The sequence below is a fragment of the Bacillus sp. AFS012607 genome (assembly GCF_002558005.1).
In the GTDB taxonomy this organism is placed as follows: Bacteria; Bacillota; Bacilli; order Bacillales; family Bacillaceae_G; genus Bacillus_A; species Bacillus_A thuringiensis_S.
Genome location: NZ_NTVM01000006.1, coordinates 230,686 through 288,356 on the forward strand (window position 1 = coordinate 230,686; position 57,671 = coordinate 288,356).

Here is a 57,671-nt window from a genome sequence, read left to right on the forward strand (position 1 = left end):
ACGAACGTATCCAAGTCTAGCATTTGAAGCGCAGATGAAAACGGAAGTGCTATGCGGACGGAATACAGTTCAAATCCGTTCAGGAATAAAGAGAGATCTTAATTTAAACGAAATTCAAAAACGATTACAAAAAAGTGTACATGTCCAAAAAACGCCTTACTTACTATCATTTCTAATTGATGAATATCGTTTCGTTTTATTTACAGACGGTAGGGCATTTATTCATGGAACAAATGATGTGAAAATAGCAAAACGATTATACGCAAAATATATAGGATGAACAGAAAGAGCGTTGCCCCTTATTAAAACGAGGTGAAAAAGAATGTTAGAAAAACGTATACCAATTCCGGTGGCAGAAGCAGTGGCACGTGTAATGAAATACGCTCATCAAGGTGAAATAGAAAAGGTTTCTCTTATAGAAAGTTACGGAAGAATTCTTGGAGAAGATGTTATTGCAGATCATGATGTCCCTCACTTTGATCGCTCTCCATACGACGGGTTTGCGATTCGAGCAGAAGATACAAAAGAAGCGAGTAGTAGTAACCCCATTCAGTTTGAAGTGATTGGCGAAATTGGAGCAGGTTTTGTTTTTCCAGAAGAAGTGAAACCATTTCAAACTGTCCGTATTATGACAGGTGCCGCAATTCCAGCCGGATGTAATGCAGTTGTTATGTTAGAGCTAACTGAAGGATTTGAAGAAAGTGAAAAGACTTATATGAAATTGAAACGCTCCTTTATTGCTGGGGATAACATTTCTTTTAAAGGTGAAGATGTAAAACAAAATACCATCCTTGTGAAAAAAGGGACTGTTATTAACCCTGGAGTAGTGGCGCTTCTTTCTACGTTTGGTTATAGTACCGTTTACGTTGTAAAACAGCCGGTTATCGGAATTGTAACGACAGGAAGCGAACTGCTTGAAGTACATGAACAATTAAAGCCAGGGAAGATTCGAAATAGTAACTCCTATATGATAGCTGCTCAAGTTGAACGAGCGGGCGGAGTTGTACAGTATTATGGACAATTCGCTGACGATTTTGAGACGTGTTATAACACTGTGAAAAAAGCGATAAAAGAAGTCGATATTTTAATTACAACTGGTGGCGTTTCGGTAGGAGACTATGACTATTTACCTGCTATTTATGAGGAATTACGAGCTAATGTGCTTTTCAACAAAATAGCGATGCGACCAGGAAGTGTGACAACTGTAGCTGAGCTAGAAGGAAAACTATTATTTGGTCTATCTGGTAATCCTTCAGCTTGTTATGTCGGTTGTGAATTATATGTTCGGCCAGTCATTGGAACATATTTGCATAGAAAAGATTCGCACGTATATCGTACAGAGGCAATATTACAGAAAGACTTTCTGAAAGCAAACCCATTTACTCGTTTTGTACGAGGGAAAGTGGAAATTGTAGATGGAACATTGCAAGCTACGCCAGTTGGTTTAGACAAATCTAGTGCAATTTCTTCACTTGCAGGGGCGAATGCATGTATCGTCCTGCCGGGAGGAACGAGAGGATTTAAAGCAGGAATAACTGTCTCGGTACTGTTATTAGAATCAAGCGCCGGAAGTGAGTGGCCGTGGGAAGAACCACTTCGATCATACAAATAATAGAAAAATAGATTGCTAACTTATACAAAGATAAGAGGTGCAAGATGGCACATACGTATTATGAAGTAATTGATACACCTATTTCAATTGAAGAAGTTACAAACAAAGTAATTCGTCGTGAATGTGGCGCAGTTGCGACTTTCATTGGTACTGTTAGAGAATTTACGAAAGGCCGTCGTACGCTATATTTAGAGTATGTAGCATATAAGTCAATGGCGGAGAAACAGCTTAAGAGAATTGGCACCGAAGTAGGAGAGATGTGGCCTGGGACAAATGTCGCCATTACACATCGCATTGGTACATTACAAATTTCTGATCTTGCTGTTGTCGTCGCTGTTTCTACACCACACCGGAAAGCTGCCTATGAGGCGAACGAATATATTATGGAGCGTATAAAACAAATTGTTCCAATATGGAAGAAAGAGTTTTGGAAAGATGGTGAGTCATGGATAGGTGATCAGTTAGAGAAGGTAGCGTATGCAAATGGTGAGCCTGGAAAGGAGATGAGAATATGATTGAAGTACTATTATTTGCACATTTACAAGAAGAAGTAAGTAAGTCAGCATTACACATAGGTTGTGAAAATATTACGGTTGCTGAACTAAAGGAAGTCCTTATTACGAAATACAACGTAGCAATTTCAAGTGAGATAATGGTCGCTATAAATGAAGAGTATGCAAATGAGGATGATATCATTCAAACTGGCGATGTCATAGCAATGATTCCGCCAGTAAGTGGTGGTTGATTCTTTTCAGCCTAATCATGTTAGGACGTGATTAGGCTGGAGGGAATGAATATAACTATGCATACATAGGAGGGAACAGGATGAAAGGTCCTAATTTTCAATTAAGTTTACAAACTTCTAATCTAGTTATCGGTTTTATGGTATGGGTTATTTTATCATCATTAATGCCTTATATTAAAGCGGATATTCCATTAACTGCGGGACAAATTTCTATGGTAACAGCAGTACCGGTTATTTTAGGTTCTGTTCTTCGTATTCCAATTGGCTATTGGACAAATCGTTTCGGAGCAAGAAAATTATTCTTTATTAGTTTTATTCTATTATTATTTCCTGTCTTTTATATTAGTGTTGCCAATTCTATGATGGATTTAATTATTGGTGGATTATTTGTAGGAATTGGTGGAGCTGTATTCTCAGTAGGGGTAACTTCTTTACCAAAATACTTTCCGAAAGAGAGCCACGGTTTTGTAAATGGTATTTACGGTGTCGGTAACGCCGGAACAGCAATCACTTCGTTTTTAGCACCTGTTATCGCAACTTCAGTTGGTTGGAGAACGACAGTACAATGTTATTTAGTTTTACTTGCAGCATTTGCACTTATGAACTTTTTATTAGGTGATCGTAAGGAAAAAAAGGTGAATACACCATTAATGGAACAAATAAAAGGTGTATATAAAAATGAAAAACTTTGGTTTTTATGTATCTTTTACTTTTTAACATTCGGATCATTTGTCGCATTTACAGTATACTTACCAAACTTTTTAGTATCTCACTTCGGATTAGAAAAAGTAGATGCAGGTATGCGGACAGCCGGATTCATTGTACTCGCAACAATTATGCGCCCGATTGGTGGTTGGCTCGGTGATAAGTTTAATCCATTTAAAATATTAATCTTCGTATTTATCGGTTTAACACTTTCAGGTATTATTTTATCATTTATGCCTAGTATGAACGTGTATACATTTGGTTGCCTACTAGTCGCATTTTGTGCAGGGATTGGAAATGGTACAATCTTCAAACTCGTTCCAATGTACTTCTCAGAACAAGCCGGTATTGTAAATGGGCTCGTTTCAGCTTTAGGTGGACTAGGAGGATTCTTCCCGCCACTAATTTTAACATTACTATTCCAATTAACAGGTCATTATGCAATTGGATTTATGGCGTTATCAGAAGTCGCACTTGCTTGTTTAATCATTACAGTATGGATGTATAGCCAAGAGAAATTGTTAGTGATGTTAAAGAATCATTAATAAGGAAAAAGAACCATCCCAAAGTATTTTGGGATGGTTCTTTTAGTAATAGGCTTCAACATGTTTTTATTGCTATCTCAACAAACGCTTGTTTTCTATAAGAATGTGCTTTTAAAATGAAAAACAGAAGGTTGATGGAATTTTATTTTAAAATATAGATGTCAAAAGTTATTTAATTAAAGGGCAGATTAGTTAAGGAAATCTTAAATCTATTCTAAAGATCGAACTCATTTTTAGAATGCAAATATTTAATTGAATCGGGATGTTTAGATGAAAAAAATATAAGTCCACTCAAGATAAACAAGTATCAGGTGTGTTAGGTGACTCAAGCGACAAGTATGGAATTGATGTAAGTATTCTTTGCATAGTAACTGCAGTATCAGATTTTTTTAGGGCAAGATTTTTTGGTAAGGCTAACGGATATTGTGAAAAAAGTACACTTAAACTAAAGAATACAGTTTAGTTCAATAAGATAAAGTTATGAATTTGTATAAATAATCTATAATTTTCTTTATGAGTCATATTTGATATGTTAAAGAAAAGAGAGCGTTTAATCCAACTAAAATATATGTAGAATGAGGTTTTAAATGATTATTTTTATTATATTAGACGTAATATTACCAATATTAATATTGCTGCTAATTGGTGCAATTTTACAAAGGAAGTTCCAATTTAACTTAAAGCAGCTATCTACACTTATTACTTATTGCTTGATGCCAGCGGCTGTATTTATGAATATATATGATATTAGTATAGAGACAGGTTTGTTGCTCCAGATAATATACTATTTAATGCTTTATAGTTTGAGTCTGATCATAGTAAGTCATTTCATTTCAAAAACATTAAAGTTAGAAAAAGGAGAAAGTGCAGCTCTAAAAAATAGTATTTCGTTAATGAATTCCGGTAATTATGGATTACCAGTAAGTCAATTGATTTTCAGTCACAATCCAGTGGGGGTTTCCATTCAAATTTTTATTGTGATTTTCCAGAATCTTTTAACTTATTCATATGGGATATATAACTTACTATCAGCAACAAAAACAATCGGAAGTATTATTCAATCATTTCTAAGACTGCCTGTACTTCATGCGCTTGTATTAGGGGTTCTCTTTCAATCTTTTAAAATTCAAATACCTAATTCTATCTTTCTACCTCTTAATCAGCTTGCGAATAGTTTTGTTGCAATAGCAATCATATTGCTAGGAGCGCAATTATCTAACATTAAGCTTAATTTTTTCCATCGAGTCATAACATGGGCTTTAATTGGAAGGTTACTGATAGGACCATTATTAGCACTTGCCATGATCTATCTACTAAAAATTGATGGTATTGTTGCACAATCATTATTTATTGCAAGTTCTTTTCCTACTTCAAGAAATACATCAACCATTGCTATGGAGTATCAAATAGAGCCTGAACTACATGCACAAATCGTTTTATTTTCAACACTTTTCAGCATTGTTACAGTAACTGTCGTTATTTATTTGTCATATATTTTGTTTTGAATATACGTGCAAAAACGAATAGATTTGAGGCGATAAATGATGGACGGAAATCCCATCGATATGAGAAGAAAACAGTCTTAGATATATTGGGTGTCGTTTACAATTGTACCATGTCTGATAATCAAGCAGTTTAATTCAAAAAAAGGAAACGCATTAGGGGTTATTTCGGATGCAAATCTTTAAAGCATCTACATATAGACTTGCGAAAAAAGACACAATTTCGCTTATAATTGACGTTACATGAGCTTAGTTTGATAGCGATGGGGTGGGAGTGTCAAGTAAGAATTTTTTCTTTATTGATTTTATGCGGTTTTTCCGCAAAATTGTAACTAAGGAGGGATTCCAAGTTGAGTAAACAGAATATCAGCACAACAGTTTCAGGAGATATAATTGTTACCCATCTAGTTGGAAATATAAAAACAGATGATGTGTATGAATGGTTTAATGGTTTTGAGCAGGTTTGTCAGCAATTCATTTCTGAAGGGCGGAAATACAAATTGTTGGTGGATAGAAAAGGATACACGCCAAATCATTTTTCTGTTCAAAAAGTATGGAAAGAGAAGTTCTTCAATGAAATCATTTTGAATAACAGTAAGGCAATTGCATTTCTCCTTGAAGAGGGGGAGATAATGGATTATTTACAACAATCTAATACGAAAGAATCTGTGAGATTTTTTGATGATTATGAACAAGCGCTAATTTGGTTGAATGAATATCCAATATAAAACCTGTATTGAAGCAGTTGCTCTCAAGCAACTGCTTTTTTTGTCCGTAATTGTTGCCGCTATTTTTCTTCACAGATTCTTGTCCAATTGTTTGTCTGATCCTAAAAAGCGAAACTAAAGCAAAAGGAACAAACGCCTCTAAAAAACGTTTGTTCAAAGTTAATTACTATTTTAGCTAAGTGATAGATTACATTTTATGAGTACGAGAAAGCTTGTTTATAAGTTTAGGAAATATAGATGTTAGTTCCTGCTTCAAATGCTTCGTAAACGATGGATCTTTACCTGAAGTTGAAATAGTGACAACATATTCATCATGTCGGATGACACCAGGTGTGTGAAACGATGATTTTGTACCATCACTTACGACGTTAACCCACTGGAAATCATGGGCGGCCTGTTTGACCATCATATTTACAGCATGTTGATTTGTAGCTGCATAAATAAGATGAGCATCTTTAATATCATTATTACTAAAAGCTTTTTGCTTCCAAGTAATATAAGGAAGTTCCTTCATTTCCTCGCAAATTTCTGGGCTGATAACGGTGACAAAAGCGCCTGTATCCTTTAATCCGGACGCTTTTCGATATGCGATTTTACCACCACCAACTATAACGACCACTTTTTTATTTAAATTAAACATAAGAGGGTACATGTTATACATATATGCATTCCTCCATTCGTTCTAATAATGTTAACTTCATGTATCTATCAAACTGAAGACAGTTACAAGTTGTAACGTGATCGTATTTTTTTGCATGCAATTTAATTTTTTGAAGTAATAATCCGGTAAAGAGAAGGTACGGCATGACATATACATGGGATGAAGTCGATGTTATAGCCTTGAGCTCAGCAGTAAAAGAGGGAGTTCCTTTCGTTAAAAAGGAGCACGATACTGGCATACTGAGTTTTCGTTCGACGACTGCTCCGATTTGTTGTAATTCATGTAACGGCTGTGGATCACTACTGCCTCTCCCTACGAGTAAAACACTACTACCTTGCATTGGCATAGTTTCACGTATTCTTTTTACTACAAGTTCAACCATATGTGGATGTGTACTAAAAGGTTGTACAACTGAAAATGTTATATGTGGATATTGCTTTTGTATTTTCTCTATCTCAAAAGGAATATCACGTTTATAGTGAGCTGCTGCAAATAATAAAACAGGTACAATCATTATTGCAGTTGCACCCTCTAGTATTGCTTCTGTAACTGCATCCGAAATGGTAGGTGTCGTTAGTTCTAGGAAAGCTATTTTTTGAATCCGTTCGTTACGTTCTTTTATAACAGATTGAATAAAGTGAATGAATTGTTCGTTACCTTTTTGTAAGCGGCTCCCGTGTCCAACATATACAATTCCTTTCATCGTACCACCAAATCTTTCTTCATAATCATGTCTTGTAATTGCTCATCTACATTATGAAAACCGACTTTATTCGCATAGTGTAAAGTTGGAACGTCGGTATACGAGAATGGGAGAGTAAGAATATTGATAAAGCCTAGGTGTTTTATTTCTGCTAGAAACGTATCAATAGAAGCACGACCTTCAAATACAATGCTGTCCCATGAGAATTCAGAAAGCATACGGGAATGAATTTCATCGAAGCGATGATCAATTGTGTACTCATGAGTCATCATATAGGAACCAGCACCAATTTTTTCTTGAATAACAGCAATTCGGTTAATGTTTCGTCCTAAATAAATCGTTGAATTCGAAGAAAATTGCGCAGGTTTACTTAACAATCCATATTGCATAAGCTTTTCTTGAATAGAAAGGTTCATATACTGAAGCTCTGCCTGTAAGGAGCGAATATCTTTATGATATTTACTACATGATTGCACTAAGATGTCTACACTCTCAGCGGAACAAAATACAAGACGATCAACGTTAAAAATCTTATTAATTTGTTCAGAGGTTAATGTGTATTCTTTCTTTTGGAAAATTGGAATTTGATATATTTCTGCACCGGACTCTTGTAACATTTTCTTTATTGCGCTTTTTTTATTTGTTGCAGATGCAAGTAAAACTTTCTTGCCGTGCAATGGCTTGCGTTCTTTCCAAGAGATTTGATTACGTAAGGAAACAACATCACCAACAATTGTCATAGAAGGGTTAGAAATATTTTCGTCTTTGACGATAGAAACAATGGTGGACAGTGTCCCTGTGACTACACGTTGTTTACCAGTTGTACCCCATTCAATGACGGCTACTGGTGTATCTTTTTTCTTTCCTGCTTGTAGTAAGTTTTCACAAATTGTAGGTAAGTTTTTTATACCCATGTAGTAGGCGATCGTGTCGCTATTATAGGATGAATTATATTTTCCATGATCGGTTAAAGGGCCTTTTGCATGCCCAGTTAATAAAGTGATGCTATTACTGTAGTTACGGTGGGTGAGGGGGATACCTGCATAGCTACTAGCGGCGATGCTAGATGTAATACCTGGTACGATTTCATATGGAACGTTCGCTGCTGCTAAAGTTTCTGCTTCTTCACCAACGCGGCCAAAAATAGATGGATCTCCGCCCTTTAATCGGACAACGATTTTTCCTTCTTGTGCGAATTGAAGGAGGTGGGCGTTAATCATTTCTTGTCGCATAATATGATTCTTTGGCATTTTGCCGCAATACATAAGTTCACATGTTTCTTTTGTATAACTAAGAAAGAAAGGGTTTAATAAACGGTCATATAAAACGATATCTGCACGCTTTAAACAATCTATCGCTTTCTTTGTAATAAGCCCTTCATCACCTGGTCCTGCACCAACTAAATATACATATCCGTTCATAATCGCACCTCTTCTATTTTTATGTAAAAGGAAGCCAGAGGAGGCTTCCTTTCGTAAATTACATGTTTATATAAATGTCACCATCAATAACTTCTACTTCGTATGTTTGGATACAGCCGTCATCAGGTTTTTGCACTTCACCTGTTAGTAATGAAATTTTCCAATCATGCAGTGGACAAAAGACGAATTCTCCAGATACAATTCCTTCTGCTAACGGTCCGTTTTTATGAGGACAACGATTTTCTACAGCTCGAATATCTCCATTTGAAAGGCGGAATAGGGCGATAGACATACCATTCATTTGCACCTCTTTACCGATTTGAATAGGAAGGTCTTCCGCACGCATAACTTTTATTTTTTCTTTCGTTTGTATCATATAGATCACAGCTCCTTATTTCACAGTTTCTACTTCATACATCGCTTTTAATGATTTCGTTTCTAGTGCTTGTCCCCATGCTTCTTTATATGTGCCACGAGCTTTTTGGAAACGTTCATTTAACTTAGTGACCATATTTGCATCTTGCAGTATTTCTTTTATGTGATCGAAGCCTAAACGTTCTGTCCAGTAGGCAGTACGCTCTCCATAAATACCAGTTTCACGATAATATTGCATATAAGCTGTAGCGATGCGAAGGACATCATCTTCAGTAGGGACAATCATTACAAAATCAGCTTCGCGTACTTCCGTACCACCATTTCCGCCAATATAAAGTTGGTAGCCATTTTCGACACAAACAACGCCAAAATCTTTCGTCAGTACTTCCGCACAGTTACGCGGACAGCCCGTTACACCCATCTTCATTTTATGAGGTGTATCTACCATTTCTAATGATTGTTCAAGCAACATACCAAGTCCTAATGAATCTTTCGTACCGAAACGGCAGAAGCGAGAACCAACACATGATTTTACATTACGAAGCGATTTTGAATATGCATATCCCGAAGTCATATGTAAGTCAGCCCATACGTTAGGTAAATCTTGCTTCTTAACACCATATAAGCCGATTCGGCTTGCACCTGTAATTTTCACAAGAGGAACATCGTACTTTTTCGCAACTTCAGCAATTTTCATTAAATCATCAGCTGTTGTAACGCCTCCGTACATGCGTGGAATAACAGAGAATGTACCATCGTGCTGGATGTTACCATTCATTCTTTCATTAACGAAACGGGACGATTTATCATCTTCATATTCTTCTGGAATCGCCATACGTAAATAGTAGTTTAAAGCAGGACGACATTTTGAACAGCCTTCTTCATGTATAAAACCAAGAACATTTCGTACTTCTTTTGGAGATTTTAAGCCTTTCTCGTGAATGGCCGCTACGACTTCATCACGGGATAAAGTTGTACATCCACACATACCGGCAGATTGCGCTGAGGCATCAAAAGCATCTCCAAGTGTATGAGATAAAACTTGTTCCACAAGCGGACGGCATTTACCACAAGAACCTGCGGCTTTCGTACAGCCCTTAACTTCTTCAAAAGTCGTTAACTCTTGTTCTAAAATGGCGTGAACGATTGTACCTTTCGTAACACCATTACATCCGCAAATCGTGTCATCCGCACTCATTGTAGCAACGTCAAGTACACTTTCTTCACCAGCTTTGTGGAGAAGGGAAGCGGTTGTATATTCTTGTATATCCTCTTCTTTCTTTAACATGCTAAAGAGGCGTGTACCGTCAGCTGTGTCACCATATAAAACGATACCGACGACTTTATTGTCACGAATTAATACTTTTTTATAGGAACGTTTACATTCATCAAAGATGGATATTGCTTTCGTTTGGTCATCTTCATAAATTTGGCCAGCAGAGAATAAATCACAACCTGCAACTTTTAATTGCGTACCGACGATACTGCCCGTATATCCATCAGTTTGTAAATTCGTTATATGTTTTGCTAATATCGCACCTTGTTCATAAAGAGGAGCAACAAGTCCATATGCGATACCGTCATGTTCTGCACATTCTCCAACTGCATAAATGGATTCATCATTTGTTAGCATATAGTCATTGACTACAATACCGCGATTTACAATTAAACCAGCATCTTTTGCTATTTGCGTATTTGGGCGTATTCCGACAGCCATTACGATTAAATCACAATCTACAACTTCACCATCTTCAAATTGAATGCCCTCAACATGGTCTGTACCAAGAATTTTTACAGTTTTCTTTTCCATTAGAAATTGCATGCCTTGCGCTTCTAAATCTTCGCGTAATAGAGAAGCTGCTTTGGCATCTAGCTGTTGCTCCATTAAGCTTGGCATTAAATGAACGACATATACGTCCATTCCTAAATCAATAAGACCTCTTGCAGCTTCTAAGCCAAGTAATCCACCACCAATGACAACAGCCTTTTTCTTTTCATTAGCGGTATCAATCATAAATTGTGTATCTTCAATAGTTCGAAATCCTGTTACGCCAGGAAGAGTAGAACCTTCAACGGGCAAAATAAAAGCACTAGAACCTGTTGCGATAATTAGTTTGTCATATGTAAGAGTACGATTTTTTTCTGTGATAATTATTTTTTCTTCTCGGTTAATACTTTGAACCCTTTCATCTGTATACAAAGTTATTTCATTTTCCTCATACCAACTATATTCATTCATAATGATATCTTGCATATTTGTTTTGCCTTGTAAAACATGAGAGAGCATAATGCGATTGTAGTTTGGATGTGGTTCATCTCCAAAAATAGTAATCTCATATGAATCACTATCATGTTTTAATATTTCTTCCATACAACGTATGCCAGCCATACCATTTCCGATCATAACTAAACGTTTTTTCATTTTCGTTTCCCCTTTTTATGTGAAGTGTTGAACAAAGGATTATATTTCTATTATAGAAAATTTAAAAAGAGGGAGATGTGATATTTATCACATTTTTACAATGATTCACAAATTGTTAAAATTCGGACTTATTCGAGAGGGATGTGTATATTCTTTACCAAATGAAAAAACAGGACATAAGTATTTACACTCATGTCCTGCACTTAATTTACACTCTCGTAATTGCACGTGGAAATAAAATGTTATTTTCTAAATGAATATGCTCAAATAAATCAGACTCTAGTGCTTCAAGGCGTTGGTAAACAAGTCGATAAGTGCCGCAAGCTCCTTCTGGAGGAGTAAAGTCATTTGTAACTTTACGAAGCTCTTTAATAATGTTGCCTGCGTGGTTATGTTCATTTTCCAACTCATCTACTACTTTACGTAACTTCACATAGTTTTCTTCAGTTGGATTTTGTTCAAATTCTAAAATTAATGGAAAATCTTCTGTTTCTTCTTTAATTAAATGTTGTTCTAGTTCCATCTTTAGTTCATGAAATAGCTTATGAATTTGAGCTAAATGAGGCTGACTTGCCCCATGAACACGTAATACTTTTGTCACATACGGACTTAATTGTGGCAACTCTTCATTTAAATAGCGATGATGCTTATTTATAACATAATCAATCAATTCGCGATAAGAAGCATTTTTCCAATCAATTTCAGATTCATTTAATCGTTTCATATTATTATAAAGCGTATTTAACTCTGTAAGCACTTCAGTAGCTGATAAATTTCTTTCATGAATTGCATCAATAAGCGGTTTATTGCCACCACAACAAAAATCTATTCTATATGATTTAAAAAGATCACTAGCTTTCGGGAATTGTGTAACGATCTCACCGACAATAGAAGTTTCAGTAAATGTATGTTTCATATGAACGCCTCCATAAAGTTTGAATGTAATTACTAAATTAAGAATAGCGATAAATGAAAATCAATGTGGTGATTGAAATCACTTATTATGTGTCATTTTTGAGAATAATAGTATGAAATTTATTTAAGAACACATCTAAATAAGAGAAAGGGATATTAAATGTAAGGCATTACAGTAAAAAAAGAAGCTTTTACTAAGCTTCTTTTTTATTACTATTATTCGCATGCAACTCCATCGCCGTCTCTATCTAGTTTACGCCTATATCCTGGTTGATCTTTATATAGAGGAGCTTTCCCCGCAGCTCTAACTGCATCACAATTTTTGTAATATGCACTACTAGTATTTCCTGAGGTAGGTTGTGTTTGAGTTTGCTGTGCTTTTTGCTCTTCTTGTTGCTTACGAGCTTGTTCATCAGCCTGACGTTTTTGCTCTTCTTGTTGCTTACGAGCTTGTTCATCAGCCTGACGTTTTTGTTCTTCTTGTTGTTTACGAGCCTGTTCATCAGCTAGACGTTCTTCATCCTCTTGCTTACGAGCTTGTTCCTCGGCTAGACGTTTTTCATCTTCTTGCTTACGAGCTTGTTCCTCGGCTAGACGCTTCTCATCTTCTTGCTTTTGAGTTTTTTCGTCAGCCTCTTTCTTTTCTAGTTCTTTTTTCTTTTCGCTATCTTTTTGTTCTTCATTGTTAGAGGCAACTTTTGTACTAGTTGCTGTCGTTTTTTCAGAAGAAGGAGCTGAAATACCTAATAGCGCAACAAAAATGACAAATAATACGGCTGTAATAATAAATTGTTTTTTTGCTACACCTGTTTTCTTAATAACAGATAATATTGCAAGTACAAGGAAGAATATAAATAGAATGAAACTTAAAATAGCAAAAAATTCGATGACTGGGTGTTCAGATTTTGTTGTACCAGTCACTATTAATATAATTGAAATCATAAAAAGAATAACGGTAGGACGTCCATATTGTTTTGCTTTTCCATTTTTTTAAAGAATGAAATGATACATAAGATTAAAAGAATAAAAGCAATAAAAAATAAAGCTGCACCAATATTACTCAAAATCGCCATTTTCATACCTCCATTTGTAAGATTTTTCTTATTGATTATATAGGAACTTATTGGATATTACACGTTTTATATAAATTTAGAAAATTAATATTTTTACTAGACTTATAAACATTTATTTATATATAAGGGAAAATAGATATATTTACTATTACTTTTTGAAAGAGATTTCATAAATTATAGTATATCGATTGAAAGGAGGAGATTTGAATGGAATTTCAATTGTTGGTAACTTGTATATTACAAGAAGGTAATGCTTACTTTTTAGTAACGAAGGTAGACGATGTTATTACGTTAAAAGTACCGATTACTGCGGGAGTAGCAGGTTTATTTTTAGCTTTAGGTGTACCAAGATGTTCTTAATTTAAATATCTATAATAGAAGAGGAAGGGACATGCCTTTCTCTTCTATTATTACATAATATAATTATGTAAACTTTAATATCATATTTGTGATAGCACGTTTGAAATGGACATGCATATACTATAATGTTTCATTGGATGTTAGGGGTGGAAGGTAGTTTTAATAAGTGCATCCAGTGATGTTTTTAAGCTATGAAAATAAAAGAGGTGCTATTATATATGAAAAGAAAAACATTTGATATTCCAGTTACATTGCGAAGAGAGTGGTTTTTAATAGAGTTAGCTCATTTAACGAAAAAATATGGAATTGAAATTGCAACTAGCAAAATGGGTGCTGCACCGTTTTTAAGAGATCAAGTTACAGAATCAAAGATAGGGAAAGGGTTACAATACGATAAATATGATGATGAGTATATAATTGAAAATTAAAGGGTAACAACAAAATTAAATTAGTTTATAACAAAATATAAAATAAAGCAGATTCTAAATATAGAATCTGCTTTATTATGAAATACTTCTAGTCAACTAACCTCTTTCTAGTGTTTTTCCTACATATTTCTCTTGCGTTATTCCAAAAGATTCACGAAGAATGCGAGCATAATCTTTAGATTCTATTGGTCGTTTATTTTTGGTGCCTTTAAAGGTTTCTGTGTAATTTTTATTTGTTAACGATATGTGACCATAAGTAGTTAATTTACAAGTGATAGCTCCTTTATTAAAAGGAGATTCTTTATGCTCTACAATCACTTTTTGAATGTTATTCACTTTTTTCTCATCTATTGGATCTAAAGTGAAAGCATAACCTATTTTCCATTCATTTGAAGGTTCAGATTGTAAGAAACTTGTAGATTCTCCGTTAGCTCCTTTTCTCATTTCTAAAATATGCGTACCTTTTCGAGTATTTCGTTTACGAATTCGATATTCTCCTGTTTGAGAGGAGATGGCTTCTCCTTTAAAAGGGACTGGATGTAAAGGGAGATGAGATGCAAAACCTGCATCCACAACATAATCTTTATTCTCATGACTTAATATGATAATGACATGACCATCATCGGGCTTCCATTTATTATCGTAAAGATCATAAACAGTACCGGCTACTTTGTATACTTGAAACCCACAATCAATTAAAAAATAATACAATAAGGAGTTTAATTCATAACAAAGTCCACCTCGTTTTTGAATAAGTAACTTTTCTATTAAGTTATCTTTTGAGATATTTTTAATAGTACCAGCCATAATATCAAGATTTTCATAGGGGAGAATCATTCCCATTTTTAATAAGATTTCATCTAAATCATCAAATGTTATTTCTTTTGCAGGAATTTTTAAGCGTTCAAAAAACTCCTTTTGTAAATTGGTCATCATAAAGTATTCTCCTTTCTTTTTACAGAATTTTCTTCTGCTCACCGATAGGTTAGTACTTCTACAAGGTTAATTCAAGTGCGCGGAAATTATCATAATATATGTTTCTGGAAATATGATTGTTTATTCGGAAATTTCAGTTTGATTTTTAATTGTAGGAAAGCCTTACAATATAGGGTCCTTTAAAATTATTTTGTATTTAATGAAAAGAAAGTACATATCTTTATTATGTTTTTAAATAACTAACTAGTAATAAAATGTTTTTTTACTAAAATTTTTTCAAGATTTGTATGCTTTATATAAACAATAATGATTTAAAAAATATCTGGATGTAGCGAAGTTAACAATTATTGAGAAACTTTTTTGTCGTATTCTATCAAAAGGAAGAGGTAGAAACAAAGAGAATAACGAGAGTTAAGGAAGAGGGTACACAACTAGTAACCTTCTAAAAATAGGGCTAACATCTTTTTAAAATCAAAGATTAGCTATTATTAAGGAAGGGAAAATATAAAATATTATAAAGAACACCTTCTTTCAAAAAAATAGGGGGAGTAATATGAGACTGATGAGAAGATGTGTGGCCTTACTAATTGTATTTTTTATCATGGCTCCAACGATTAGCACAAATGTACAGGCAGAAGTTGTAAAAGAGCTTGGAAAGGGGTTTCCTGACACAGAAGTATTTACACCTGGGGAATGGTTTTTAGGCCAAAAACCTGCTAATTATGATGAGAATAAACCACCAATTCTCTTTGTACAAGGAAGAAATGGTAATGCGGATAGTTGGTATGGAAAGACAGTATATCATGATATAAATGATATGTATGATTATGCTTTGAAAGCAGGCTATCAAACAGTGTTTATACAATTATATGATGCTGCGGGGAAAGGTTCGGCTAGTCAGTGGGATAACGGAAAACTGTTAGCACAAAAACTTGAAGAAATATATAATCATTTCGGTAAAAAAGTTAATATTGTAGCGCATAGTAAAGGTGGTATTGATACACAAGCCGCATTAGTTGAATATGATGCGAATCGATTTGTTGGAAATGTTATTACACTTGCTACACCGCATCACGGCTCAAATTTAGCAGATTTGTCATATAGTTGGTGGGCAGGGTGGCTAGCTTCTATATTAGGTCAAAAAGATGATGGTACGTACTCGTTACAAATAGGTGAAATGGCAAAGTTTCGTTCAACAATAGATAATAACCCAGCAGCTAAATTAAACCGTTACTATACGGCTACTGGGACTAGCTGGGGGCCAACATTTTCTGCATTATCTATGGGCGGGTTATATTTATCATCGTACGGTTCAAATGATGGACTAGTAAATGAATGGAGTGCGAAGCTATCGTACGGTACACATTTATTTACAGATTCCAGATTTGATCATGACAATATAAGAAAAGGATCAGCTGTTTTTACACGAATCGAACCATATTTACGTACGACAAATGTGGAATTACCAGCTTTAGTAGCATCCAGCACTAGTTCAAATGAAAATCTAGAACAATTAAATACAACTTCAAATCAAAATATTTTAGGAGGCGAATTACCACAAAATCAGTGGATAGAGCAAACCGTTACAGTTGATAAAAAAGCGGAAGGAATAGTTTCTGTACTAACTGCTTCTTCTGATGTAGAAGTACAAATGGTATCTCCAAAAGGAAAAATATATGCAAATAAAGATAGCGCTATAACTACTGGTGAAGGCGAATCTTTCTTTAATGGGGCGACAATTAGAACATTTAAGTTTGATAAATTGGAAGTAGGCGAATGGAAAATCAAAATGATGGCGAAGCAGTCGAAAGATGCATATTTAGTTGTAAGCGATTACAAGAATGACGCACCATTTGTTCTTCAAATACCTACAAAAGTTAAAGTAAATAAACCTGAGTATAAACTGAAAAAATCACCAATGGCACCTGAAATGAAAGGGGATCTTTCCATAACAGTAAGAGTCGTTAATAAAGAAGGTAAGTTAGTCTCTGAATTTAATGAATTACAAAATGTTAATACGAATACATTTACAGGTGCTTTGAAAGATATAAAACAACCGGGAGTATATAACGTTACGATGGATATAAAAGGGATGAATAAAGAAGGAAAACCATATAATCGTACGATTGTTAAGTCGGTTTATGTAGAGAAATAAGGAAGAATAAATAAGCATAATATAAAAGTGCAGAAATCTTGTGTTAGAAAGAATTCTGCACTTTTTTTGCGTGATGAGAGATAATAAAAGTCGAAGAAAACTGTTATTCAATAAAAAAAGATGCTGAAATAGCATCTGAATGTGAAGAAATAATATTAACTTAGTTTTGTAACTGTTAATTCAACTGAATTTATACCATTGTCACAAGTTACAATACTTTGACGATTAAAGCCACTATTATTTCTAAGTTGAAGAGTTGAATTAGCTGGCACTGTAACAATCGTTTCGCCAACGAGTTGAAGACATTCGTTATTTGATGAAGTATTCATTTGAATAGCGAAGTCACCTTGACTATTAGCAAGTGGATTGTTATTTAAAAATATAGTTATGACTGGGATATGTGGAAATACAGGATTTAAAGTAGTATTAATACTGGAAATGAACGAAACTCTATAATCACCAGCTTGTCTAAATTGTATAGTAGTAGGGTTTAGTAAGGAAACGCCTCCTGCTAAAGGTCCAACGTGATTAAATGGAAAAGGGTTGCCAAAAGGAACAGTTATAAATTCAGTTTGCCAAAAAGTTCCGTATGCAGGACAGCTTCGTTTATGTGAATAGTCACATGAACATTTTTTATTTGAACTGGAAGAAGATTTGCATGAGCATTTTTTATACGAGTTTGAAGAATGATAGTATGAACCCAATATATTACCTCCTATTCTTAATAAATGTAAAACACATAATAGTTTATGAAAATGAATCACAATTGGCGTGTATGCTTGTACTATAAAAGGAGATAGATTTGGAATATAAAGTGGTCAAATGATGAAATGTAGTATTGGGGTATTACCTTTAACACTTTTTGAAGATGATAAGGTTCAGAATTTGATAGAAAAATGAATGGGATTTCTAAATGGATTGAAGTAACGAGGAAACGTTTATCCCGCTATTTTCCGAGCAGTAAGACTCCCACCTCAAAATTCAGCGAAAGCAAAGAAGTTAGGTGGGGATGAACAAAACCCCCCACTGAGTAAAGTTTCACTTTACTATATTAATTTCGTATGACAAAACAGCAATATTATCTTTTGCTGTATGGATGTTATCGTTTGGTGAAGCTATGATATTTAATCGTATGTATATTAGATTATTTATTTTTTGTTTTTATTTGTGTAGCTGGGCAGGAAGAAGTCAGAAAAAATAGAATAAATGTACATATGAAGCATCGTTTGTTTTTGGTGTGAATAGTAATTAAAGATACGCTAAAATATTTAAAATTGTAACGAAAGAGAGATTAAATAATAGAAGGAGCAACTTACATGGAAAATATATTAAAGGTATCTTCAAAATCAAGCCCAAATTCAGTCGCAGGTGCAATAGCAGGTGTACTAAGAACAAGTGGTAATGTGGAAATTCAAGCGATTGGGGCTGGAGCTATAAATCAAGCGATTAAAGCAATTGCGATTGCAAGAGGGTTCGTCGCTCCAAGTGGTATTGACTTAGCTTTTGTTCCAGCGTTTCAAGAGATTTCTATTAATAATGAAGAGAGAACAGCGATTAAATTAATTGTAGGCCCTAGAAAGAAAAGGTCTTAGTAGAAGAGAGTGTTACTATAAGGGGAAAAGACTAATAGACTTCCCAGGTTAGATACGTTATTTTATGTAACCGATCCTTGGGTGTGGACACGGCATTATACCGGACGCATGTCTGTTAATTTCTCCTTAAATTTAGCAGGTGTTCTAAATACTTAAAAATGCCAAATCCTTTGTGATATAAGGGATTTGGCATTTTTGATGTTTTTAAAAATAAACAACCTTAAAACTGCTCATTTAGAAGATTTAGTTTTAGTAGCGGCCATTGAACGTTTTTATGATAGTTTACCTGATAAATGGAGAGAAATAGTAGCAGACAATATTGATTGTGCTAGTTATGTAGATGGGAAATATGAAGCGCACGTTTTAATGGAAAATGGTATGGAAATAAAAATAGAAATCTTTTATGTGGAAGAAGACAAAGATGAAGAATGGATATATAAAGCTTATAAAGTTTTATTATAGAAATTTCATTTTCATACAAAGGGGAATTGATATGAATTTTGTAAACTTTGAAACACAAGAGCAATTTAAACAGTTACAAAAAAATAATGTTGTAATTGTGAAATGGAAAAAAAGCGTAAGGCAGTACAAGGAATTAGGAGAAATCACACATCATAATTCTTACACAATTAATCGTATAAATGAATTGATTTTGAAAATAGTTTAGATGTTGTTGGAAATATAGTTAGTATATGTCCGAACTGTCATAGGTTGATTCATTATGGAAGAGACAAAGATAAGAAAAAAGTTTTAGAACTTCTCTTTGAACAAAGAAAAGATTCTTTGAAGAAGTTCGGTATTGAGGTATCTCTCAAAGAGCTATTTGGATACTATGGAATTCTAAAATAAGAATATTCATAGCTATAGTGAAGGTAGAATGTTTCATACTTAAACATAGCTATTATTGTGATGGAAATTTAAATTTCGTCTTTTGAAAGTATCAATAATTTGTATTATTTTTATAGGGTTATATATTTTTCTTTTGCTCTGCTGTATAGCAGAGCTCTTTTTTTGTCGTACAAAAGCCACCTATATATGTGAAGTGCACCCCAATTGTTAGGCTGTGTCTAACAATTGGGGTGCACTTCAGTCCTGTCGGGCGGCTTCTTTTAATTTATATTCACCAATTCATCAAACTTAAACTTAGTATTCAAACCAAAGGCATCTGTACAATATATAGTTTTCGTCATCGGTTCAATATGTAATACATTTATGTACATGTCTTGCACCATTCCATCACGATAGTATGAGATATGTATTTCTTCTTCCTCGTGAAAAGATTGCATTAACGCTCTTTCTATTCGTTCCATAGTATCTTGTGTTAAAAAAGGTTTAGGTACTTTATATTGTTCCTCAAACATTCTATGTATTTCCTCGTATTGCTCCGGTATTGAAGCAAACGGATTCCATTTCACCATACCTCTTCCACGTACTACAGGAAAGCTGTTATATCCCATGATGTAATACCTCACGTTTGTTTTTTTAACTCCACTACAAACATGTGTTCTTTTTTAAGGTTTGAAAAGGGACCATTTTGTTAACATGAATATTCAAAAATAATTTTTTAAGTTAGAATATTCAAAAACTTATTTATGCAAACAAGCATGTCATGATAACATTTAACAAAAGGGGGTAGAAGTAGATGAGTGTTGACATTATTTCTAAAGAAGAAATCACAAAATTATTAAACGAATGGTATCAAGCTATGATTTCACAACGTGTATTACAGTCTCAGAAAATAAAAGAAGATATTGCAAATAAAATCAATAATATTAAGGAAGACCAAACAATATTAGTCTACTACGCTTTATTGAATGCACGGTATAAACTGCTAATTCGGGATATGGATAGTACAAAAGATATTCTGGACAAAATCGAGCCTTTACCAGAGTCTACAGAAACATTTTTAGAGTACTATCATCATTTATTTAAAGCAATTTACGCTATTAATAAAGCAAACCATAGTGAAGCAAGAATGCAATTTGAAAAAGCTGAAACGTTTTTAGAGTACATGCATGATGAAATTGAAAAAGCTGAATTTAATTATTGGCTTGCAGTCCATTACTATCACGTATTAAAACCGATCCTAGCAGTTCAATTTGCTACAAAGGCGAATGAAGTATTTTCAATTAGTCCAGGGTATGAATTAAAAACTGCAGCATGCTTAAATACTTTAGGAATGGCACACATTCGACTAAATGAATTCGAAAGTGCAGAGGAATATTTACTTTCAGCACTAGGTACCTTCCAAAAATCTAATGATGAACTTCTTATTAAACGAGTTAAGCATAATTTAGGACTTTTATACGCAAGTCAAAACATGCCAGAGTTAGCAATTAAACACTTAGAGGATTCATTAGAAAATAACGCTAAAACTATGTTTCTTTTAGCAAGAGAACATTTTAAGTTAGGTTATAGTCATATCGCTAATGAATATATTGAGAATGGCTATAAGATTAGCGACTTATGTTATCGTCATCATTTCCGAATTTTAAAAGCAGTACATAACTATGTACCGCAAGAAGAATTAGAAAATGTGGTTATAGAAGGTATTTCGTATTTTGAAAAAGAAGAATTATATGATTGGGTAAAAGAATATGCTTCTCTTTTAGGTGAAATATTCTATGGTTCAGAAAATCACAGAAAAGCAAGCAAGTATTTGCACATCGCTTTAGATGCAGACAAAAAGAGCATAGAAAGAAGGGCGCTAAAATGAAAAAAGCAATCTTATTAATGATGATGTTATCCGCTGTTTTTACTTTTGGTCTTACTAATGTAAAAGACATACCACAAAACGAAGCAATTGAAGTGTTTATGGATCATGGAGAACATATTTAAAACCTAAGGAAGAGGGCGCTTATAGTGTCCTCTTTTTAATATCTATTATCTATATGATGAGGTTGCAGGTACGTCTTTTGGTTATTGTTTGATAAACGTAAGATGTTTCTAAAAATGTGTATACAAAGGTGTAATTTTGTACTGTATATGTTCACATATTTGCTCACATTTTGTTCACGTACTATATAAAAAAGTATGAAAATCTATAAAAATAATTATTTCAATAAAATTTGTTTTAGATATTAAAAAGTGCCAAAAACCTTGTGGTATAAGGGGTTTGGCACTTTTGTGTTTTTTATATTTTATCAAATAAACAACCCTAAAACTGCTCATTCTTCTCCCAAGATTCAACGATATAATGTGCAATCGTCGGATTGAAGCCTTTACCAACTAAAAACATAATCGCAGCAACTTCTGTTAATGCGTGTTCATGTGATGTATGTTTTGCTTCATTTAAACCGTAATCTACCCATGGTTTTACGAAATCTAGTACGGGTTTCTTGAAAGGTAAAAACTGTGTACCGACAACTTGTTGAATTTGTTGTTGTGTTGGTTCTGTAATTGGTCCAGGTGGTAAGATTTGTGGTTGTGTAATGTCTAATGTTGGCCCAGGCGGTAAAATTTGTGGCTGAGTTGGATCTATTGTTGGTGGTTTAGGTGGTGAGACACGTGCGTCGTAGTTTGGTTGATACATTTGTTGTTGGTATTGCGGTTGAGTTGTGTATGGGTTTTGTGGTGTTACATATGGATTTTGCTGATATTGTTGTTCTTGGTTTTGTGCTACTGCATATGGATTTTGAGGATATTCATAATTTGGACGTGTGTCATATGGATTTTGTTGAAATTCAGTTTCTTGATTTTGCGTTGTTGCATATGGATTTTCGTCATATTGTTGTTCTTGTTGCTGTAACTCTTGTTCTTCGTATTGTTCTGTGTATCTCTGTTCCTGCTGTTGAGGGTAAAATGGTTGCCTTGGGTAAGGCGGTTGATTATTATAGAACATGTTTATTCCTCCTTCATGATGATGCCTACCACCTAGTGTATGGGCAGACAAGAAAATATGTGATGAAAAAATGCGGGCGTGTTACAATAAGTAACTGGGTGAAGATAAAATGACAAAACAAGAAAAAATCCAAAAAACAATTACTTTTGTAAAACATATTTTAGAAAAAGATGCGAGTGGGCATGATTGGTATCATATTGAGCGTGTACATAAACTGGCGATTTCTTTATCTGAGCAAGAAGGTGGAAATCGTTTTATAATTGAAATGGCAGCATTACTTCACGATGTGGCAGATGAAAAGCTAAATGAAAGTGAAGCAGCAGGAATGAAAAAAGTTTCTGATTGGTTAGAAGAGTTACGTGTTGAAGAAGAGGAAAGTAAACATATTCTTCATATCATCGCCAATATGTCTTATAAAGGTGGCCATGGCGGCACAGTAGAGTCACTTGAAGGGAAAATTGTTCAAGATGCGGATCGTTTAGATGCTCTTGGTGCAATTGGAATTGCTCGTACATTTGCATATGGCGGGGCAAAAGGGAGATTAATGTATGACCCAACTATTCCGCCGCGTGAAGAAATGACGAAAGAAGAGTATAGAAAAAATAATGATCCATCTTTAAATCATTTTTATGAAAAACTTTTGAAATTAAAAGATTTAATGAATACGAATGCAGCAAAACAAGAGGCTGAAATTCGTCATCGTTACATGGAACAGTTTATTGAACAATTTATGAAAGAGTGGAATGCACAAATATGAAAATGTTAACTGTGGAGAACTTATCAAAATCATATGGAGAAAAGCCGTTATTTGATGGATTATCATGTAGTATTACAGAAGGACAACGTGTCGGAATTATTGGTGTAAACGGTACTGGTAAATCGACATTATTAAAAATTATTGCAGGATTAGAAACTCCTGATACAGGTGATATGACGCATTCACGTGGGTATACAATTAGTTATTTATCACAGCAACCAGATTTTGATGAAAAACTAACAGTATTAGAGCAAGTGTTCCATGGTGATACACCTTTAATTCGTCTTCTTCGTGATTATGAAAAAGCACTATTAAATATTGAAAAAGATCCAAGTAATGAAAAAGTACAGGAACAATTATTTGCAGTGCAGCAACGTATGGATGCAATGAGTGCATGGGAAGCAAATGCAAATGCGAAATCTCTTCTAACGAAATTAGGAATTACAGATTTCACTGCAATTGTTGGAAATTTATCTGGTGGACAGAAAAAACGTATCGCAATGGCACAATGTTTTATTGAAACACCTGATTTATTAATTTTAGACGAGCCTACGAACCATCTTGACCATGAGACAGTTGAATGGTTAGAAGAATATTTAGCAAGATATACAGGTGCGGTATTACTTGTAACCCATGATCGTTATTTCTTAGATCGTGTGACGAATCGTATTTTTGAATTAGATAATGGTAAATTATATAGCTACGAAGGAAACTATAGTACATTTTTAGAAGCGAAAGCACTTCGTGAAGAGCAAGAATTGGCACAAGAATCCAAACGCCAAAATTTATATCGTCGTGAACTTGCTTGGATTCGTCGTGGTGCAAAAGCCCGTTCTACGAAACAAAAGGCGCGTATTCAGCGTTTTGATGAGCTAAAGGAACAAGAAGGACCAGCTGCAAAACAGTCAGTTGATATTGCACTAAGTGGAAGTCGTCTAGGAAAGAAAGTACTTGAGTTAAAAGATGTAACGAAAAAATTTGGCGATAAGACGGTATTACATAATTTTAATCATATTGTGAAACCAGGTGATCGTATTGGAATTATTGGGGCGAACGGAAGCGGGAAATCTTCTCTATTAAATATGCTTGCAGGTAAGTTATCTCCTGATAGTGGTGAAGTTGAAGTAGGACAAACTGTAAAAGTTGCTTATTATACGCAAGAAAATGAAGAGATGAATTTAAATCAGCGTATGATTGAATACATTAAAGAGATTGCAGAAGTTATTCATACAACAGATGGAAAAGTAATTGGTGCATCTCAAATGTTAGAACGTTTCTTATTCCCGACTCATTCACATGGTACACCGCTTGGTAAACTATCTGGTGGTGAAAGAAGACGTTTATATTTATTACGTATTTTAATGGGAGAACCAAACGTACTTTTACTTGATGAACCTACGAACGATCTAGATACACAAACATTAACAGTACTAGAAGATTATTTAGAAGATTTCCCAGGTGTCGTTTTAACTGTATCGCATGACCGTTACTTCTTAGATAAGGTAGTAGATGAACTGTTCATCTTTACTGGCGGAGGCGAAGTGCGTGAGTTCCTAGGTAGTTATACAGATTATTTAGAAATGGAAAAAACGAGAGAACTTATGGAGAAAGCGGAAGTTCAAAAAGAGAAAAAAGTAGTAGAAGAAGCTCCAAAACAACAACGTAAACGTAAACTTTCATACAATGAGCAGCGTGAATGGGAAACGATTGAAGATACAATTGCCGAACTTGAAGAGAAAATTGAGTCAATTGGGGAAGAACTTGCGAAAGTTGGATCTGACTTCACAAAGGCACAAGAATTATCTGAAGCACAGCAGAAAACAGAAGAAGAGCTAGAAAAAAAGATGGAAAGATGGAGTGAACTATCAGACATCGTTGAAGGATTAAAATAAAAACAAGCTGCATATATTGAAAAGTAAAGAGAAAAACTTTACACTATTGGTAGAACCTATTTTAGGAGGGAAAAAATGAGAACATCTAATCCAATGTTGAAAAAAGAGGCATTCCGTAAAGAGGGAGCAAGCGCTTCTGCGATGACGATTGGCGGAACAGTAGGCAAAACGTTCATTATGCTTATCTTGCTACTTGCAACGTCTGTCTATTCATACATACAAATGATGCAGGGGACGATGAAGATGCCAGTATTAATTGGTGCTTTAATCGTTGCGGCAATCATCGCATTTGCGTCTATGTTCTTCCCGCGTATTTCACCTTTTGGTGCACCAATCTATGCAGCGGTAGAAGGGGTTGTGTTAGGAAGTATTTCAGCAGTTTATACAATGAAATTTGGCGATTCTATCGTTTTAAATGCTGTATTACTAACAATCTCAATTCTATTTGCAATGTTAGTGTTATATGCAACACGCGTAGTAAAAGTAACGGATAAATTCCGTACAGGCGTTATGGCAGCAACACTTGGAATTATGGTTATGTATTTAGTCGTATTCCTACTAAATATGTTTGGTGTAACTGTTCCATACATTCACCAAGGTGGTACAATCGGTATTATTATTAGTGCAGTTGTTATCGTAGTTGCTGCATTAAACTTATTACTAGATTTCGATTTAATCGAAAATGGTGTACGTAGTCAAGCTCCGAAATATATGGAGTGGTATACTGCGATGGGACTAATGCTTACATTAGTATGGTTATACTTAGAAATTCTTCGTTTCGTTTCTTACTTTACGAAAAATGACTAATAAAAAAATCCTGCATGAAAAATGCAGGATTTTTTTATTTTTAAAGATAAATTGATTTTATGGTATAATATGGATATTGGTAACTTGAGTTAAGGGGGGATGGAATATGATGAAAGAGAAGAAAGTGATTATGAAAAAGCTATTTTCTAAAAGTTTTTTCATAGAACTAGATGATGCTTTAACGTATCCATCATCAAAAGTCATTACTTCAGCAATAGAGAGATATGCGGCTGAATGCAATGAAAGACTAAAATTTGAGAGTAAAGTTAAACCGATTACTTTCTACTTAGAAAATGTAATGTACCGTGCTGAAATAAAGATGGCTCGCGGAGGATATTACATATCTTGTACTGAAGTGTAATAAATTTTGAAACTATACATGTTTGAACTATGTATGGTTTCTTTTTTTGTTTTGTAAGGTCCAAAATAATACTTTCTACTTACGGATATATCATTTTGTGCTTTTTACCATTCAAACATTTCTCCTTACAATGAAGAAAAACATGTGAGGTGGTATAACTTATGATGAATCGAGTTGTATTAATCGGTAGATTGACAAAGGAGCCAGAATTATACTACACAAAACAAGGCGTCGCTTATGCACGAATATGTGTTGCGGTGAATAGAGGATTTCGAAATAGTTTAGGTGAACAACAAGTCGATTTTATTAATTGTGTCGTTTGGCGCAAATCGGCTGAGAATGTAGCTGAATATTGTAAGAAGGGATCGCTCGTTGGGATTACAGGGCGTATTCAGACTAGTAATTACGATGATGAACAAGGCAAGAGAATATATAGAACTGAAGTTGTGATTGAGAGTATTACCTTTTTGGAGAGAAGGCGGGAGGGGGCATCGTAATAAAAGGTGATTTTAAGTAATAGCTTCGGAAAAAATTGTGGAAAGTATTTTAATAAACTTAAAGAGGGGATACCGCCAGCTTTTTTGAAAAAACAAGTAAAGAGTATACAAAATTTTAGAACGTTTTTTGGCTAATCCAGTAACAAACGAGAATCGTAAAACCCATCACAGGATAGGAATGTATAAAAAGATGAATCGAGTGATAGAAAATAAAAAAAGGGATTCCTTCTGAGCGTAAGGAATCCTCCTTTTTGTTGCTACCGATAATAGGACGTTATGTTAATTAGAAATGTATACGATATTCATAAAATCCGAACTGTTCAATTTGTTAAAAAAAACTATAGCTGAAATTCTTTCTTTATAATTTCAGCTACTTCTGTAGCATTTAAATTCGTATTATTGATTCTTATATAATTTTTCTCTGTAATTTCTCCTTCTCTTGAATTTAATCTAAAATTTTCAAATGTGCTTAATAAATTTTGTTCAGATTGTTCAATATTTCTTTTCGTTGGCTTATGTTCAAGTCGATGAGGTGTTTTATTTCGTTGAAGTCTTTCTTCTACATCAGCTTCTAATTCAACAAAATAAATATCAACCCCTTGGGAACGAAAAATATTACATATACTTTCAACATCATCCCAATCGTTCTTTTCATTAAACGCCCATACGTATGTGAAAATCATTCCATAATGTTCACTCTTTGAAAATGATTGAAATATTTCCTTTCGAAAAAGATGGGTCAATCGCCACATTTCCGAAGAGAATCCATACAATGGCTCCAATAAATCAATTGTCATATGGTTATGAAATAATTTTAAATTAGTCATCTTTGCTAGTTCTTGTCCAACTGTCATTTTCCCAACTGCTTGTGGCCCAAATATCAAAACAAACTTTTTCATCGAATTCCCTCCAAAAAATAATAAGACATTAATTACAAAATAAGAGATTCTGTAAATGTATCATAATCAAAATATTTTGTAGAATCTATATACTTTTCTGCCTTTTGTATTATAAAAATAGTTGTCTTCCAATAACGAAAAATATGTAAATAAGCTATCCATATGGATAGCTTATTTACATATTTTTTTGTTTAGCGTGTTTTTTTCAAAAATAATGGCGATGCCTCAAGAAATGGATAAAAAATAAAAATCATCGGAAACGAAAGCTTTTAAAATCCCGTTCCTAATTTAAAATGTAAAAAGAATGAAATAGTATGGTAGCGGGAAGAAAGTAGTAAAATTAAGCATCCGAGTAGGAGTATAGAGTGATAACATGTTACAATACAGCTAAGAACATGCAATAAAGGAGAGTTTTTTACGTGAAGATTAAAGCAATTGAACCGACGCCAAGTCCAAATACAATGAAAGTTATTTTGAATGAAGTATTACCATCAGGAGCGCGTAATAATTATACTAATGAAAATAAAGAACAAGCACCAATGCAAGTGCAAGAAATTTTGAAAATTGAAGGCATTAAAGGTGTGTATCATGTAGCCGACTTTTTAGCAGTGGAGCGAAATGCGAAGTATGACTGGAAAGTTTTATTACAACAAGTTCGTGCTGTTTTCGGCGAAGAAGTATTGGAAGAAAGTGAAGAACAACAACTTGCTCATTTTGGAGAAGTGAAAGTGTTTGTTCAAATGTTCTTTACAATTCCAATGCAAGTAAAGTTAACAGATGGAACGACGGAAGAACGTGTTGGTTTACCAGATCGTTTTAAAGAATCAATTATGAAAGTGCAAATGTCTGCACCAAACGTTGTAAAAGAGCGTAAATGGGTAGAACAAAGTACACGTTACGGTAATTTTGAAGAAATCGGGAAAGAAGTAGTGGAAGAGATTGTTGCTGCTTATTCAGAAGAACGTGTAAATGAAACGGTTAAAGAATTATTAAATCAAGCAGGTGCTGTTGAAGTAACGATTCAAAAGCGTGAGCCATATAAAGTAACAGAAGAGATGATGAAAGATTCTGACTGGAAAAACCGTTTTGCAGCATTAGAACAAATGGATCCTACTGAAGAAGATATTCCAGTGTTGAAGATGGCGTTAGATGATGAAAAAGTTTCAATACGCCGCTTAGCAACAGCGTATTTAGGTATGGTAAAAGGTGATGAAGTATTACCGTTATTATATAAAGTGTTGTTAGATCGCTCGGTAAGTGTTCGCCGTACTGCAGGAGATTGTTTATCAGATGTAGGTGATCCGGCAGCGATGTTCGTTATGATTAAATCTCTGAAAGATCCAAGCAAATTAGTACGCTGGCGTGCAGCGATGTTCTTATTTGAACTTGGAGATGAAAGTGCGATTCCAGCATTAAAAGCAGCGCAAGATGATCCAGAGTTTGAAGTAGCGATGCAAGCACGTCTAGCATTAGAGCGTATTGAAGGCGGAGAAGAAGCAAAAGGTTCTGTATGGAAACAAATGACGGAGTCACGTAAAGGGGAATAATGTATGATTGTTTTCTATGATAGTTGGTGTCCGATGTGTACGGCCGTTGCAGAACGTACGAAAAAATTAGATAAAAAGGGTAAGATGAAATTTGTTTCATTTCGAAATGAAGATGTAGTTGAGAAGTATGAGCTTTCTCAAGAACTACAAAGTAAGATGGAACAAAGACTGTATATTTTTAAAAATAATAAGTGGTATGACGGTATTCAGAGCATAGATGTATTAGCAAAGGCCGTTCCATCTTATTGGTTTGCAGTTCCTTTTATAAAGCTATCTATCGTACTTGGTTTTGGAAGTAAAGTATACGATTATATCGCTAATAATAGAAAACTTGTTCCAGTGGGACATTGCCGCGGTGGGGTTTGTGAAATCCCTACAAAAAAATGAAATCATCGTTATCTTTCTTTTGCACCTATTAATAGAGCGTGATATGATGAATTTGGAATGAAAGTTGAAGGAGAGATTACAAGATGTCAAATGCTTATGAAGAATACATGCGCCAAATGGTAATCCCAATGCGCCAAGAGTTAGTGCGTTCTGGGTTTGAAGAGTTAACTACAGAAGAAGCTGTAACAGAATTTATGGAAAATACATCAGGTACAACTTTAGTAGTTGTAAACTCTGTTTGTGGTTGTGCAGCTGGTTTAGCACGTCCATCAGCAGGTCAAGCGGTTGTTCGTGCTGAAAAACAACCTGATCATCTTGTAACTGTATTCGCAGGTCAAGATAAAGATGCTACCGCAAAAATGCGTGAATACTTCGGAGAAATCCCTCCATCTTCACCATCTATGGCATTATTAAATGGAAAAGAAGTTGTTCACTTCATTCACCGTCATGAAATTGAAGGTGCAACTATGGACGAAATTATTACGAACTTAGAGCAAGCTTTCGAAAAGAATTGCTAAAGAAGGGGGAGAGTAAATCTCCCTCTTTTCTTTATATAGAGGTGAAAGAATGATAGTAACAACAGCAGGAAGAACAAATAAAGAAATGACAGCATATGCAAAGGAGGTAGCAGAAGAATTAAATCGTTCTTTTATTTTACGTAATGATATACCAGTGCATAAATTACATGAGCAGTATGAACAAGATGTACTTGTCGTAGGAAAGAACCGATTAGCTATTTATCCGAAAGGTACGGAAGAATCATTTTTCTTTCATCCGAACTCAGCGATGTTTCGTGTGAAAAGGTTAATGCGTGGAGAGCACGATCCGTTTGTACAAGCTGCTAAATTAGAGAGCGGAATGACAGTGTTAGATTGTACGCTCGGTATGGCATCAGATAGTATTGTAGCTAGTTATGTTGTTGGTGAAAGTGGAACAGTAACAGGACTTGAAGGCAATGAATATATGGCTTATATCATGAAAAATGGTTTGAAAACATGGTCTTCATCTGTTTCTGAAATCGATGAAGCAATGCAAAGAATCCTAGTAAAGCAAACGGAGCATTTTTCATTTTTAGCGCAATGTGAAGACGATAGTTACGATGTCGTTTACCTTGATCCTATGTTTGAAGAAACTGTCATAGAATCTGACGGAATTAAAGGATTAAAACACTTCGCTTTGTATCATGATATTACTGATGAAACAATTGCGGAGGCGAAGCGAGTGGCGAGAAAGCGTGTCGTATTAAAAGATCATTTCCGTAGTTCTAGATTTGAAAAACACAATTTTCACGTATACAAAAGAAAAAGTGCTAAGTTTCACTTTGGTGTAATTGACCCTTGCTAATTGTTTGAAAAGATGTATAATAAGCAATAATTAATTAAATATACTGTCTGTGATGAAGAGAGTAGTCTTTTTTAGAAGGAAAGCGAGCTGGGGATGGTGTGAGCCTAGTACGGAAGAAAAAGATGAAGCGCACTTCGGAGATGCTTCTTGAACGAATAGTAGAGAAAGCCGAGGCCCCCTGTCCTCGTTATAAACGGCAAAGTGGTTCGTAACGAACAACAAGGGTGGTACCACGGGTTAAAACTCGTCTCTTTTTTAGAGACGAGTTTTTTGTGTTTTAAAAAATAAGGAGGTTAAATCATGGATTATAAAATGCAGTTTGCGGAAAGTTTATCTAATATTTTCACGAATGAACTAACGCAAAAACAAATTTTAGATTTAATTGAAACACCGAAACAAGATGAATTTGGAGATGCAGCGTTCCCATGCTTTTCATTAGCAAAGAAATACAAAAAAGCACCAGCTATTATCGCAAAGGAAGTTGCTGAGAAATTAAATAATCCGTTTTTTACGAAAGTAGAAGCCGTTGGTCCTTATGTAAATGTGTTTTTCAATCGTGAAACTGTAAGTGATGCAGTATTAAAAACGGTTTTAGCGGAAAAAGAAGAGTTCGGTCAAAACCACTTTGGCTGTGAAAAAACAGTAGTAATTGATTATTCCTCTCCTAATATCGCGAAACCTTTTTCGATGGGGCATTTACGTTCTACAATGATAGGAAATTCGCTGAAACATATCGCTGAAAAATGTGGCTATGAAGTTGTAGGAATCAATTATATTGGTGATTGGGGAACGCAGTTTGGAAAATTAATTACCGCATATAAAAAATGGGGAAATGAAGCAGTAGTTAAAGAGGATCCAATACGTGAATTATTTAAGTTATACGTTCAATTCCATGAAGAGGTAAAAGACGACGAAGAACTAGAAGAAGAAGGGCGTGCTTGGTTTAAGAAATTAGAAGAAGGTGATGAAGAAGCTGTTGAGCTTTGGAATTGGTTCCGTCATGAGTCCCTTAAAGAATTTTCTCGCATTTATGAACTTCTCGGCGTAGAATTTACTAATTTTCAAGGAGAAGCATTTTATAATAACTTAATGGAAGATTTTATTGGGATTTTAGAAGAGCATGATTTGCTTGAAGAATCAGAAGGCGCATTAGTCGTTAATTTAGAAGAAGAAGGAATGCCGCCCTGCTTAATTAGAAAATCAGATGGTGCGACGATTTATGCAACGCGTGACTTAACAGCAGCTTTATATCGTCAAAACACTTATGGGTTTGATAAAGCGCTATATGTTGTTGGTCCAGAACAAAGCTTACATTTCAATCAATTTTTCACTGTATTAAAAAAACTTGGCTATACTTGGGTTGATGGTATGGAACACGTACCGTTTGGCTTCATTTTAAAAGATGGTAAGAAAATGTCGACACGTAAAGGAAGAGTTATTTTACTCGAAGAAGTACTTGAGGAAGCAATTGAACTTGCAAAACAAAATATTGAAGAGAAAAACCCAAACTTAAAACAGAAAGAAGAAGTAGCAAAGCAAGTCGGTGTAGGGGCAGTTATTTTCCACGATTTAAAAAATGAGCGTATGCACAATATTGAATTCTCATTAGAAAACATGCTGAAATTTGAAGGAGAAACAGGCCCGTACGTACAGTACACACATGCACGTGCTTGCTCTATTTTAAGAAAAGAAAGTGTAGAATTTGAAACATGTACGTTTGCTTTAAAAGATGATCATAGCTGGAGTGTCGTAAAATTACTTAATAAATTCCCTCAAGTAATTGAAGCAGCTTTCAATAAAAATGAGCCATCAATCATTTCGAAATATGTATTAGATGTAGCACAATCATTCAATAAATATTACGGTAATGTTCGTATATTAGAAGAGAGCGAAGAAAAAGACAGCAGACTCGCATTGGTTTATGCTGTGACGGTTGTATTAAAAGAAGGATTACGTTTACTTGGGGTGGAGGCACCTGAGGAAATGTAACATAGTAGTAAACTGACAAACTGGGTCTAGTATAAACCTGGTTTGTTTTTTTATTGGATATATATTTTTTTTGCAAAATCAATTAAAATCTTTTTAGAGAGGGTGATTCATATTGATTCGAACTTTTATTTTACAAATTCCTTGTCATAGAAGATTAGATAGGAGTTTTTTTAAACTACAAAAGTACATACCTTTATGTGCGCGTTGTACAGGCATGCTTATTGGTATTTTAATGTTTCCAATTTATTTTTATATGACACCTTCATTTCTTTTGGCAATCATACTATCATTTTTCGCTCAAATGCCGTTACTTATCGATGGGTTCACCCAAAAGTGGAAATGGAGAAGTAGCTCAAATTTGCTAAGAATAACTACTGGTGTATTAAGCGGTAATGGTATGGGATTATTCATTTCCTCTAGTGTTATATGGATATTATCTTAAGATATATAGTAATGGAGGTATTTACATAGATGTTCTGGATTTATTTAATTCTAATTTTTATTTCAGGCGGAAGTGGAATTGGTTTTATGACTCAAAATAAGTATACAGAAGCAATAATAGCTTTTGTTATTTGTATACTATTGTTTGGGCTACTGTATTATTATCTTAAAAGAAACAAAAGAAAGAGAAAAGCAGATTGTGACGATTTAGACTGTACGGATTGTTTTGATTGTGATTGTACTTGTTAAATTTTTCTTCCAAATAAAAAGTTAGTGTATTTTTAATAATACACTAGCTTTTTGCTTTGAAATTTTAAGAAAAGTGTAGGAATACGGCTATTATATAGAGAACTTTAGTTTTGTATATAAAAGGAGGCGGGAAAATAATCTGTTTTGAACCACATTGGATTTCTAATATGGCTTCTTATTTACTAGATGGGGAGAAACAATCGGAATTTATTCAGCTAGGTGTTTTGCAGAAATTATTTGAAAGTGATACGCAAAGAAATGGTAAAGATGGCAATATAGGCATGAAAATACCGATATATTTAAGTGAATTAGGTGTGAAAAATATTGAATGTAGAGTAAGCGATAAAGTGAACTTTTTAGATTCAAATATGCATCACAATGATAAAAACGATTTGTATCAATCATTAAAAGAAGAGGGGATTGCAGGTGATCCGGGTGATAAGCAACAATTTGTAGAACGTTTAATAGCCAGAGGATTAACATATGATAATGCGCTAGCTCAATATGAAGCTGAACTACGATTTTTTAAGGCATTTCATCTTCATTCTTTTTTAGTATATGCTCCGAATATGAAAATTACATTTGGTGAAATAGAATGTTGAAAGATAGTGATTTATTAAGGAGTGCTACCTTCAATATATGGAACCATGATAGTCTTTGGTTGGAGAGATTAGAAGCTATTTGTGAGGAAATTCGAACTATTTCTCCACATATTCTTGCTCTACAGGAGGTTAGAAGTTGTGTTAATTTGAATTCAAAGAAAAATGTTGCACAGTATATAGCGGGTCAAATAGGGTATCCGTTTTGTATATTTAAGGAGTACCCTGATTTAATGAATGAGAAAAATGTCATTTTTTGTTGGTAAGTCGATATTCACCGTATAATCGCTGATATATCTTGAAAATCGCCGATATATTTTAAGAATCGCTGATATATTTAAATTATCGCCGGTATAATTTCATGTACTGTTTTTAACTGACAAAAGATAGGATACACATGTTACGTTATTCTATATAATCAAACAAAATACAGAGAAAAACAATCATTTTTACTATATTTTGTTATAAATTTGAATAATATTAATTAATACCATCCATTATAAGAGATTTTAGTTGAATACATACTATATGGTGTGTAAAATCTAAGCAAGTAGCAGTTTAAATATAAATTCGAGGTGAATGCATGCTAGATTTTAAGCAGTTAGAAGCGTGTTTGAAAGATAAGAGATTTGTAGACGGATTACAGGAAATAAATAATGAAATTGCATATATAAAAGAAACGAATACTTTATCCTATGTGAAGAATTGGCTTGCCAATATTCCTTCGCATAAGGAGTTTGATATATTAATTCGCCTTACTGATGAAGGGCTTATGCACCAATACAGTTCATTTCTCATTCGCTACGCTTATAAAAAATTCCCAAATATGAGAACGCTCTCTTTATATTGTGATGAGTTAATTGATGAGCGAAAAATTCTTGAAGCAGAGCAGTTGTTAAAATCTTCTTTAGAAGAGTTAGGTAAAGAAGAAATAGATGCAGATTTTTTAGCGAAAACATATTTTACGTTAGTACGATGTCTTTTAGAAATGAAACGAAACGAAGAAGCGCTAATGTATATGAAAAAAGCAGAGGAGTACAGTACACGTGCAGTCTTTGATAAATGGGGCTACGTTTATATGCATACAGGTGAATGGGAGAAAGCGGAAGAACAATTTATTGCTGGCATACAGCATGAAGATTGTGAAGAGTTATCTACCTATTTATTATCACAATTGTATGCGAATAAAGGGGAACAAAAACGTGCAATACAGTTAATTGATGATGCGATTGTAAAGTTTCCACAAGTACCATATTTTCATTTTGAGAAGGTAAAGTATTTATTAGATTTAGAGCAATATGAAGAAATGTTAGCGGTAATAGATAACATAAATACTCAGCTGCCATATCATGCCTATAATACTTACTTTGTACATTTACGTGCAGAAGCGTTGTACAAAATGAATAAGTTTGCAGATTTACAAAAGCTATTAAGAGAAGAAAAGAGTTTAAAAGAATCTTTATATCATAATTTAGAAAAAAATCCGGATGGAAAAAAGGTTCACTTGCCGATAGTTCCTATTGTACAAAAGGATAATTATTGTGTTCCGACAAGTTTAGAGATGATGTTGCGTATATGGGGAGAGAAACGTACACAAGATGAAATAGCAGAGTTTATTTTTGATATGACAGGTTCGAAGTTTTCAGATACTGTTTCTTATTTAGAAGAATTAGGTTATGAATATCGTTATTTTAAAGGGAATGAAGAGAATTATAAGAGACTGATTGACGAAGGAATTCCTGTTTTATTAAGTATAGATATTGAGCATGCTTCACACGTACAAGTTCTATCTGGATATGATGATACATTGCAAGCTTTCTATGTTCAAGATCCAAACTTTATAGAACCAGTTCTTGTGGAATATAGTAAATTACAAGAAAAATATCGTTATACAGGCTGTTTAGCAATCACGTTTGTTCCGAAAGAAAAGAAGGAGCAACTAGCGTTTCTAAGTGAAGAAGAAAATCGTTATTTTAAATCTATTTTTTCTCTTACGGATCATTTAGATGAACATGACAAAGAGGGAATTAGTAACTTAGTACAATTTTTAAAAGAAACGAGTGATAATCCAAATACGTGGTTATATACGATAAAGCACTTAGATGTTGAAGTAGATAAAGAATTTATTTTATATTGTATCAATAAGTTAATGGAAAAGTTTCCGAACTCGGACTTTGTTAAATTGCATGGTGCACAGTGTTTTATTCGTCTTCAGGAAGTAGACAAAGCCGAGCAAATGCTGACAAGCGTTGAGAAGAAAAATAATCGTGCATTATATCATTTGATAAATGGAAGATATGCTTTTGAGCAGGAAAGTTATATAGAAGCAATTTCAAGCTTTCGTTCATCGTTACAATTAGACGCAGATCAGCCTATTGCTTGGAGTTTTCTCGCTTTATCCTATATGTATATTGATCAATCTGAAAAAGCATTGCAATACTCTCAAGTTGCGTTAGAGCGTAGTCCTGAAAGGTTTACTTTAACGAATCACGGTATAATATTAATAGATTTAGAAAGATATGAAGAAGCATATGAAATCTTTAATGACTTGTTAAAAGAATATAAATATGAAGCACATGTATGGTATGAACGAGCGAGATGTGCACATCAACTAGGAAAATTATATTTAGCAATAAAAGGGCTTAAAGTAGCGATTCATTTGGATAGTAATGCACCTTACATTTATACAAAACTTTCGGAAATATACGAATCTGATTTGAAGGATGAGGAAAGTACGAAAGAAATTTTATTAAACGGTATTGAGAATTGTGATGATAAAGCATCTCTTTACGTAAAATTAGGTGACTATCATTTTCAAAATGATAGCTTGGAAGAAGCAGAAGTATTGTATAAGCGTGCTTTAGAAGAAAATGATGAGGATGTTTATTCTCACTTCGGACTTACACAAGTTTATATGGCAAGAGAACAATACAAGGAAGCAAAAGAATATATTCTTGGTCTTGAGAAGCAAATTGAAAAGAGCCAAGATTTCCTCATGAATGCAGGAATGGTTTTATGGGATGCTGAAATTGAACTTGGTGGAAATGAAGAAGGGTTTAAAGTAGCGCTATCTAAGTTAGAAAATGGTATAAAGAAAAGTGATTATAATGTAGCAAGTGCGTTAGATGAATATGTGAATCGAATTAAAGGAACGGAATTTGTACAACGAGGTATAGCGTTTTTAAGAACGTTACACAAAGAAAGAAATGAAGTAAGTGAGTACGGTTGTTATGCAGGTATTTTATATGAATCTATTGGACAGTACGGCCAAGCAATGAAAAGATATAGTAAGGCGATAGAACAAAAGGAAACGGCATTACCGTATTACCGAATTGGTGAAACACTTATGGCATTAGGACAATTGACGGAAGCAAAACAAGCGTATGAAACATGTTTAGAGCTTGATGGGAATTTCGTAGGTGTACATTTACAGCTTGCGGAAATATACGAAAAAGAAGAAAACCGTTTTAAAGAACAAAGTCATATGGTTCAGGCGATGAAAGAAGAGCCGTTGCATATTAATATGGAATATTTGGCACAGCTTTCAGTAGATATGAATCTTCAGGAAGAATTGTTGACTGAACTAGAACAATTAGCGGAAGAAGTACCTGAAATATGGCGTTTAGATGCGATTGCATATGTGCATGGTGCGATGAATGAAATAGATAAAGAACAAGCACAGATTGAATACGCGCTACAATTAGATGGTGAGCATATAGAAGTTCTATATCATTATGCAAAAGTATTAGTGAAAAAAAGAAATGTAAAAGCAATTGAAGTTGCAATGAAAGTAATACAAAAAGATTTTGATAATGAACGTATATTTGATGTTTATGTAAAAGCAGTAGAGCAACATAAAAAATTGTCTAACATACGAGATTTTCTTCATACGTTAAAGGTGAAAAAAGCAGAAAGAAGTACAGCATTCATGTATGCTGCAACTGTGGTTACGGAAATATGGATTGAACGCCAGCTGCATGAACAGCCGAAACGATCTATCATTACGAGAGCTTTTTATCGTATGAAAAATCGTGCGAAAGAAATTTCAATGGTTACTATGATAATTGATTTATATGAAATCTCTTTAAAGTTAAATCCGAAAAATAGTATGGCAGCACAGCGATTTGCGCTATTTTATGAGAATGTAGAGATGAATAAAGAAGCGATAGAGATTCTGCACACGTCACTAGAAAATAAATGGGATTATGAAGTAGCGAAGCAACTTGTAAATCTTTTCGTTGAGTGCGAGGAAGAAGATATGTTAAGAGATGCTTTGGAATTAACGAAGCAAATGGTTCGAGAACTACCAGATGATTATGATACTCTTCTTCTGCAAGCACAAGTATTCTTTAAAGCAGGGGAAGAAAGAAAAGCAGAAAAGATTACCTTACAATTAACGGAGCAAACACCGTTCGTAAGTAGAGCATTTCTTGCTTTAGGAGAAATATATCAAAGTCAAGAAAGGTTTGAAGAGGCAATTCAAGTATTAGAAAATGCTTCTATACATCATCCAAATGAAACAGTAATTCTTCTTTCTTTAGCGTCTTCATATCATGGTGCCGGCCAAACACTAAAGGCAGAAAAAATAACAAATGAAGTATTAACAATGGATGCAAGTGATTTGTTAGCAAGATATGATCGTGCTTGTTATTTAGCACAGTTAAATAGAAATGAAGAGGCGAAGGAAGAGCTTGAAATTGTCCTTCGTGAGGATGACTCGGGATTCTTTGTTGAACTTATTGAGGATGATGAAAATTTAGCAGCATTGCGAGAATTTGAAAAGTAATTGTATAAGAATAGGGGATAAGGATAAGAATATATTTTGAATTAGTTGACAATTAGTTGTCAAATGGCATAAAATAACTTTTAATAAAGTATACAAATCTGAAGACGAGAAAGAGTAAAATAGTGAACTGTTCTCCAGAGAGCCGGTATATTGCTGAAAGCCGGTGGGCAGAAGTTATTTGAAAATCATCTCCGAGGAGCCGAGGCTGAAAGTGAGTAAGCCCGGACGGATGTCTACCGTTACAAAGAACACGTATGATAGTACGTTGCTAAGCGCTATTAGTGAAAAGCTAATAGAATTAGGGTGGTAACGCGGGTAAACCCGTCCCTACTTCATAGGGGCGGGTTTTTTGTGTGCTTTTAAAACATTCAAAGGAGTGATTGTAGATGAAGAAAGTAGATGTAAAAGAGTCAGCTGTAGGGAGAGAAACACGTATTCGTAAGCAGTGGAACGAACAAAGCATTTTTGAACAATCAATTCAGAATCGAGAAGGCGCGCAATCGTTTGTGTTTTATGAAGGACCACCAACGGCGAACGGTTTACCACACGTCGGCCATGCACTTGGTCGGGCAATTAAAGATTTAGTAGCAAGATATAAAACGATGGCTGGTTATAAAGTAGTAAGAAAAGCAGGATGGGATACACACGGTTTACCTGTAGAACTAGGTGTTGAGAAGCAACTTGGTATTTCTGGTAAACATGAGATCGAAGAATATGGTATTGAACCATTTATTCAAAAGTGTAAAGAGAGTGTTTTCACATATGAAAAGCAGTGGCGTGAATTCACTGAAAGTATTGGTTATTGGGTAGATATGGATGATCCATATGTAACTTTAGAGAATCCATATATCGAAAGTGTATGGCATATTTTGGGGACGATCCATGAAAAAGGATTGTTATATAAAGGACATAGAGTTTCACCATACTGCCCAAGCTGCCAAACCTCATTGAGCTCACATGAGGTTGCACAAGGGTATAAAACAGTAAAAGATTTAAGTGCAACTGTGAAGTTTAAAGTGGAAGATAGTGAAAATGAGTATTTCTTAGGTTGGACAACGACACCTTGGACACTTCCAGCAAACGTAGCGCTTGCTGTCCATCCAAATATGGAATACGTTAAAGCAAAACAAGAAGGTCATGTATATATTGTTGCGAAAGAACGTGTACAAGAAGTATTAAAAGAGAATTATGAAGTATTATCTGTTCATAAAGGCGAAGAATTATTAAACACATCTTATGCAGCCCCATTTCCGATGAAAGAAGTTACAAATGGTTACCGCGTTATCGCAGCAGATTTTGTAACAGCAGATAGTGGTACAGGACTTGTTCATATTGCTCCAGCATATGGAGAGGATGATTATAGAGTCGTTCAAAGTGAAGGATTGTCATTCTTGCACGTTGTAGATGAAAAAGGTGAGTATACAGAAGCAGTACCATTTTTGAAAGGAAAATTTGTAAAAGATTGTGACGTGGATATCGTTCGTTATTTAGCGAAGGAAGGTTTACTGTATCATAAAGAAAAATATGAACATAGCTATCCGCATTGCTGGCGTTGTGATTCACCACTACTTTATTATGCAGGAGAAAGTTGGTTAATCCGAACAACTGCAATTAAAGATACATTTTTACAAAATAATGATTCTGTTACTTGGTATCCGGATCATATGAAACATGGACGATTTGGTAAGTTTTTAGAAAATATGGTGGACTGGAATATTAGCCGAAATAGATATTGGGGAACGCCATTAAACGTATGGGAATGTGAAAGTTGTAATCATCAGTTCGCACCGAAAAGCATTGCTGAATTAAGAAAGCATAGTACGAACGAAACACTAGAAGATTTGGAATTGCATAAGCCTTATGTAGATGAAGTGCAAGTCTGCTGCGGGAAATGCGGAGGAACAATGAATCGTACACCAGAAGTAATTGATGTTTGGTTTGATAGTGGTTCTATGCCATTTGCACAATATCATTACCCATTTGAAAATAAAGAGTTATTTGAAGAGCAGTTTCCAGCGGATGTTATTGCAGAAGGAATTGATCAAACACGCGGCTGGTTTTATAGTTTATTAGCAGTCTCAGCACTGTATACAGGAAAAGTACCGTATAAACGAGTGTTATCATTAGGGCATGTCTTAGATGAAGAAGGACAGAAAATGTCTAAAAGTAAAGGGAATGCACTAGACCCAGTTGATTTAGTAGATAAGTTTGGTGCAGATGCGCTAAGATGGGCTTTACTTGTTGATAGTGCCCCGTGGAATGCGAAGCGTTTTTCTGAAAGAACAGTACTGGAAGCGAAATCTAAATTTGTAGATACATTAGTCAATGTGTATAGCTTCTACGTTTTATATGCAAATTTAGATGAGTATAATCCGAAAGAAACGTATAATGTAAAGCTTACGAAATTAGACGAATGGGTATTATCAAGATTGCATAGTACAACGAAAAAAGTGAGAACAGCACTTGATGATTATCAATTTACGAATGCAGCTCGTGAAATTGCAGCACTTGTAGATGAAGTGAGTAACTGGTATGTAAGACGCTCACGTAATCGTTTCTGGGAATCTGGTATGAACGCTGAAAAAGCTGCTGCGTATGAGACACTTCATGAAGTACTTGTAACAATTAGTAAATTAATTGCACCATTCACACCGTTTGTCGCGGAAGACATTCATCTTAATTTAGAAGGAAGTAGTGTTCATTTAGCTGATTATCCAGTTGTAAATGAATTACTACTTCAGCCGAAATTAGAAGCGGAAATGGATGCTGTTTTACAAGTTGTTGAACTTGGAAGAAGTAACCGTAATCAGCATTCTTTAAAAGTAAAACAGCCGCTAGCAGAACTTGTATTACTTGAGCATAACGAGAATGATATGGATTGGGAATCTTATCGTGATATCGTTATGGATGAGTTAAATGTAAAAGCGTTCCATGTTGAACTCGATGAAACAAAATACACATCATATCAATTGAAGCTTAATTTTAAAACAGCGGGGCCGAAGTTCGGTAAAAATGTGAATGCAGTGAATGGTTGGCTAAAACAATTATCACAAGAAGAAGTGCAAAACTTTGTATCAACAGGAAGAGCAGTTTACGAAGCAACACCAGGAGAAGAAGTAGTTGTAACTGCTGAAGATGTGTTAGTTGAGAAAGTTGCAAAATCAGGATTTTCTAATACGACTAACGGACAATACACAGTTATGTTAGATACGAATGTAACGGAAGAATTGTTACAAGAAGGAGTAGCGCGTGAATTCATTCGTGCGGTTCAAGAATATCGTAAACAGTTGAATTTACCAGTTAATTTACGAGTCGATGTTATTCTCGATACAGAAGTAGAGCTACAGCGAACGTTAACGAACCATAAAGATTTATTGGAAGAAAACTTACTCGTTAAACAATTTACATTTGGTCACTTAACGAACGAAGACGATGAACTTTCTTTAGGTGAGACAAAACTTAGAATTAAATTAAGTGCGGCTAATTAAAGAAAAAAGGAAGTTGGAATGATTCCAACTTCCTTTTTTGTATGATTAGAATTTATTTGACTATACATTCGATAGGATTACTAGCAATTTTCTTTTTTCATAGCGTACCGAAAACAATACTGTAGAAATATATTTCTACAGTATTGTTTTCACTTTACACATAAATATTGAGAAAATTTCACTTACCTCAAATGGAAAGGTAATAGAATTGTCCATAGAGAATTACTCCTAGATTCAATTTTTATCCCTCCATTTTGTGGAGAATGATTGCTGAGTGGTAACGGGATAAGGTTGAGCTACTTTATTAGGGGGAGTGGTTCTATGTTTAATAAAAAAATGGTGGCAATGGCAATGACTGTGCCGTTAGTAATGGGGACGATTTCTACGGTTTCGGCATTGGAAAAACAACAGCAAGTAAAGTTAGAAGCTTATTCGCCACAGAAAAAAGCAACTGAATATTTAAAAGAAAATGCTGCGCAGTATGGATTGAAGGCAGACCTTTCAGACTTGCAATATATTTCTACAACAGAAACGTCAGTAGCTTCATATGTTAGGTTCCAACAAGTTGTTAACGGTGCTCCTGTATTTTCAAAACAAATTACAGTTACTCTTAACGGAGAAGGAAAGGGAGTACTCGCTGTTTCTGATTATCAGCCTGTTACAGGTGTGAAGGAAGTAACGACAAAAATTAGTGAAAAAGATGCAATACAAAAATCAATGGCGTATGTTGGAGAAGCAAGTGAGCAAAACTTATGGGCTCCTACAGAGAAAGAATTCGGATATATTGTTGAAGAAGGAATGGCTCGTCCAGTATATAAAGTTGTAGTCCATTCTAATAATCCATTTGGTGCATGGGAAACATTTATTGATGCAGAAAATGGAAAGTTAATTAAAAAGGTTGATATAAACCGAAAAGCTGAAGGATCAGGAAAAGTATTTTTACCTAACCCAGTAGTATCTAGCGGTAGTAAAGTAGGCTTAAAAGATAATAACGATGCAGATTCAACAGCTCTAACGAACCAACTGAAAACTGTTACGTTAAAAGGTTTAGATGGAACAGGATTTTTAATTGGAGAATATGTAACGATTTCTTCCAAAGCGAAAACAAAATCTACGAATTTACAATTTAACTATACACGTGCAAATGATAGCTTTGAAGATGTGATGTCGTATTATCATATCGATACATTACAGCGTTACATTCAAGGGTTAGGTTTTAAAAATATTAATAACCGTTCGATAAAAGTGAATGTTAATGGTACAACTGATGATAATTCATTCTATTCTCCATCAACAAAAGCTTTAACTTTCGGTACTGGCGGTGTTGATGATGCAGAAGATGCTGGTATTATCGCACATGAGTATGGGCATTCGATTCAAGATAACCAAGTTCCTGGCTTTGGTAGTTCAGCAGAAGGCGGAGCGATGGGAGAAGGATTTGGCGACTTCTTAGGTGCTACATATGAAGATGCAGTATCGACTACAGGATACGGAAAAGCATGTGTTGGAGAATGGGATGCGACAGCTTACTCTAGTTCAGATCCAACATGCTTACGCCGATTAGATACGAATAAAGTATATCCGAAAGATATAACGAATGAAGTGCATGATGATGGTGAAATTTGGGCACAAGGTCAATACGAAATGGCACAAGCTTTTGGCCGTGATGTAGCAACAAAAATCATTTTACAATCACACTGGTCATTAACACCAAACTCTAAATTCAGTGATGGAGCAAAAGCGATTAAGCAAGCAGATGCTCTTTTATATGGCGGACAACATGCTGCTGATATCGATCGTATTTGGGCAGCGAGAGGCATTAGTACGAATTAATATAAAAAGTCGTGGCATTATAAGCCACGACTTTTTAATTTGCTTACGAACTGGTACTAGTAAATAAAGCTATATCAATGATAGTGTGAATATATCCGTATCCCATTTACTTTTTAGCTTCTTTAAAAACAAAATGTTCTTTAAATTTTCTAGATTCAACTTTTTGACCATTTCGCATCAATCGGAATGGGTGTTCTTGCCATGTAATAATAACATCAACCTCATCCGCTTTTGTAGCAACAGGTAAATTAGCGTGTTCAAATCCAGTTTTTCCACTTGCTAAACGACTTTCCTTTAGGGAAAAGAGTTCATATTTCGTTTTCTTATTTGGTTCGTTGCGGAATACTTCGACGTTTACGTTATATACTTCACTATTCCCGATATTCTTTACTGAAAAATGATATGTTTGAAATTCATTTTTTTTAGCTTGAAGCATATTTTTGTTTGTTTTTTTCGGTTTATCAATATTCACTAGCCATTGACCAGAGTTTTGAGAGATTGGTAAAGATTTTGGTGAATAGGCGTATGTTTCGTTTACTACAATTAGGCAAAACAATAGGAGAAAGAAACTAATTGCTTTTTGCATATGCACACCTCGCTTTAAATTTGTTTATTAATATGCGTGAAAAATACGGTTTTTATGTAAAAATTGGGAAAATATTAGATGTGTAATTTCGGATTTGATACATAAGAATATGTATTACAAAATTAACTTTTCCCGTTTTAGAAGCAGTTAGGAGTTAGAAAATCAGAATGTTTCAAAAAAATTCTTGCATTTTATAAAGAGAGAAGTTAGAATACTCTGTAAATATAAAAAGTGATGATCAGGAAAAGTACATGGTGCAAAGGTCTACAGAGAGCAGCCGGTTGCTGAGAAGGTTGTGATACCGCATGATGGAAAGACACCTGTGAGTGTTGCTTTGAACGTGATTATTAGTAAAAGCAAACGGTACCTACCGTTATCAGGGCTAAGATGGTCAGTATGACAATTTGGGTGGTACCGCGGAAAAAAATCCGTCCCTATTTATAGGGGCGGATTTTTGTATTCTTTGAAAGGGGGTGAGTGACCGTGGATGATGACGATGACAACAATAACGTAAACAAATATAAAATTACTGGAGGGAAAAATAATGAATTCAATAATGAAGCGTTCACTCACAAAAGAATGTATGGAACAAAGTGGAAAGGTTGTATTACTTCAAGGATGGGTAAAAAAAATTCGGCATCTTGGAAATGTTAGTTTTTTATTATTACGGGACAGAACAGGAGTAATTCAATGTGTATTAGAGAATGGATTGGCTGGATATAAAGTTGATGTAGAAAGTGTTGTCCATGTAATCGGTGAAATAGTCGAGACGTCGAAAACAGAATTGGGTGTTGAAGTACTTGCTCATGAAGTGAAAGTAATAAACGGTGCAGAACCACTTCCATTTGAAATAAATAAAAAGAAGTTACAAGTGGGCTTAGATCAACTACTTAATGAGCGAGTAATATCATTAAGGCATGAGCGAACCGCAGCGATTTTTAAAGTGAAATCTACACTCGTTCAGAGCTTTAGTGAAATTCTTATAGAGAACGATTTCACACGGATCTTTACGCCGAAAATTGTTTCGCAAGGGGCAGAAGGAGGAGCAAATGTTTTTAAGCTTCCATACTTCCAAAAAGAAGCTTATTTAGCACAATCACCACAGTTCTATAAGCAAATGATGGTGGCAGGTGGGTTAGAACGAGTTTTTGAAATTGCACCTGTATATAGAGCGGAACATCATAATTCTTCCCGTCATTTGAATGAATATATATCGTTAGACGTAGAACTTGGTTTTATTCATGATTTTTATGAAGTGATGCAACTAGAAACGGATGTTTTACGATATATGTTTCAACAAGTAGCGAAAAAATGTGAAATAGAACTACAACTATTACAAATAGAAGTACCTGTTATTACTGAAATACCTAAAATTACATTGTTAGAAGCACAAGAAATTTTGAAAAGTAAGTATCGTAAAGAATCTCCTGTAGGGGATTTAGATACAGAAGGTGAAAAGTTACTAGGGAAATATGTAAAGGAAACATATAATAGTGAATTTGTTTTCATTACACATTATCCGAAAGAAGCGAGACCAATGTATACGATGCAAAATAAAGAGAATCCAGCTATTACTGATTCATTCGACTTATTATATAAAGGGTTAGAAATAACGTCAGGGGCACAGCGAATTCATAATTATGAAATGTTACTCGCTTCGTTTAAAGAAAAAGGATTACACCCAGAGAAATTTCAATCTTATTTAAATACATTCCGATACGGTTGTCCCCCGCATGGAGGTTTCGGAATTGGGTTAGAAAGGATTGTATATAAACTATTAGAATTAACAAATGTACGAGAGGCGAGTGCTTTTCCGAGAGATTGTACTCGTCTTATACCGTAAAAAGAATCTTCGCGATTATCGCGAAGATTCTTTTTATAGTTCGTTTGAAAAGATGAAAATATAGACTCTTTCTTTTGCTAATAAGCTTAGTAAAAGTGAGTTATCAATATGAACCATTTCGACAAAAAATTAATATACCCCTTGACAGTTACAAATATAACCGATATACTTCATATTAATTTCAAAAGAAAATATATTCTAAATATTACAATGTGTTGAATAGGAGTAGTAAGGTCATGTATTTGTACAGAGAGCTATGGGTTGGTGCGACATAGTCAAATGACATCCTGAACTCGCCTAGGAGCAGTAAGGTGGAACGGAATCACATTCTTAGTAAATCTTAACGGTTAACCTTCGATATTAGGTTTGTAATCAAACGATTACTACTAAGGTGGATTCATAATGGAATCAATAAGGGTGGTACCGCGTTAAGTAAATGGCTTAGCGTCTCTTTATATAGAGATGCTAGGCCATTTTTTTATTATATGGAAAAAGAAGTGGAGGGTTTATTTGGATAGGTCTATAAAATTTATTTATCTATATAAAAAGATTTAATTAGGAGGAAAATGAGATGAAACAAACGGAGCAATGGACTTCGAAATTAGGTTTTATAATGGCTGCAGCAGGATCAGCAATTGGACTTGGCGCAATATGGAAGTTTCCTTATATCGCCGGGAAGAGCGGGGGAGGAGCATTCTTTTTAATCTTTATATTATTTACTATATTAATTGGATTACCACTACTTATAGCTGAATTTATGATTGGACGTAGTACGCAGAAACAAGCAGTTGGCGCATTTAAAAGTATTGCACCAAATACAGGGTGGCACTGGATTGGACGCCTTGGTGTTGGAACGTGTTTTATACTACTTTCATTTTATAGTGTTGTAGGTGGATGGGTGTTAATTTATTTATTCAGAGGAATTACTGGACAACTAATTGCACCGGGACAAAATTACGGAGCATTATTTACTGAAACAATTGGGAATCCCACTTGGGCTATTATGGGACATTTCGCTTTTATGTTCATTACGATATGGGTTGTATCAAAGGGTGTACAAAACGGAATTGAAAAAGCAAGTAAATATATGTTGCCAGCATTGTTCGTTTTATTTGTCGCTCTTATTATTCGTTCGTTAACACTTGATGATGCTATGAAAGGTGTGAAGTTTTTCTTACAACCAGATTTCTCAAAGATTACTTCGGAAAGTATTTTGTTCGCAATGGGGCAATCATTCTTTGCAATTAGTATCGGGATTTCAATTATGGTTACCTATAGTTCCTATTTAAATAAAAAAGAAAGTTTACCAAAATCAGCAATAACAATTGTTGGATTGAATTTATTTGTTTCTTTATTTGCAGGTCTTGCCATTTTTCCGGCCGTATTTTCATTAGGAATGGAGCCGACAGAAGGACCTGGATTACTATTTATCGTATTACCATCTGTATTTAGTCAAATCCCATTCGGTGGATTTTTCTTAACAGTATTCCTTGCACTATTTACATTTGCGACATTAACATCGGCATTTTCTCTACTAGAAACTGTTGTTTCAGCATTAGCAAATGGTGAACAAGAAAAGAGAACGAAATTATCATGGCTGATCGGTTTCGGCATTTTCTTAGTAGGTATACCATCAGCGTTATCATTTGGAGTATGGAGTGATATTACGATTTTCGGAAAGAATATTTTTGATGCAGTAGACTTCTTATCTAGTAATATATTAATGCCACTTGGAGCACTATTTATTAGTATTTTCGTTTCATTCAAAATGGAAAAGAAGATACTAGAAGCAGAGTTTTTTGTAGGTGGAAATTATGGAAAGAAAGTATTTACTTGTTGGGCATTTTTACTTCGATTTGTAGCACCGCTCGCAATCATTATCGTCTTTTTAAATGTAATAGGGATTATTTAACAATAAATGTTATAATATTCAGTAAAAAAAGAAGATGGTGATGTTTATGGCGAATTTGATAGAAACAGGAGAGTATATGAATATTAGAGGGAAAAAGCTATACGTTGAAACACATGGAAATCCTAAAAATAAGCCAGTCTTATACTTGCATAGTGGACCAGGAGAGAGTTGTTATGATTTTTCATTTCATCAAGCGGAACGTTTAAAAGATTCTCTATATGTAATTATGATAGATCAAAGAGGTGTTGGTCGTTCAGAAAAAATTACTGAAGACGAAGCTTTTGGATTAAATGATTTGATTGAAGACTGTGAGGAATTAAAAAAAGTATTACAAATTGAGAAGTGGTCTATAATTGGACATTCTTTCGGTGGATATGTAGCATTGCTTTATGCGTCGATATATCCAAGTTCAATAGAGAAAATAATATTTGAAGGACCAACTTTTGATTTTGCATTAACAAGTAGAGCTTTGTTGCAAAAGACAGGGCATTTATTAAAAAAGTGTGGAAAAGAAGAAGTAGCAAAAGAGTGCTTTGCTTATTCATCTAGCGATGCTAGTTCAGAAGAGTTGTTAGAAGCTTATATAAGATTAAGCGCTGAATTAGAAGAAAAAAGAATGGAGATTTACAATAATAAGGAAGATAGGACAGATGAGAGTTTATACAGTGATGAAGAGTGGGAAATATTTTCAAATCGCTCCAAAATGCACTTTGATAGATTAAAATTAGAGGGAGCATGTCATACATCATTATTATCAAAAATAAAAGATGTACAAAATCTAATGTTATTAATAGTAGGAAAACATGATGTAGTAACGTGTGAAGAACAAATTAAAACATTTAATAAAGATGCCCGAAACGGCAAGTATATCGTATTTGAAGAGAGCGGTCATTCACCTCATTATGAGGAAGCAGATAGATTTGCAGAAACAGTCATACATTTTTTGAAATGAAGAAAAGGGTGCTTCTATAAATGAGAGGCACTCTTTCTAAATTTCTGGATATGTGATTGTGATGTTAGGCCACTTACTTTGCCAATTCTTTTTTATAACTCTGTTTTTGTACATATGTAGTCGTTCTTTCGATTTAAGAAAATGAGCTGTTGGTCTCACTTGTAAGGAAAGGACATCTTCAATACCACATGGGGCTGTTAATATAACATTGTTTAGTTCATCAAGTGTAACTCCTAAAGCCGTTGCTGTTTCAGGGAATTTAGAAATAGCATTAACAGAAGAAGAATATGGTGGCATATTATTCACTACATGCATACGAGCTTGATTTTTTACAGACCAAGGGATAGTAGCATCAATATTCATTAATTTCGTTTCTAATGATTGTTCGTATATCTCATCTTGATGTAGACTATCATAATAAATCACATCAACATCAGGCATAGCCGTTTTAGCTTCATAGTCATGTAAAGTATCCCAAATTTTAGAACGAACAAAGCCGGCACAAACCCACCAATCAGGTAACTCTAGTGATTTTGCCATTTGTAATACATTCATCATCCATTCGTCGTTTTCTATTAAGCGAATTATATCTTTCTCTGTTTTGATCTTCATTGATAAATTCACCTTTCTAGTAAATTAATGCATAAGTTCAATAATCCATAAAATCCAGTAAGCACCTGGTACAAATAGTAGTTGTGCCAATAATGTGCCGAGAAGTCTAGAAATCATTAGCCAACCATACATTTTACTCATAGATTCAGCACCGCTTTCTGATTGTAAAGCACGTTCTGTTAAAAGAGCAATGCGTGGATCGAGTAATACAGTTAATAAAATAGTGGCGAAACCATTTACAAGGCCAGAAGCTGTACTTGCATTTGTTGCATAATCTGGATTTAAAAAAGAAGCGTAAAGGGCAGAAAGTACCCCAGCTGTATAAATAGCAGTAGCAAACATGTTAATAAGCATAATACGCTTTGGAATACCACCGATACGCAGTCTATGAATCATTTCTAACTTTGGAAAGCGGACATATTTTTTTGTGTACTTTAATTTTTGAATGTTATTCGTTTTCATCATTCGAATGAAAGAACCGTCTGTTTCAAAGTTTTGAATGACATATCCAAATAGTTTTGTCAAAGTTGGATACAGTATAATCGCAAGCAATGTACCGATAGAAGCAGATAATAGTACAAGACGTATAATATGCTCTAAATCAATAGAAGGATCTAGTTTTGCTTCGTCCACAATCCCGCCAAGTAAAAAGGCTTGTAGTAAGTTTGACGTTCTTGAAATGAGTAATACGATTCCTACGACGGATAATGCGACAGCAATCTTCTTTAAACGAACCCCCGCTAATCGAATACTATAAGAGCTTGTTTCAACTGCGTGGATTACAATTGTGAAAGCCATTATAAAAATTAACGTAATTGACATTTGTTTCACCAGTTTCTATTAAAATAATTGTAACTTTTTTACTTTATCATATCTATCGTATTTTGTAACTGAAAGTATGTGACATATGGAAATTGATTTTTCGAAAAAATAGATAATGATAGTATAATAGGGAGAAGTGGAAGAGATGTTAGCAGTTATTTATACAGCAAATTAAGTGGAGGAATGAAACATGTATAAAACATTTCTATTTGATTTAGATGGAACTTTAACGGATCCGAAAGAAGGGATTGTAAATTCGGTTTTGTATGCGTTAAAAAAAGTAGGAATTGAAGAAGTACATATAAGTGAGTTAGATTCATTTATAGGTCCTCCTATTCAGCAATCATTCGTAGAGAGATATAATATGAGTGAAGGAGAGGTTGAACGTGCAGTTTTTTACTTCCGTGAGTATTTAAAGCAGCGTGGATTGTTTGAAAATAATGTATACGAGGGGATTCTGAAGCTCTTGCAACAATTAAAAAGTTCAGGAAATCGCATATTCGTAGCTACTTCAAAGCCCACTGTATTTGCGAAACAAGTTATAGAGCATTTTCAATTAACGAATTATTTCGAAGATATCATTGGAAGTAATTTAGATGGTACGAGAATAAAAAAAGAAGAAATAATTGCTCATATTTTACAAACAAATGAAGAACTAAATAAAGAAGAAATGATAATGATTGGTGATAGAAAGCACGATATAATAGGTGCGAATCAGAATGGAATTGCTTCAATTGGTGTTTTATATGGCTATGGCTGTGAGAAAGAACTGACTGAAGTTAGTGCGACTTACATAGTGAAAGATGTTGAAGAACTGTATCATTTTTGTGTAAGAAAAATTTTAATAAATCAGTAAATATAGGTACTAACAATCCCTTTATAACGTATGATGAGGAATTCGTTTCTGTTTAAAGGGATTTTTCATATGTAATCGAATATTTATAATTAGACATTTTTAGCATGAAAAAATTGTATGAATAAGAGGAGGGATGTCAGAATTAAAAGATTAGTAGAAGTTTATCAATAAATTTTAGAATATTCTGTTTAATGGAGGGGTAAAATTGGAGTTAGTTATTATATTATTAGCACTAAGTTTACTTATGTTCGTAGCATATAGAGGCTTTTCTGTTATTTTATTCGCACCGATATTTGCATTATTTGCAGTATTTTTGACAGAACCTAGTTATGTATTACCTTTCTTTTCTAATATCTTTATGGAGAAAATGGTTGGATTTATAAAGTTATATTTTCCTGTGTTTTTATTAGGAGCAATATTTGGAAAAGTAGTGGAAATGTCAGGAATTGCAGATTCTATCGCAAAAACGATTATTGAGTTAGTTGGTGAAAAACGTACTATATTAGCGATTGTATTAATGGGGGCTATTTTAACGTATAGTGGTGTTAGTGTGTATGTAGTAGTGTTTGCTGTTTATCCGTTCGCAGCTAAGTTGTTTCGACAAGCTAATATTCCAAAGCGTTTAATCCCTGGAACGATTGTTCTTGGAGCAGTAACGTTTACAATGGATGCGCTACCTGGATCACCACAAATTCAAAATGTAATACCTACAACATTTTTTAAAACGAATATTTATGCTGCACCGATACTCGGCATTGTAGGAGCAATTTTTGTTCTTACATTAGGTTTACTATATTTAGAGAGTAGACGTAAGAAGGCAAAAGCGGCAGGTGAAGGATATTTTGGTTTTAATGATGGAAATACTGAAATGGCAGCATCTTTGCAATTAGAACAAAAAAATATGCCATTAATTAATAACATTGAAATTACAAGAGCACAACAACTTATTGCATTTATACCACTTATTTTAGTAGGTGTAATGAATAAAGTGTTTACTATTATGATACCAAAGTGGTATCCAAGCGGTTTTGATTTTTCTGCAATTGGTATGAAAGCATTTGGAAAAGTAGAATTAAGTGCAGTAGTAGGAATTTGGTCTGTAGAATTGGCACTTATTATAGGGATCTTAACAACGTTATTATTATATTGGAAGCGAGTAGTAACAGGTTTCCAAGCTGGATTGAATACAAGTATTGGTGGAGCGCTACTTGCAACGATGAATACAGGAGCTGAGTTTGGATTCGGTGGTGTCATTGCAGCACTTCCAGGCTTCGTAATTATGAGAGATGGCATCTCTGCTACTTTCACAAATCCGTTAGTGAATGGTGCAGTAACGACGAATATTTTAGCTGGAATTACAGGCTCTGCATCAGGAGGAATGGGAATAGTATTAAGTGCAATGGGAGATAAATTTATTGCAGCGGCCAATCAATTTGATATTCCATTAGAAGTTATGCACCGTATCGTATCAATGGCATCAGGAGGAATGGATACACTACCGCATAACGGGGCTATTATTACTATTCTTACAGTAACAGGATTAACACATAAACAGTCCTATAAAGATATATTTGCTATTACAATTTTGAAAACGGTTGCTGTATTTTTAGTTATCGCGTTCTATACTTTAACAGGACTCTATTAAAAATTCGAATCGTAAAGATTCATCAAATCGATAATTTATATCATAAAATATTAAATAGGATAAGAAGGGGTGGAGTACTTGCAAGAAGTTTCTGAGTTTCGTATGCCAAAGTCGGTATTATATGGAAGGAATTCGCTTGAAAAACTTGGGGAACAATCAAAAAAGTTAGGGAAAAGAGCTTTTATAGTTACTGATACAATTATGGAGAAATTAGGATATCTTGAAAAGTGTATACAACAACTAAATAAGAAAAGTATTACTGTTAGTACATATAATAAAGTGGATGCTGAACCTACAAATATACACGTGTTAGAAGCCTTATCTCTTTGTAAAGAGGAAAAGTGTGATTTTATTATCGGTATTGGTGGTGGAAGTTGTATTGATGCTGCGAAAGCAGTAGCGGTTTTATATACAAATGGTGGAGAAGTTGAGGATTATGTCGAAAAGGATATTGAAATAGAAAACAATCCACTACCACTTATTGCAATTCCAACAACTTCTGGTACTGGATCGGAAGTTACAAGTGTAGCAGTAATTACGAATAAAAAAACAGATGTAAAAATGATGATGAAGCATCCTAGTTTTATACCGAAAGTAGCAATTATAGATCCAGTTTTGACAAGTTCGTTACCACCACAAATTACGGCAGCAACAGGAATAGATGCGTTATGTCATGCGATTGAAGCTTATATTTCTAAATTTTCACAGCCACTTACAGATGTACTTGCTCTTTCAGCTATTGAAAGTATTATGAAATATTTACGTATAGCATATGAAGATGGACGTAATATGGAGGCAAGAGAAGCGATGATGATTGCTTCCTTACAAGCTGGAATTGCATTTTCTAATGCATCAGTTACATTAGTTCATGGAATGTCAAGGCCAGTGGGAGCATTATTTCATGTACCGCATGGAATATCAAATGCCATACTATTACCTACAGTGTTAGAGTTTACAAAAACAAGTGCAGTGAAAAGGTTAGCAAAAATTGGACGTAGTTTAAATAAGGATTTGTATTCGAATTCTGATGAGGAAGTAGCAGACTACACGCTTGGGGAAATAAAAAAACTTTGCTTTGATCTTCGTATTCCAAATTTAAAAGAATATGGAATCGATGAAATTGAATTTGAAAATGCTATTTCTAAAATGGCATCAGATGCAATTGAAAGTGGTAGCCCAGCTAATAACCCACGTGTTCCATCATATGATGAAATCAAAGCGTTGTATCGAGAGTGTTTTAATTATAAGTATAAAGAATTTATAAAAACATCAGATTGTTAATTTCAGAATATTCTATAAAAATTTCCTTGGAAATGAAAGTACAATTACTCTTTATTATTTCCATATTAAATTCCGTAAAACAAGACTTTATATTTCAAACTTAAAGTCTTGTTTTATTATGTATAATATATACAATAAAACGTTGTTATTAGTTTTATAAAAAAGTTTAGGTAGGTGTTGTTTATATGAAAACGATAGGTCTTATAGGTGGTATGAGTTGGGAATCAACTTCTGAATATTATCGAATTATTAATGAAGAAATAAAAGAGAGATTAGGAGGGCTACATTCAGCAAAATGTTTGATTAATAGTGTGGATTTTGAAGAGATTGAACGATGTCAGTCTAGCGGAGATTGGGATGGTGCTGGAGAAATTCTAGGGAATGCGGCATATTCATTACAAAAGGGAGGAGCAGACTTTATAATCATTTGTACAAATACAATGCATAAGGTAGTTGGAAAAATAAAGGCGAAAATTGATATTCCAGTCTTACATATTGCTGATGCAACTGCAAAAGCAATTAAAAGAAAAGACATTCAAAAGGTTGGTCTGCTTGGAACTACATATACAATGGAGCAAGATTTCTATAAGTCACGTATAGAAGAAAATAATATAAAAGTAATAGTACCATCAGAAAAAAATAGAAAAGAAATAAATAAAGTAATATATACAGAATTATGTTTAGGAAAAATAGTATCTCAATCTAGAGAATATTATAAAAGAGTCATCGAAGAGTTAGTGCAAAAAGGAGCACAGGGAATCATATTAGGTTGTACAGAAATAGGGTTATTAATAAAGCAAGAAGACGTATCTGTCCCGATATTTGATACGACTCATATACATGCAATTGAAGCAGTCAAGGTAGCTCTAGATAGAATGTAATTATATTATGTAAACTAAATTCATATATCTGGAAAACATTCAGAAAATATTTTATAATGTAAGTGGTTACATTTAAGGGGGAATGCGCATGTTTTCAGTTCAACCAATCGCATTTGTACATAATGAAAGAAAGGAAATAAAAGATGATGAGTGGGGAGAAGTAAGATCCCGTATAACTTTAACTGAAATGTATGCAGAAGAAAGTATACAAGGGATTGAAGATTTTTCTCATATTGAAGTTGTTTTTTATTTTCATAAAGTAACTGACGAGCAAATTCAGTATTTTGCTAGACATCCTAGAAATAATAAGGATTATCCTGAAGTAGGTATTTTTGCACAGCGCGGGAAAAATCGCCCGAATCGCATAGGTGTAACAATTGTAAAGGTGATCAAAAGAGAAGGTAAATCAATTATTGTTGAGGGATTAGATGCTATTGATGGCACTCCTATATTGGATATAAAACCAATAATGAAAGAGTTTATGCCGAAAGAAGAAATACACCAGCCTAAATGGGCAACGGATATAATGAGACAGTATTGGAAGGGGAATGGAGTAAAATGAGAATATATGAGGCAACAATTGCAGATTTAGATGGACTAGCATCAGTTTTTAATAACTATCGCATGTTTTATAGGCAGGATTCTGATTTAGAAGGGGCAAAAGTATTTTTACGAAACCGAATTGAGAAAAAAGAGTCCGTTATTTTCGTAGCAGTTGAAGACGGCGAATATATTGGGTTCATACAACTATATCCATCATTTTCTTCCATTTCAATGAAAGAATTATGGATTTTAAATGATTTATTTGTACAAGCGGCGAAGCGTGGAGCCGGAACAGGTAAAAAATTATTAGAAGCTGCTAAAGAATACGCATTAGAAAATGGAGCAAAAGGTGTAAAATTACAAACAGAGATTGATAATTTATCAGCACAACGATTATATGCTGAAAATGGTTATTTGAGAGATAATCGTTATTTCCATTACGAATTAACGTTTTAAAAAATTAAGTTGAAAGAGGCATTTTCAAGAAAAAGAATTTCTTTGTAATGAGAAATTCTTTTTTATTTTTGCCTAAATTAAAAAGTATGACAATAACGATAAAACGATATTTATTTATTGTTAAACGATAAATTATGTGGTAAAATTATGTTGTCATTAAATAAGTGAGTTATTGTAAATGAATCTTAAATGAAGTTCAACAACGTTCTTAAAAGTAATTATTTTTCTTTCTGGAATTGCAGTGCTTGCCTTATGCATATTTTTAGTGCCGGAAATGGCGAATTTTGTAGCGAATTTGTATCGAATTTGTATCCTAATATCGCTCCGATAAAATATCTTGTTTTCATTGTGATGTATGGAGCAGCTGTGCCTTTTTATGTTGCTCTTTATCAGGCTTTCAATCTTTTACAGTATATTGACGAGAACACAGCGTTCTCGGAATTATCTGTAAAGTCGTTAAAGAATATAAAGCGCTGTGCAGTTACAATCAGTGGTTTGTATGTATTAGGTTTGCCACTTTTTCATTTTATAGCGAAGAAAATGGAACCTCCTATTGGGTTAGTGGGACTTATTATCATTTTTGCTTCGTTCGTTAGCGCTGTTTTTACCGCTATCCTTCAACGCCTTCTACAAGAAGCAATTAACATAAAATCAGAAAATGATTTGACAGTTTGAGGTGGCGGATAT

Annotated in this window: 53 protein-coding genes, 5 pseudogenes and 4 other annotated features (1 of these 62 running past the window's edge); of the genes and pseudogenes, 43 read left to right on the forward strand and 15 right to left on the reverse strand. The window is 34.2% G+C overall.

The window, feature by feature from the left end; translation table 11 throughout:
- The 7 genes from CN409_RS05850 to CN409_RS05885 all read left to right on the forward strand — a co-directional run.
- Positions 1-280, forward strand: the end of a protein-coding gene (locus tag CN409_RS05850; RefSeq protein WP_001158062.1) for a molybdopterin-synthase adenylyltransferase MoeB. The gene continues 734 nt to the left of window position 1, outside the view; the window shows 280 of its 1,014 coding nt (coding positions 735-1,014); the start codon falls outside the window, past its left edge; the stop codon is at positions 278-280.
- A 42-nt stretch (positions 281-322) separates the two neighbouring features.
- Complete coding sequence (locus CN409_RS05855) at positions 323-1,612, forward strand: molybdopterin molybdotransferase MoeA (RefSeq protein ID WP_000890797.1); 1,290 nt, start codon at positions 323-325, stop codon at positions 1,610-1,612.
- A 44-nt stretch (positions 1,613-1,656) separates the two neighbouring features.
- Complete coding sequence (locus CN409_RS05860; protein WP_000951544.1) at positions 1,657-2,127, forward strand: molybdenum cofactor biosynthesis protein MoaE; 471 nt, start codon at positions 1,657-1,659, stop codon at positions 2,125-2,127.
- A complete protein-coding gene (moaD, locus tag CN409_RS05865; protein WP_000573687.1) occupies positions 2,124-2,357 on the forward strand; it encodes a molybdopterin converting factor subunit 1 in 234 nt (77 codons plus the stop codon). The genes CN409_RS05860 and moaD overlap by 4 nt, the downstream gene beginning before the upstream one ends.
- Before the next feature lie 80 nt (positions 2,358-2,437).
- A complete protein-coding gene (narK, locus tag CN409_RS05870) occupies positions 2,438-3,607 on the forward strand; it encodes a nitrate transporter NarK (RefSeq protein WP_000678170.1) in 1,170 nt (389 codons plus the stop codon).
- A 587-nt stretch (positions 3,608-4,194) separates the two neighbouring features.
- A complete protein-coding gene (locus tag CN409_RS05880) occupies positions 4,195-5,112 on the forward strand; it encodes an AEC family transporter (protein WP_017763078.1) in 918 nt (305 codons plus the stop codon).
- Positions 5,113-5,459: 347 nt separating this feature from the next.
- Positions 5,460-5,837, forward strand: coding sequence for a hypothetical protein (locus CN409_RS05885; protein ID WP_000043368.1), 378 nt, complete (start codon positions 5,460-5,462; stop codon positions 5,835-5,837).
- 187 nt (positions 5,838-6,024) lie between these two features.
- Here CN409_RS05885 and CN409_RS05890 read toward each other — a convergent pair whose 3' ends face one another.
- The 7 genes and pseudogenes from CN409_RS05890 to CN409_RS05920 all read right to left on the reverse strand — a co-directional run bounded on the left by CN409_RS05890 (position 6,025) and on the right by CN409_RS05920 (position 13,407).
- On the reverse strand, positions 6,025-6,498 hold the full coding sequence (locus tag CN409_RS05890) for a precorrin-2 dehydrogenase (protein ID WP_000282583.1): 474 nt from the start codon (positions 6,496-6,498) through the stop codon (positions 6,025-6,027).
- Positions 6,491-7,201 (reverse strand): sirohydrochlorin chelatase, encoded by a 711-nt coding sequence (locus tag CN409_RS05895; RefSeq protein ID WP_000676489.1) that lies wholly within the window; start codon positions 7,199-7,201, stop codon positions 6,491-6,493. The genes CN409_RS05890 and CN409_RS05895 overlap by 8 nt, the downstream gene beginning before the upstream one ends.
- A complete protein-coding gene (locus CN409_RS05900) occupies positions 7,198-8,622 on the reverse strand; it encodes a uroporphyrin-III C-methyltransferase (RefSeq protein ID WP_097980862.1) in 1,425 nt (474 codons plus the stop codon). Before CN409_RS05900 ends, CN409_RS05895 begins: the two co-directional genes overlap by 4 nt.
- Positions 8,623-8,680: 58 nt before the next feature.
- The gene (nirD, locus tag CN409_RS05905) at positions 8,681-8,998 is read right to left on the reverse strand and encodes a nitrite reductase small subunit NirD (RefSeq protein ID WP_000616697.1); all 318 of its coding nucleotides are present in this window, start codon (positions 8,996-8,998) and stop codon (positions 8,681-8,683) included.
- Positions 8,999-9,013: 15 nt separating this feature from the next.
- Complete coding sequence (nirB, locus tag CN409_RS05910) at positions 9,014-11,419, reverse strand: NADPH-nitrite reductase large subunit (RefSeq protein ID WP_000746934.1); 2,406 nt, start codon at positions 11,417-11,419, stop codon at positions 9,014-9,016.
- A gap of 208 nt (positions 11,420-11,627) precedes the next feature.
- The gene (ric, locus tag CN409_RS05915; protein WP_000683171.1) at positions 11,628-12,335 is read right to left on the reverse strand and encodes an iron-sulfur cluster repair di-iron protein; all 708 of its coding nucleotides are present in this window, start codon (positions 12,333-12,335) and stop codon (positions 11,628-11,630) included.
- A 215-nt stretch (positions 12,336-12,550) separates the two neighbouring features.
- Positions 12,551-13,407 (reverse strand): annotated as a pseudogene (locus CN409_RS05920) (excalibur calcium-binding domain-containing protein).
- A gap of 207 nt (positions 13,408-13,614) precedes the next feature.
- Between CN409_RS05920 and exsG the strand changes: the two are divergent.
- Together exsG and CN409_RS05930 are read left to right on the forward strand one after the other, a co-directional pair.
- Positions 13,615-13,767 (forward strand): exosporium protein ExsG, encoded by a 153-nt coding sequence (gene exsG, locus CN409_RS05925; protein WP_000395679.1) that lies wholly within the window; start codon positions 13,615-13,617, stop codon positions 13,765-13,767.
- A gap of 218 nt (positions 13,768-13,985) precedes the next feature.
- Positions 13,986-14,195, forward strand: a complete 210-nt coding sequence (locus CN409_RS05930) for a hypothetical protein (RefSeq protein WP_000824195.1) — start codon at positions 13,986-13,988, stop codon at positions 14,193-14,195.
- 96 nt (positions 14,196-14,291) lie between these two features.
- Here CN409_RS05930 and CN409_RS05935 read toward each other — a convergent pair whose 3' ends face one another.
- Entirely contained in the window at positions 14,292-15,131 is an 840-nt protein-coding gene (locus CN409_RS05935; protein WP_000988895.1) for an arylamine N-acetyltransferase family protein, read from the reverse strand.
- Between the two features lie 553 nt (positions 15,132-15,684).
- On the opposite strand from CN409_RS05935, the gene CN409_RS05940 reads away from it, so the two are divergent.
- A complete protein-coding gene (locus CN409_RS05940; protein ID WP_001238698.1) occupies positions 15,685-17,286 on the forward strand; it encodes an esterase/lipase family protein in 1,602 nt (533 codons plus the stop codon).
- A 155-nt stretch (positions 17,287-17,441) separates the two neighbouring features.
- Here CN409_RS05940 and CN409_RS05945 read toward each other — a convergent pair whose 3' ends face one another.
- The gene (locus CN409_RS05945; protein WP_017763083.1) at positions 17,442-17,990 is read right to left on the reverse strand and encodes a hypothetical protein; all 549 of its coding nucleotides are present in this window, start codon (positions 17,988-17,990) and stop codon (positions 17,442-17,444) included.
- A gap of 612 nt (positions 17,991-18,602) precedes the next feature.
- On the opposite strand from CN409_RS05945, the gene CN409_RS05950 reads away from it, so the two are divergent.
- The 4 genes and pseudogenes from CN409_RS05950 to CN409_RS32630 form a co-directional block, all read left to right on the forward strand.
- Positions 18,603-18,878, forward strand: coding sequence for a stage V sporulation protein S (locus CN409_RS05950; protein WP_000427801.1), 276 nt, complete (start codon positions 18,603-18,605; stop codon positions 18,876-18,878).
- 198 nt (positions 18,879-19,076) lie between these two features.
- Entirely contained in the window at positions 19,077-19,340 is a 264-nt protein-coding gene (locus CN409_RS05955) for a hypothetical protein (protein WP_000478848.1), read from the forward strand.
- A gap of 31 nt (positions 19,341-19,371) precedes the next feature.
- Positions 19,372-19,545 carry a hypothetical protein gene (locus CN409_RS31695; protein WP_001012095.1) on the forward strand — a complete coding sequence of 58 codons (174 nt, stop codon included), beginning with the start codon at positions 19,372-19,374 and terminating at the stop codon, positions 19,543-19,545.
- Positions 19,527-19,727 (forward strand): annotated as a pseudogene (locus CN409_RS32630) (HNH endonuclease); the annotation flags it as partial. The gene CN409_RS31695 and the pseudogene CN409_RS32630, both read left to right, overlap by 19 nt.
- A 260-nt stretch (positions 19,728-19,987) precedes the next feature.
- On the opposite strand, the gene CN409_RS05965 reads toward CN409_RS32630, so the two are convergent.
- On the reverse strand, positions 19,988-20,335 hold the full coding sequence (locus CN409_RS05965; RefSeq protein WP_000541073.1) for a YolD-like family protein: 348 nt from the start codon (positions 20,333-20,335) through the stop codon (positions 19,988-19,990).
- A 185-nt stretch (positions 20,336-20,520) separates the two neighbouring features.
- Between CN409_RS05965 and CN409_RS05970 the strand changes: the two genes are divergently transcribed.
- On the forward strand, positions 20,521-21,594 hold the full coding sequence (locus tag CN409_RS05970; RefSeq protein ID WP_017763084.1) for a response regulator aspartate phosphatase: 1,074 nt from the start codon (positions 20,521-20,523) through the stop codon (positions 21,592-21,594).
- A complete protein-coding gene (locus CN409_RS05975; protein WP_000709202.1) occupies positions 21,591-21,716 on the forward strand; it encodes a hypothetical protein in 126 nt (41 codons plus the stop codon). Before CN409_RS05970 ends, CN409_RS05975 begins: the two co-directional genes overlap by 4 nt.
- A gap of 319 nt (positions 21,717-22,035) precedes the next feature.
- Here the strand turns inward: CN409_RS05975 and CN409_RS05980 are convergent, their stop codons facing one another.
- Positions 22,036-22,719, reverse strand: coding sequence for a hypothetical protein (locus CN409_RS05980; RefSeq protein ID WP_086391044.1), 684 nt, complete (start codon positions 22,717-22,719; stop codon positions 22,036-22,038).
- A 109-nt stretch (positions 22,720-22,828) separates the two neighbouring features.
- Between CN409_RS05980 and CN409_RS05985 the strand changes: the two genes are divergently transcribed.
- The 5 genes from CN409_RS05985 (at position 22,829) to CN409_RS06005 (ending at position 27,033) form a co-directional block, all read left to right on the forward strand.
- Positions 22,829-23,476, forward strand: a complete 648-nt coding sequence (locus CN409_RS05985; protein ID WP_000165956.1) for an HD domain-containing protein — start codon at positions 22,829-22,831, stop codon at positions 23,474-23,476.
- Entirely contained in the window at positions 23,473-25,368 is a 1,896-nt protein-coding gene (locus tag CN409_RS05990; RefSeq protein WP_000783164.1) for an ABC-F family ATP-binding cassette domain-containing protein, read from the forward strand. The genes CN409_RS05985 and CN409_RS05990 overlap by 4 nt, the downstream gene beginning before the upstream one ends.
- Positions 25,369-25,443: 75 nt before the next feature.
- A complete protein-coding gene (locus CN409_RS05995; RefSeq protein ID WP_001260655.1) occupies positions 25,444-26,175 on the forward strand; it encodes a Bax inhibitor-1/YccA family protein in 732 nt (243 codons plus the stop codon).
- Positions 26,176-26,281: 106 nt separating this feature from the next.
- The gene (locus CN409_RS06000; RefSeq protein WP_000975158.1) at positions 26,282-26,536 is read left to right on the forward strand and encodes a DUF4318 domain-containing protein; all 255 of its coding nucleotides are present in this window, start codon (positions 26,282-26,284) and stop codon (positions 26,534-26,536) included.
- A 161-nt stretch (positions 26,537-26,697) separates the two neighbouring features.
- Positions 26,698-27,033, forward strand: coding sequence for a single-stranded DNA-binding protein (locus CN409_RS06005; RefSeq protein ID WP_000982014.1), 336 nt, complete (start codon positions 26,698-26,700; stop codon positions 27,031-27,033).
- 338 nt (positions 27,034-27,371) lie between these two features.
- Here CN409_RS06005 and CN409_RS06010 read toward each other — a convergent pair whose 3' ends face one another.
- Complete coding sequence (locus CN409_RS06010) at positions 27,372-27,932, reverse strand: AAA family ATPase (protein WP_000714952.1); 561 nt, start codon at positions 27,930-27,932, stop codon at positions 27,372-27,374.
- A gap of 419 nt (positions 27,933-28,351) precedes the next feature.
- Between CN409_RS06010 and CN409_RS06015 the strand changes: the two genes are divergently transcribed.
- The 12 genes and pseudogenes from CN409_RS06015 (at position 28,352) to CN409_RS06070 (ending at position 44,595) form a co-directional block, all read left to right on the forward strand.
- Positions 28,352-29,479, forward strand: coding sequence for a conserved virulence factor C family protein (locus CN409_RS06015; protein WP_097980863.1), 1,128 nt, complete (start codon positions 28,352-28,354; stop codon positions 29,477-29,479).
- A gap of 3 nt (positions 29,480-29,482) precedes the next feature.
- A complete protein-coding gene (locus tag CN409_RS06020) occupies positions 29,483-29,866 on the forward strand; it encodes a thiol-disulfide oxidoreductase DCC family protein (RefSeq protein ID WP_000634884.1) in 384 nt (127 codons plus the stop codon).
- Positions 29,867-29,949: 83 nt separating this feature from the next.
- Positions 29,950-30,384, forward strand: coding sequence for a BrxA/BrxB family bacilliredoxin (locus tag CN409_RS06025; protein ID WP_000063708.1), 435 nt, complete (start codon positions 29,950-29,952; stop codon positions 30,382-30,384).
- A 49-nt stretch (positions 30,385-30,433) separates the two neighbouring features.
- Positions 30,434-31,210 carry a class I SAM-dependent methyltransferase gene (locus tag CN409_RS06030; RefSeq protein WP_000637432.1) on the forward strand — a complete coding sequence of 259 codons (777 nt, stop codon included), beginning with the start codon at positions 30,434-30,436 and terminating at the stop codon, positions 31,208-31,210.
- A gap of 40 nt (positions 31,211-31,250) precedes the next feature.
- Positions 31,251-31,465, forward strand: a binding site (T-box leader).
- A gap of 45 nt (positions 31,466-31,510) precedes the next feature.
- On the forward strand, positions 31,511-33,199 hold the full coding sequence (argS, locus tag CN409_RS06035) for an arginine--tRNA ligase (RefSeq protein WP_000384900.1): 1,689 nt from the start codon (positions 31,511-31,513) through the stop codon (positions 33,197-33,199).
- Positions 33,200-33,311: 112 nt separating this feature from the next.
- Complete coding sequence (locus CN409_RS06040) at positions 33,312-33,641, forward strand: DUF2085 domain-containing protein (RefSeq protein WP_000621478.1); 330 nt, start codon at positions 33,312-33,314, stop codon at positions 33,639-33,641.
- Positions 33,642-33,670: 29 nt separating this feature from the next.
- Positions 33,671-33,889 carry a hypothetical protein gene (locus CN409_RS06045; RefSeq protein WP_000498604.1) on the forward strand — a complete coding sequence of 73 codons (219 nt, stop codon included), beginning with the start codon at positions 33,671-33,673 and terminating at the stop codon, positions 33,887-33,889.
- Between the two features lie 116 nt (positions 33,890-34,005).
- Positions 34,006-34,491: pseudogene (locus CN409_RS06050) on the forward strand (methyltransferase); the annotation flags it as partial.
- Positions 34,485-34,730, forward strand: a pseudogene (locus CN409_RS32635) (hypothetical protein); the annotation flags it as partial. The pseudogenes CN409_RS06050 and CN409_RS32635, both read left to right, overlap by 7 nt.
- A 341-nt stretch (positions 34,731-35,071) precedes the next feature.
- Positions 35,072-39,274 carry a bacteriocin-processing peptidase family protein gene (locus CN409_RS06060; protein WP_097980864.1) on the forward strand — a complete coding sequence of 1,401 codons (4,203 nt, stop codon included), beginning with the start codon at positions 35,072-35,074 and terminating at the stop codon, positions 39,272-39,274.
- A 92-nt stretch (positions 39,275-39,366) separates the two neighbouring features.
- Positions 39,367-39,606: a binding site (T-box leader), on the forward strand.
- 54 nt (positions 39,607-39,660) lie between these two features.
- Positions 39,661-42,762 carry an isoleucine--tRNA ligase gene (gene ileS / locus CN409_RS06065; RefSeq protein WP_086391036.1) on the forward strand — a complete coding sequence of 1,034 codons (3,102 nt, stop codon included), beginning with the start codon at positions 39,661-39,663 and terminating at the stop codon, positions 42,760-42,762.
- A 321-nt stretch (positions 42,763-43,083) separates the two neighbouring features.
- Positions 43,084-44,595 (forward strand): M36 family metallopeptidase, encoded by a 1,512-nt coding sequence (locus CN409_RS06070; protein WP_000482263.1) that lies wholly within the window; start codon positions 43,084-43,086, stop codon positions 44,593-44,595.
- A 106-nt stretch (positions 44,596-44,701) separates the two neighbouring features.
- Here CN409_RS06070 and CN409_RS06075 read toward each other — a convergent pair whose 3' ends face one another.
- A complete protein-coding gene (locus tag CN409_RS06075) occupies positions 44,702-45,181 on the reverse strand; it encodes a hypothetical protein (protein ID WP_081143858.1) in 480 nt (159 codons plus the stop codon).
- Positions 45,182-45,406: 225 nt separating this feature from the next.
- Positions 45,407-45,620, forward strand: a binding site (T-box leader).
- 105 nt (positions 45,621-45,725) lie between these two features.
- On the opposite strand from CN409_RS06075, the gene aspS reads away from it, so the two are divergent.
- The 3 genes from aspS to CN409_RS06095 all read left to right on the forward strand — a co-directional run bounded on the left by aspS (position 45,726) and on the right by CN409_RS06095 (position 49,888).
- The gene (gene aspS, locus CN409_RS06085; RefSeq protein WP_001084710.1) at positions 45,726-47,024 is read left to right on the forward strand and encodes an aspartate--tRNA(Asn) ligase; all 1,299 of its coding nucleotides are present in this window, start codon (positions 45,726-45,728) and stop codon (positions 47,022-47,024) included.
- A gap of 206 nt (positions 47,025-47,230) precedes the next feature.
- Positions 47,231-47,479: a binding site (T-box leader), on the forward strand.
- 116 nt (positions 47,480-47,595) lie between these two features.
- Positions 47,596-48,936 (forward strand): sodium-dependent transporter, encoded by a 1,341-nt coding sequence (locus CN409_RS06090; protein WP_000814513.1) that lies wholly within the window; start codon positions 47,596-47,598, stop codon positions 48,934-48,936.
- 46 nt (positions 48,937-48,982) lie between these two features.
- Entirely contained in the window at positions 48,983-49,888 is a 906-nt protein-coding gene (locus CN409_RS06095) for an alpha/beta fold hydrolase (RefSeq protein WP_097980865.1), read from the forward strand.
- Positions 49,889-49,924: 36 nt separating this feature from the next.
- On the opposite strand, the gene CN409_RS06100 is transcribed toward CN409_RS06095, so the two are convergent.
- Together CN409_RS06100 and CN409_RS06105 are read right to left on the reverse strand one after the other, a co-directional pair.
- Entirely contained in the window at positions 49,925-50,500 is a 576-nt protein-coding gene (locus tag CN409_RS06100; protein ID WP_000695364.1) for a nucleotidyltransferase family protein, read from the reverse strand.
- A 24-nt stretch (positions 50,501-50,524) separates the two neighbouring features.
- Positions 50,525-51,322, reverse strand: a complete 798-nt coding sequence (locus tag CN409_RS06105) for a lipid II flippase Amj family protein (protein WP_000028912.1) — start codon at positions 51,320-51,322, stop codon at positions 50,525-50,527.
- Between the two features lie 190 nt (positions 51,323-51,512).
- Between CN409_RS06105 and CN409_RS06110 the strand changes: the two genes are divergently transcribed.
- The 7 genes and pseudogenes from CN409_RS06110 (at position 51,513) to CN409_RS06140 (ending at position 57,659) form a co-directional block, all read left to right on the forward strand.
- On the forward strand, positions 51,513-52,178 hold the full coding sequence (locus CN409_RS06110) for an HAD family hydrolase (RefSeq protein ID WP_000278487.1): 666 nt from the start codon (positions 51,513-51,515) through the stop codon (positions 52,176-52,178).
- Positions 52,179-52,383: 205 nt separating this feature from the next.
- Positions 52,384-53,823 carry a GntP family permease gene (locus CN409_RS06115; RefSeq protein WP_000424339.1) on the forward strand — a complete coding sequence of 480 codons (1,440 nt, stop codon included), beginning with the start codon at positions 52,384-52,386 and terminating at the stop codon, positions 53,821-53,823.
- Positions 53,824-53,901: 78 nt separating this feature from the next.
- The gene (locus tag CN409_RS06120) at positions 53,902-55,104 is read left to right on the forward strand and encodes an iron-containing alcohol dehydrogenase (RefSeq protein ID WP_001158664.1); all 1,203 of its coding nucleotides are present in this window, start codon (positions 53,902-53,904) and stop codon (positions 55,102-55,104) included.
- 185 nt (positions 55,105-55,289) lie between these two features.
- On the forward strand, positions 55,290-55,985 hold the full coding sequence (locus CN409_RS06125) for an aspartate/glutamate racemase family protein (protein WP_000848566.1): 696 nt from the start codon (positions 55,290-55,292) through the stop codon (positions 55,983-55,985).
- Positions 55,986-56,073: 88 nt separating this feature from the next.
- A complete protein-coding gene (locus tag CN409_RS06130) occupies positions 56,074-56,547 on the forward strand; it encodes an SAM-dependent methyltransferase (protein ID WP_000493250.1) in 474 nt (157 codons plus the stop codon).
- Entirely contained in the window at positions 56,544-56,984 is a 441-nt protein-coding gene (locus CN409_RS06135) for a GNAT family N-acetyltransferase (protein ID WP_097980866.1), read from the forward strand. The genes CN409_RS06130 and CN409_RS06135 overlap by 4 nt, the downstream gene beginning before the upstream one ends.
- A 217-nt stretch (positions 56,985-57,201) precedes the next feature.
- A pseudogene (locus CN409_RS06140) lies at positions 57,202-57,659 on the forward strand (DUF2975 domain-containing protein).
- The last annotated feature ends 12 nt before the right edge of the window (positions 57,660-57,671 follow it).

Excerpts from the sequence above, each read along its gene's own strand:
- CN409_RS06025 (WP_000063708.1), top strand. The coding sequence starts at position 29,950 with ATGTCAAATGCTTATGAAGAATACATGCGCCAAATGGTAATCCCAATG.
- CN409_RS05895 (WP_000676489.1), bottom strand. The coding sequence starts at position 7,201 with ATGAAAGGAATTGTATATGTTGGACACGGGAGCCGCTTACAAAAAGGT.
- ileS (WP_086391036.1), top strand. The coding sequence starts at position 39,661 with ATGAAGAAAGTAGATGTAAAAGAGTCAGCTGTAGGGAGAGAAACACGT.
- CN409_RS31695 (WP_001012095.1), top strand. The coding sequence starts at position 19,372 with ATGAATTTTGTAAACTTTGAAACACAAGAGCAATTTAAACAGTTACAA.
- CN409_RS05965 (WP_000541073.1), bottom strand. The coding sequence starts at position 20,335 with ATGGGATATAACAGCTTTCCTGTAGTACGTGGAAGAGGTATGGTGAAA.
- aspS (WP_001084710.1), top strand. The coding sequence starts at position 45,726 with ATGAATTCAATAATGAAGCGTTCACTCACAAAAGAATGTATGGAACAA.
- CN409_RS05975 (WP_000709202.1), top strand. The coding sequence starts at position 21,591 with ATGAAAAAAGCAATCTTATTAATGATGATGTTATCCGCTGTTTTTACT.
- CN409_RS06020 (WP_000634884.1), top strand. The coding sequence starts at position 29,483 with ATGATTGTTTTCTATGATAGTTGGTGTCCGATGTGTACGGCCGTTGCA.
- CN409_RS05880 (WP_017763078.1), top strand. The coding sequence starts at position 4,195 with ATGATTATTTTTATTATATTAGACGTAATATTACCAATATTAATATTG.
- CN409_RS06095 (WP_097980865.1), top strand. The coding sequence starts at position 48,983 with ATGGCGAATTTGATAGAAACAGGAGAGTATATGAATATTAGAGGGAAA.
- CN409_RS06105 (WP_000028912.1), bottom strand. The coding sequence starts at position 51,322 with ATGTCAATTACGTTAATTTTTATAATGGCTTTCACAATTGTAATCCAC.
- CN409_RS06075 (WP_081143858.1), bottom strand. The coding sequence starts at position 45,181 with ATGCAAAAAGCAATTAGTTTCTTTCTCCTATTGTTTTGCCTAATTGTA.
- CN409_RS05890 (WP_000282583.1), bottom strand. The coding sequence starts at position 6,498 with ATGTATAACATGTACCCTCTTATGTTTAATTTAAATAAAAAAGTGGTC.
- CN409_RS06090 (WP_000814513.1), top strand. The coding sequence starts at position 47,596 with ATGAAACAAACGGAGCAATGGACTTCGAAATTAGGTTTTATAATGGCT.
- CN409_RS06110 (WP_000278487.1), top strand. The coding sequence starts at position 51,513 with ATGTATAAAACATTTCTATTTGATTTAGATGGAACTTTAACGGATCCG.
- CN409_RS05860 (WP_000951544.1), top strand. The coding sequence starts at position 1,657 with ATGGCACATACGTATTATGAAGTAATTGATACACCTATTTCAATTGAA.
- CN409_RS05955 (WP_000478848.1), top strand. The coding sequence starts at position 19,077 with ATGTTTTTAAAAATAAACAACCTTAAAACTGCTCATTTAGAAGATTTA.
- ric (WP_000683171.1), bottom strand. The coding sequence starts at position 12,335 with ATGAAACATACATTTACTGAAACTTCTATTGTCGGTGAGATCGTTACA.
- CN409_RS05950 (WP_000427801.1), top strand. The coding sequence starts at position 18,603 with ATGGAAAATATATTAAAGGTATCTTCAAAATCAAGCCCAAATTCAGTC.
- CN409_RS06125 (WP_000848566.1), top strand. The coding sequence starts at position 55,290 with ATGAAAACGATAGGTCTTATAGGTGGTATGAGTTGGGAATCAACTTCT.
- argS (WP_000384900.1), top strand. The coding sequence starts at position 31,511 with ATGGATTATAAAATGCAGTTTGCGGAAAGTTTATCTAATATTTTCACG.
- CN409_RS06045 (WP_000498604.1), top strand. The coding sequence starts at position 33,671 with ATGTTCTGGATTTATTTAATTCTAATTTTTATTTCAGGCGGAAGTGGA.
- CN409_RS06060 (WP_097980864.1), top strand. The coding sequence starts at position 35,072 with ATGCTAGATTTTAAGCAGTTAGAAGCGTGTTTGAAAGATAAGAGATTT.
- CN409_RS05855 (WP_000890797.1), top strand. The coding sequence starts at position 323 with ATGTTAGAAAAACGTATACCAATTCCGGTGGCAGAAGCAGTGGCACGT.
- moaD (WP_000573687.1), top strand. The coding sequence starts at position 2,124 with ATGATTGAAGTACTATTATTTGCACATTTACAAGAAGAAGTAAGTAAG.
- CN409_RS05940 (WP_001238698.1), top strand. The coding sequence starts at position 15,685 with ATGAGACTGATGAGAAGATGTGTGGCCTTACTAATTGTATTTTTTATC.
- CN409_RS05930 (WP_000824195.1), top strand. The coding sequence starts at position 13,986 with ATGAAAAGAAAAACATTTGATATTCCAGTTACATTGCGAAGAGAGTGG.
- CN409_RS05900 (WP_097980862.1), bottom strand. The coding sequence starts at position 8,622 with ATGAACGGATATGTATATTTAGTTGGTGCAGGACCAGGTGATGAAGGG.
- exsG (WP_000395679.1), top strand. The coding sequence starts at position 13,615 with ATGGAATTTCAATTGTTGGTAACTTGTATATTACAAGAAGGTAATGCT.
- CN409_RS05995 (WP_001260655.1), top strand. The coding sequence starts at position 25,444 with ATGAGAACATCTAATCCAATGTTGAAAAAAGAGGCATTCCGTAAAGAG.
- CN409_RS05990 (WP_000783164.1), top strand. The coding sequence starts at position 23,473 with ATGAAAATGTTAACTGTGGAGAACTTATCAAAATCATATGGAGAAAAG.
- CN409_RS06030 (WP_000637432.1), top strand. The coding sequence starts at position 30,434 with ATGATAGTAACAACAGCAGGAAGAACAAATAAAGAAATGACAGCATAT.
- narK (WP_000678170.1), top strand. The coding sequence starts at position 2,438 with ATGAAAGGTCCTAATTTTCAATTAAGTTTACAAACTTCTAATCTAGTT.
- CN409_RS05970 (WP_017763084.1), top strand. The coding sequence starts at position 20,521 with ATGAGTGTTGACATTATTTCTAAAGAAGAAATCACAAAATTATTAAAC.
- CN409_RS05980 (WP_086391044.1), bottom strand. The coding sequence starts at position 22,719 with ATGTTCTATAATAATCAACCGCCTTACCCAAGGCAACCATTTTACCCT.
- CN409_RS06100 (WP_000695364.1), bottom strand. The coding sequence starts at position 50,500 with ATGAAGATCAAAACAGAGAAAGATATAATTCGCTTAATAGAAAACGAC.
- CN409_RS06000 (WP_000975158.1), top strand. The coding sequence starts at position 26,282 with ATGATGAAAGAGAAGAAAGTGATTATGAAAAAGCTATTTTCTAAAAGT.
- CN409_RS06010 (WP_000714952.1), bottom strand. The coding sequence starts at position 27,932 with ATGAAAAAGTTTGTTTTGATATTTGGGCCACAAGCAGTTGGGAAAATG.
- CN409_RS05985 (WP_000165956.1), top strand. The coding sequence starts at position 22,829 with ATGACAAAACAAGAAAAAATCCAAAAAACAATTACTTTTGTAAAACAT.
- CN409_RS06070 (WP_000482263.1), top strand. The coding sequence starts at position 43,084 with ATGTTTAATAAAAAAATGGTGGCAATGGCAATGACTGTGCCGTTAGTA.
- CN409_RS06130 (WP_000493250.1), top strand. The coding sequence starts at position 56,074 with ATGTTTTCAGTTCAACCAATCGCATTTGTACATAATGAAAGAAAGGAA.
- nirD (WP_000616697.1), bottom strand. The coding sequence starts at position 8,998 with ATGATACAAACGAAAGAAAAAATAAAAGTTATGCGTGCGGAAGACCTT.
- CN409_RS05935 (WP_000988895.1), bottom strand. The coding sequence starts at position 15,131 with ATGATGACCAATTTACAAAAGGAGTTTTTTGAACGCTTAAAAATTCCT.
- CN409_RS06135 (WP_097980866.1), top strand. The coding sequence starts at position 56,544 with ATGAGAATATATGAGGCAACAATTGCAGATTTAGATGGACTAGCATCA.
- nirB (WP_000746934.1), bottom strand. The coding sequence starts at position 11,419 with ATGAAAAAACGTTTAGTTATGATCGGAAATGGTATGGCTGGCATACGT.
- CN409_RS06005 (WP_000982014.1), top strand. The coding sequence starts at position 26,698 with ATGATGAATCGAGTTGTATTAATCGGTAGATTGACAAAGGAGCCAGAA.